General features: G+C 31.0%; 53 protein-coding genes (1 of these 53 running past the window's edge). 18 read left to right on the top strand and 35 right to left on the bottom strand.

Features of this window, described 5'->3' with window-relative positions:
- The 13 genes from ACZ451_RS18555 to ACZ451_RS18495 all read left to right on the top strand — a co-directional run.
- Positions 1-479 carry the end of an adenylosuccinate synthase gene (locus tag ACZ451_RS18555; RefSeq protein ID WP_464214909.1) on the top strand. It extends 793 nt beyond the left edge of the window, so 479 of the gene's 1,272 nt are visible here — the last part of the coding sequence; its start codon lies beyond the left edge, outside the window; it ends in the stop codon at positions 477-479.
- A gap of 128 nt (positions 480-607) precedes the next feature.
- A complete protein-coding gene (locus tag ACZ451_RS18550; protein ID WP_464214908.1) occupies positions 608-2,515 on the top strand; it encodes an OstA-like protein in 1,908 nt (635 codons plus the stop codon).
- Positions 2,516-2,521: 6 nt separating this feature from the next.
- A complete protein-coding gene (locus ACZ451_RS18545; RefSeq protein WP_464214907.1) occupies positions 2,522-3,703 on the top strand; it encodes an aspartate aminotransferase family protein in 1,182 nt (393 codons plus the stop codon).
- 93 nt (positions 3,704-3,796) lie between these two features.
- Entirely contained in the window at positions 3,797-5,197 is a 1,401-nt protein-coding gene (locus ACZ451_RS18540) for a tetratricopeptide repeat protein (RefSeq protein WP_464214906.1), read from the top strand.
- 31 nt (positions 5,198-5,228) lie between these two features.
- Positions 5,229-6,146: a polyprenyl-phosphate transporter gene (locus ACZ451_RS18535; protein ID WP_464214904.1), complete on the top strand. Its 918-nt coding sequence runs from the start codon at positions 5,229-5,231 to the stop codon at positions 6,144-6,146.
- An 11-nt stretch (positions 6,147-6,157) separates the two neighbouring features.
- Complete coding sequence (locus ACZ451_RS18530; protein ID WP_464214902.1) at positions 6,158-7,177, top strand: DUF368 domain-containing protein; 1,020 nt, start codon at positions 6,158-6,160, stop codon at positions 7,175-7,177.
- The gene (locus tag ACZ451_RS18525; protein WP_464214901.1) at positions 7,149-7,910 is read left to right on the top strand and encodes a shikimate dehydrogenase family protein; all 762 of its coding nucleotides are present in this window, start codon (positions 7,149-7,151) and stop codon (positions 7,908-7,910) included. The genes ACZ451_RS18530 and ACZ451_RS18525 overlap by 29 nt, the downstream gene beginning before the upstream one ends.
- Before the next feature lie 121 nt (positions 7,911-8,031).
- Positions 8,032-10,164, top strand: a complete 2,133-nt coding sequence (locus ACZ451_RS18520; protein WP_464214900.1) for a DUF349 domain-containing protein — start codon at positions 8,032-8,034, stop codon at positions 10,162-10,164.
- A gap of 9 nt (positions 10,165-10,173) precedes the next feature.
- Complete coding sequence (locus ACZ451_RS18515) at positions 10,174-10,665, top strand: P-loop nucleotide/nucleoside kinase family protein (RefSeq protein WP_464214899.1); 492 nt, start codon at positions 10,174-10,176, stop codon at positions 10,663-10,665.
- 215 nt (positions 10,666-10,880) lie between these two features.
- The gene (locus ACZ451_RS18510; RefSeq protein ID WP_464214898.1) at positions 10,881-12,212 is read left to right on the top strand and encodes a carboxypeptidase-like regulatory domain-containing protein; all 1,332 of its coding nucleotides are present in this window, start codon (positions 10,881-10,883) and stop codon (positions 12,210-12,212) included.
- Between the two features lie 59 nt (positions 12,213-12,271).
- Positions 12,272-14,785 (top strand): M14 family metallopeptidase, encoded by a 2,514-nt coding sequence (locus ACZ451_RS18505; protein ID WP_464214897.1) that lies wholly within the window; start codon positions 12,272-12,274, stop codon positions 14,783-14,785.
- Positions 14,786-14,848: 63 nt separating this feature from the next.
- On the top strand, positions 14,849-15,409 hold the full coding sequence (locus ACZ451_RS18500; protein WP_464214896.1) for a thioredoxin family protein: 561 nt from the start codon (positions 14,849-14,851) through the stop codon (positions 15,407-15,409).
- A gap of 24 nt (positions 15,410-15,433) precedes the next feature.
- A complete protein-coding gene (locus ACZ451_RS18495) occupies positions 15,434-15,955 on the top strand; it encodes a GNAT family N-acetyltransferase (RefSeq protein WP_464214895.1) in 522 nt (173 codons plus the stop codon).
- Positions 15,956-15,962: 7 nt separating this feature from the next.
- Here the strand turns inward: ACZ451_RS18495 and ACZ451_RS18490 are convergent, their stop codons facing one another.
- Positions 15,963-16,508: a YfiT family bacillithiol transferase gene (locus ACZ451_RS18490; protein ID WP_464214894.1), complete on the bottom strand. Its 546-nt coding sequence runs from the start codon at positions 16,506-16,508 to the stop codon at positions 15,963-15,965.
- A 161-nt stretch (positions 16,509-16,669) separates the two neighbouring features.
- Between ACZ451_RS18490 and ACZ451_RS18485 the strand changes: the two genes are divergently transcribed.
- Together ACZ451_RS18485 and ACZ451_RS18480 are read left to right on the top strand one after the other, a co-directional pair.
- Entirely contained in the window at positions 16,670-17,308 is a 639-nt protein-coding gene (locus ACZ451_RS18485) for a peroxiredoxin (RefSeq protein WP_464214893.1), read from the top strand.
- 205 nt (positions 17,309-17,513) lie between these two features.
- Positions 17,514-19,358, top strand: coding sequence for a PLP-dependent aminotransferase family protein (locus ACZ451_RS18480; protein WP_464214892.1), 1,845 nt, complete (start codon positions 17,514-17,516; stop codon positions 19,356-19,358).
- A 19-nt stretch (positions 19,359-19,377) separates the two neighbouring features.
- Here the strand turns inward: ACZ451_RS18480 and ACZ451_RS18475 are convergent, their stop codons facing one another.
- The 26 genes from ACZ451_RS18475 to ACZ451_RS18350 form a co-directional block, all read right to left on the bottom strand.
- Positions 19,378-20,358 (bottom strand): PLP-dependent cysteine synthase family protein, encoded by a 981-nt coding sequence (locus ACZ451_RS18475; RefSeq protein ID WP_464214891.1) that lies wholly within the window; start codon positions 20,356-20,358, stop codon positions 19,378-19,380.
- A 250-nt stretch (positions 20,359-20,608) separates the two neighbouring features.
- The gene (locus ACZ451_RS18470; RefSeq protein ID WP_464214890.1) at positions 20,609-21,175 is read right to left on the bottom strand and encodes a hypothetical protein; all 567 of its coding nucleotides are present in this window, start codon (positions 21,173-21,175) and stop codon (positions 20,609-20,611) included.
- 187 nt (positions 21,176-21,362) lie between these two features.
- Positions 21,363-21,986 (bottom strand): hypothetical protein, encoded by a 624-nt coding sequence (locus tag ACZ451_RS18465; RefSeq protein ID WP_464214889.1) that lies wholly within the window; start codon positions 21,984-21,986, stop codon positions 21,363-21,365.
- A gap of 349 nt (positions 21,987-22,335) precedes the next feature.
- Positions 22,336-22,770: a hypothetical protein gene (locus ACZ451_RS18460; protein WP_464214888.1), complete on the bottom strand. Its 435-nt coding sequence runs from the start codon at positions 22,768-22,770 to the stop codon at positions 22,336-22,338.
- Positions 22,771-22,900: 130 nt separating this feature from the next.
- Entirely contained in the window at positions 22,901-23,368 is a 468-nt protein-coding gene (locus tag ACZ451_RS18455; RefSeq protein WP_464214887.1) for a T9SS type B sorting domain-containing protein, read from the bottom strand.
- 365 nt (positions 23,369-23,733) lie between these two features.
- Complete coding sequence (locus ACZ451_RS18450) at positions 23,734-24,429, bottom strand: hypothetical protein (RefSeq protein WP_464214886.1); 696 nt, start codon at positions 24,427-24,429, stop codon at positions 23,734-23,736.
- Positions 24,430-24,677: 248 nt separating this feature from the next.
- Positions 24,678-25,244, bottom strand: a complete 567-nt coding sequence (locus tag ACZ451_RS18445) for a DUF4240 domain-containing protein (RefSeq protein WP_464214885.1) — start codon at positions 25,242-25,244, stop codon at positions 24,678-24,680.
- A 356-nt stretch (positions 25,245-25,600) separates the two neighbouring features.
- Positions 25,601-26,389 carry a hypothetical protein gene (locus ACZ451_RS18440; RefSeq protein WP_464214884.1) on the bottom strand — a complete coding sequence of 263 codons (789 nt, stop codon included), beginning with the start codon at positions 26,387-26,389 and terminating at the stop codon, positions 25,601-25,603.
- A gap of 180 nt (positions 26,390-26,569) precedes the next feature.
- Positions 26,570-27,313 (bottom strand): alpha/beta hydrolase, encoded by a 744-nt coding sequence (locus ACZ451_RS18435; protein ID WP_464214883.1) that lies wholly within the window; start codon positions 27,311-27,313, stop codon positions 26,570-26,572.
- A gap of 141 nt (positions 27,314-27,454) precedes the next feature.
- On the bottom strand, positions 27,455-27,928 hold the full coding sequence (locus ACZ451_RS18430; protein ID WP_464214882.1) for a GNAT family N-acetyltransferase: 474 nt from the start codon (positions 27,926-27,928) through the stop codon (positions 27,455-27,457).
- Between the two features lie 147 nt (positions 27,929-28,075).
- Positions 28,076-28,666 carry a hypothetical protein gene (locus ACZ451_RS18425; protein ID WP_464214881.1) on the bottom strand — a complete coding sequence of 197 codons (591 nt, stop codon included), beginning with the start codon at positions 28,664-28,666 and terminating at the stop codon, positions 28,076-28,078.
- Positions 28,667-28,903: 237 nt separating this feature from the next.
- The gene (locus ACZ451_RS18420; RefSeq protein ID WP_464214880.1) at positions 28,904-29,995 is read right to left on the bottom strand and encodes a TlpA family protein disulfide reductase; all 1,092 of its coding nucleotides are present in this window, start codon (positions 29,993-29,995) and stop codon (positions 28,904-28,906) included.
- 650 nt (positions 29,996-30,645) lie between these two features.
- Positions 30,646-31,350, bottom strand: coding sequence for a M949_RS01915 family surface polysaccharide biosynthesis protein (locus ACZ451_RS18415; RefSeq protein ID WP_464214879.1), 705 nt, complete (start codon positions 31,348-31,350; stop codon positions 30,646-30,648).
- A gap of 135 nt (positions 31,351-31,485) precedes the next feature.
- On the bottom strand, positions 31,486-32,385 hold the full coding sequence (locus ACZ451_RS18410) for a DUF5694 domain-containing protein (protein ID WP_464214878.1): 900 nt from the start codon (positions 32,383-32,385) through the stop codon (positions 31,486-31,488).
- A 581-nt stretch (positions 32,386-32,966) separates the two neighbouring features.
- Positions 32,967-33,392, bottom strand: a complete 426-nt coding sequence (locus ACZ451_RS18405; RefSeq protein WP_464214877.1) for a hypothetical protein — start codon at positions 33,390-33,392, stop codon at positions 32,967-32,969.
- Between the two features lie 268 nt (positions 33,393-33,660).
- Positions 33,661-34,278, bottom strand: a complete 618-nt coding sequence (locus ACZ451_RS18400) for a porin family protein (protein WP_464214876.1) — start codon at positions 34,276-34,278, stop codon at positions 33,661-33,663.
- A gap of 322 nt (positions 34,279-34,600) precedes the next feature.
- On the bottom strand, positions 34,601-35,068 hold the full coding sequence (locus tag ACZ451_RS18395) for a YdeI/OmpD-associated family protein (RefSeq protein WP_464214875.1): 468 nt from the start codon (positions 35,066-35,068) through the stop codon (positions 34,601-34,603).
- Between the two features lie 192 nt (positions 35,069-35,260).
- Positions 35,261-35,848: a hypothetical protein gene (locus ACZ451_RS18390; RefSeq protein ID WP_464214874.1), complete on the bottom strand. Its 588-nt coding sequence runs from the start codon at positions 35,846-35,848 to the stop codon at positions 35,261-35,263.
- 149 nt (positions 35,849-35,997) lie between these two features.
- Entirely contained in the window at positions 35,998-36,594 is a 597-nt protein-coding gene (locus ACZ451_RS18385) for a hypothetical protein (protein ID WP_464214873.1), read from the bottom strand.
- Positions 36,595-36,801: 207 nt separating this feature from the next.
- Complete coding sequence (locus ACZ451_RS18380) at positions 36,802-37,407, bottom strand: tetratricopeptide repeat protein (protein ID WP_464214872.1); 606 nt, start codon at positions 37,405-37,407, stop codon at positions 36,802-36,804.
- A gap of 260 nt (positions 37,408-37,667) precedes the next feature.
- On the bottom strand, positions 37,668-38,771 hold the full coding sequence (locus ACZ451_RS18375) for a serine hydrolase domain-containing protein (RefSeq protein ID WP_464214871.1): 1,104 nt from the start codon (positions 38,769-38,771) through the stop codon (positions 37,668-37,670).
- A gap of 277 nt (positions 38,772-39,048) precedes the next feature.
- On the bottom strand, positions 39,049-39,579 hold the full coding sequence (locus tag ACZ451_RS18370; protein ID WP_464214870.1) for a hypothetical protein: 531 nt from the start codon (positions 39,577-39,579) through the stop codon (positions 39,049-39,051).
- 182 nt (positions 39,580-39,761) lie between these two features.
- Complete coding sequence (locus ACZ451_RS18365) at positions 39,762-40,475, bottom strand: DUF6090 family protein (RefSeq protein WP_464214869.1); 714 nt, start codon at positions 40,473-40,475, stop codon at positions 39,762-39,764.
- Positions 40,476-41,060, bottom strand: a complete 585-nt coding sequence (locus ACZ451_RS18360; RefSeq protein WP_464214868.1) for a hypothetical protein — start codon at positions 41,058-41,060, stop codon at positions 40,476-40,478.
- Positions 41,061-41,102: 42 nt separating this feature from the next.
- Complete coding sequence (locus ACZ451_RS18355; protein WP_464214867.1) at positions 41,103-41,693, bottom strand: hypothetical protein; 591 nt, start codon at positions 41,691-41,693, stop codon at positions 41,103-41,105.
- A 203-nt stretch (positions 41,694-41,896) separates the two neighbouring features.
- The gene (locus ACZ451_RS18350) at positions 41,897-42,703 is read right to left on the bottom strand and encodes a DUF5684 domain-containing protein (RefSeq protein ID WP_464214866.1); all 807 of its coding nucleotides are present in this window, start codon (positions 42,701-42,703) and stop codon (positions 41,897-41,899) included.
- A 268-nt stretch (positions 42,704-42,971) separates the two neighbouring features.
- On the opposite strand from ACZ451_RS18350, the gene ACZ451_RS18345 reads away from it, so the two are divergent.
- Positions 42,972-44,027, top strand: coding sequence for an IS110 family RNA-guided transposase (locus ACZ451_RS18345; RefSeq protein ID WP_464214865.1), 1,056 nt, complete (start codon positions 42,972-42,974; stop codon positions 44,025-44,027).
- Positions 44,028-44,340: 313 nt separating this feature from the next.
- Here ACZ451_RS18345 and ACZ451_RS18340 read toward each other — a convergent pair whose 3' ends face one another.
- From ACZ451_RS18340 to ACZ451_RS18310, 7 genes are all read right to left on the bottom strand, one after another.
- Complete coding sequence (locus tag ACZ451_RS18340) at positions 44,341-44,688, bottom strand: hypothetical protein (RefSeq protein ID WP_464214864.1); 348 nt, start codon at positions 44,686-44,688, stop codon at positions 44,341-44,343.
- A complete protein-coding gene (locus ACZ451_RS18335) occupies positions 44,679-45,131 on the bottom strand; it encodes a hypothetical protein (protein ID WP_464214863.1) in 453 nt (150 codons plus the stop codon). The genes ACZ451_RS18340 and ACZ451_RS18335 overlap by 10 nt, the downstream gene beginning before the upstream one ends.
- 236 nt (positions 45,132-45,367) lie before the next feature.
- Positions 45,368-45,730 carry a rhodanese-like domain-containing protein gene (locus ACZ451_RS18330; protein ID WP_464214862.1) on the bottom strand — a complete coding sequence of 121 codons (363 nt, stop codon included), beginning with the start codon at positions 45,728-45,730 and terminating at the stop codon, positions 45,368-45,370.
- A complete protein-coding gene (locus tag ACZ451_RS18325; RefSeq protein WP_464214861.1) occupies positions 45,730-46,242 on the bottom strand; it encodes a rhodanese-like domain-containing protein in 513 nt (170 codons plus the stop codon). Before ACZ451_RS18325 ends, ACZ451_RS18330 begins: the two co-directional genes overlap by 1 nt.
- A gap of 657 nt (positions 46,243-46,899) precedes the next feature.
- On the bottom strand, positions 46,900-48,192 hold the full coding sequence (locus tag ACZ451_RS18320) for an amidohydrolase family protein (RefSeq protein WP_464214860.1): 1,293 nt from the start codon (positions 48,190-48,192) through the stop codon (positions 46,900-46,902).
- 75 nt (positions 48,193-48,267) lie between these two features.
- Positions 48,268-51,210: an amidohydrolase family protein gene (locus tag ACZ451_RS18315; RefSeq protein ID WP_464214859.1), complete on the bottom strand. Its 2,943-nt coding sequence runs from the start codon at positions 51,208-51,210 to the stop codon at positions 48,268-48,270.
- A gap of 375 nt (positions 51,211-51,585) precedes the next feature.
- Positions 51,586-52,653, bottom strand: a complete 1,068-nt coding sequence (locus ACZ451_RS18310) for a DUF3810 domain-containing protein (protein WP_464214858.1) — start codon at positions 52,651-52,653, stop codon at positions 51,586-51,588.
- 401 nt (positions 52,654-53,054) lie between these two features.
- Between ACZ451_RS18310 and ACZ451_RS18305 the strand changes: the two genes are divergently transcribed.
- Entirely contained in the window at positions 53,055-54,395 is a 1,341-nt protein-coding gene (locus ACZ451_RS18305; RefSeq protein WP_464214857.1) for a helix-turn-helix domain-containing protein, read from the top strand.
- Positions 54,396-54,740: 345 nt separating this feature from the next.
- The gene (locus tag ACZ451_RS18300; protein ID WP_464214856.1) at positions 54,741-56,201 is read left to right on the top strand and encodes an aminoacyl-histidine dipeptidase; all 1,461 of its coding nucleotides are present in this window, start codon (positions 54,741-54,743) and stop codon (positions 56,199-56,201) included.
- 275 nt (positions 56,202-56,476) lie between these two features.
- Here ACZ451_RS18300 and ACZ451_RS18295 read toward each other — a convergent pair whose 3' ends face one another.
- Positions 56,477-57,592: a glycoside hydrolase family 5 protein gene (locus tag ACZ451_RS18295; protein ID WP_464214855.1), complete on the bottom strand. Its 1,116-nt coding sequence runs from the start codon at positions 57,590-57,592 to the stop codon at positions 56,477-56,479.
- Positions 57,593-57,671: the final 79 nt, after the last annotated feature.

Here is a 57,671-nt window from a genome sequence, read left to right as displayed (position 1 = left end):
TATTTAAAGCCTATACAACACGTGTTGGTAGTGGACCATTCCCAACTGAGTTATTTGATGAAGATGGAGAAACTATGGGGCGTGTAGGTAATGAATTTGGTGCTACAACTGGTAGAGCCAGAAGATGTGGCTGGCTAGATTTAGTAGCCTTAAAATATGCTGTAGAAATTAATGGTGTTACAGAATTAATGATGATGAAAGGAGATGTGCTTAGTGGTTTTAAAACGCTTAAAGTATGTACTGCTTATAAATATAAAGGAGAAGAAATAACACATTTACCTTACAACATAGAACCGGAAAATGTTACTCCTATATATACGGAAATGGAAGGTTGGGCGCAAGACTTAACTAAAATGACTTCTGCAGACCAATTACCTAAAACCTTAAATTATTACATTGCTTTTCTAGAAAAAGAATTGGAAGTGCCCATAAAAATTGTTTCAGTAGGTCCAGATAGGACGCAAACAATATATAGATAATAAAAAAGCCACTTTTAAGTGGCTTTTTTTGTATCCATTATTAGCTACTTTTATAGCAATTACTAAATTTATCCCAATCATATAGGCGCTTCTACAAAAAATCATATTTTTGACTAAAATTTATATTCTTGAATAATCATTTATTTTTCATATTGTTATTGATTTGTTGCTTCACTGGTTTTGCTCAAGAAAAAACAACTCAGGAAGAAAAGACTGAAAACAAAAAAATTAATATTATCTACGGTGGTAACTTCACCAAAGATGAAGCAAAATTTCCTGGTGCTTCTATCTTTTCTCAAGATGATAGACAAGTAGAGTTTGAGCATGAAGGGGCAACGGTATGGTGCGATTATGCTATTTTTTATCAGAAAGAAAACATATTAAAAGCTATAGGAAATATCCGTTTGCAACAGGGTGATTCTGTGCAAATGACAAGCGGAAGAGTAAATTATGATGGTAATATCAAACTAGCAAAGGCATGGGACAGTGTTGTATTAGAAAATACAGATATGACACTTAAAACTGATACACTTCGTTTTAATAGAGAAAAACAAGAAGCTTTCTATAAAGATTTTGGTACCATTGTAGATTCTGCAAATACGCTTACTAGCCAAGTCGGTAGGTATTTTATGGAACAAAAAAGGTATCAATTTTTAGATAATGTTCATATAGATAATAAAGAATACATTGTAGATTCTGAACAATTAGATTATTATACCAGTTCTAAAAATGCATATATGTATGGCCCGTCTACCATTACAGGAGAGGAGTACAAAATGTATTGCGAACGTGGGTTTTATGATACGAAAATTGAACGAGGTTATGGTATAAAGAATACTAGAATAGATTATAATGACCGTATTATTGTTGGCGATAGTGTTTTTTTTGATAAAGCAAGAGAATTTGCATCCGCTACAAACAATATTGTGGTAACAGATACCATTAATGATGGAGTAATAAAAGCGCACTACGCTGAAATATTTAAAGCTAAAGATTCCCTTTTTGCAACCAAAAGAGCAGTTTCTATTAGCCTTGTAGAACAAGATTCTTTGTATATGCATGGCGATACGTTAATGATTACTGGTCCAGCAGACAATAGAATTTTAAGAGCTTTCCGAAATGCAAAATTTTACAAAACAGATATTAGTGGCAAGGCAGATTCAATACATGCTAATGAAGTAAATGGACTCACAAAACTTATTGGTCGTAAAATACCTGAGGCTACTAAAGAGAAGGATTATCCCTATTATTATCCTGTTCTTTGGAATGGAGACAACCAAATGACAGGAGATAGTATTTATTTGCTTTCTGATGTTAAAACAGAAAAATTAGACTCTTTAAAAGTTATTAATAATGCATTTGTAGTTTCGTTAGATAGTATTAGTAAAGTAGGGTATAACCAAGCAAAAGGAAGAAATTTGTATGGTAAATTTGAGGAGAACGCTTTAAAAATAATTGATTTAATAAAAAATACAGAAGTTATTTATTATAATTATAATGATAATGACGAGCTGGTTGGGATTAATAAAACCATTTGTAGCAAAATAAGGATTACAATGGAAAATAATGATATTGATGAGCTTACTTTTTTTACTTCTCCAAGTGGTAATATCTTCCCTGAAATAAATTTACCAGAAGAAGAGAGAATATTAAAGGGTATGGTTTGGCGTGGTGATGAACAAATATTATCTAAAGATGATATTTTTGATGATGATGATAATCATATTGTACTTCCAATCATTAGAGGTATTAATAACCCTATAGATATTGATGCAGAAGAGGCAGAGCGGAGTAAAAATTTATCAGATCCTATAAATAGTAGGCCTAAAAAGAAGAAAGAAAAGAAAAAACCTACTAAACAGAAAGCTTTAAAACCTGCTGAGGCGAGTGTTGAAGCAAAAGATAAGCAAGAAGAAAAAGCAATTCAATCCCTAAAAAAAGCTACGGATACGATAAAGAATACCAAAGTAAGCTTACAGCCATTAGCTCCTACAGATACTAAAAAAGAAGAAACAGAAGTTAAAAAGTCGAATTGATTTTTTATGAAAGATGATTTCTACACTTATCAAGCGCAAACAACTCCTAAACCTCTGGCATTACAAGTTTCGCATGCCAAGGGCAGTTATATTTATGATACCGATGGGAATGCGCATTTAGATTTTGTAGCTGGTGTTTCTGCTTGCCCTTTAGGGCATTGTAATCCTAAAATTGTAAATGCTATCAAAAGCCAAACAGAAAAATATGCTCATGTTATGGTGTATGGGGAATATATTCAAGAACCAGCGGTAGCATATACTAAGCTTTTGGCATCACTATTACCTTCAACTTTAGAAACCACTTACTTAGTAAATTCTGGTACAGAAGCCATAGAAGGGGCTTTAAAACTAGCTAGAAGATATACAAAGCGTACAGAAATAATTTCTGCTCATCACGCATATCATGGGAATACCATGGGGAGTTTAAGTATTATGGGGTATGAAGCCCGGAAAGGCGCTTTTAGACCTTTAATACCAGATGTTGCATTTATTCATTTTAATGCAGAAATTGAACTAAAACGAATTACAAAAAAAACGGCAGCAGTAATTTTAGAAACAATTCAGGGTGGAGCTGGTTTTATAATGCCCCAAAAAGAGTATTTAGAGAAAGTTAGGGAACGTTGTACAGCAGTAGGAGCATTACTTATTTTAGATGAGATACAACCAGGCTTTGGAAGAACAGGAAAATTATTTGCTTTTGAACATTATAATTGTATTCCAGATATTTTAGTTATCGGAAAAGGAATGGCTGGAGGGCTACCAGTAGGAGCATTTACAAGTTCTCAAAAAATAATGCAAAGCCTACAAGATAACCCTACACTAGGGCACATTACAACTTTTGGGGGAAACCCTATCATTGCCGCAGCCAGTTTAGCAACATTAAAAGAAATTACAGAGACAGCTATTATTGCTAAAACACTTGAAAAAGAGCAACTTTTTAGAACTTTATTACAGCATAAAAGCATTAAAGAAATTAGGGGTAAAGGATTAATGCTTGCCTTAATAATGAAAGACGAAGCATTAGCCAACCATCTTGTCTTAACCGCAGCAAAAAAACATTTAATTCTTTTTTGGTTATTATTTGAGAAAAAAGCAGTTCGTATTTCTCCTCCTTTAACCATCACAAACAATGAAATTAGAGAAGGTTGTGCACTAATTTTAGAAATTTTAAGACAATACAGATACTAATTTGTTAACTAATTTGTTAATAATATAGGGAGATACACTAGAATAGCGTAAGTTTAATAAGCTTATATTTAGTGTATTCAAAACAAAAGGCCTATGGCATTTAATGCAGAAGAGAGACCTAACCAACCGATAGCAAAATTTGAATCGATGTTAAAGACAGACGATGTCTACTTCTTTGACGCAGAAGATTTCGAATATATAATACATCACTATTTAAATAATGGTAAGATTTCCTTAGCTAAAAAGGCTATAAAAATTGGACAACAGCAACATCCAGAAACTACTGAACTTAAGTTGTTGCATATTGAAGTTCTTGTCTTTGAGAATAAACTGGACGATGCTGAAATTATGTTAGATGCTTTACAAGCTTTAGATATAAATAATGAAGAAATTTATATACAGCGTGCCAATATTTATTCTAAAAAAGATGATCATATTTCTGCAGTTAGACTTTTAGAAAAAGCATTAAAACTATCAAATGATGGTACAGATATTTATTCACTATTAGGAATGGAATATCTTTTTATGGATGATTTTGAAATGGCTAAAAAGAATTTTAAGAAATGTGTAGAATTCGACGCCCATGATTATTCATCTTTATATAATGTTATTTATTGTTATGAATTTTTAGAAGAATTTGAAGGTGCTATTCATTACCTTAACGATTATTTGGAAACAAATCCGTACTGCGAGGTAGCCTGGCATCAGCTTGGGAAACAATATTTTTCTAAAAAAATGTATCCAGAAGCATTAAGCGCATTTGATTTCGCCATAATTTCAGACGATTCATTTATAGGGGCTTACTTTGAAAAAGGAAAAGTTCTTGAGAAAATGGGCAAGTATAATGAGGCTATAGAAAATTATGAAACTACCATAAGTATAGAAGATCCTACATCACATGCATACCTAAGAATAGGAAAATGTCATGAAAAATTAGGAAACATGGATACTGCTAAATATTATTATTATAATACAGTTCATGAAGACCCTCTATTGGATAAAGGTTGGTTAGCTATAACAGATTTTTATTACAGACAGGGCAATTATGAAAAAGCAATTCATTACATAGATAAAGCTACAAATATAGATGGGGAGAATCCTTTGTATTGGAAAAAATGTGGGAAAATAAATGCTGCATTAAAAAAGTTTGATGAAGCTGATTTTGCATTTAAACAAGCTGTAGAATTTGGTAATTATGAGCTAGATACCTGGTTATTATGGTCTAGTGTGGTATTAGAAAATAAAGATTATGAAGCTGCTATTCAAATTTTAGTGCAGAGTAAAGAGTTTTACCCTGAGGTAGCAGAAATAAAATTTACTCTTGCAGGCTTATACCATCAGGTCAATAAAGTAAGAAAAGCAAGAATATCATTAGCAGAAGCTATTATTTTAAACCCAGATGGACTTAATGATCTTCAAAGAAAGTACCCTTCATTTTGTAATACAGAATGGATGCAAAACATATTAGCAGAATATAAAAAAACATCCAAATAAAAACCCCTATTTTTGTGTCTTTACTTAAGATATGCAAAATAGAAACTTTTTACAGTATTTCTTTATCACCTTAAAAGGTATGGCTATGGGAGCCGCTGATGTAGTTCCTGGTGTTTCTGGAGGTACTATAGCTTTTATATCTGGTATTTATGAAGAACTTATAGATGCTATAAACAACATTAATTTAGGACTCATTAAAGTACTCCAAAAAGATGGTTTTAAAGCTTGTTGGAATAAACTAAATGGAAATTTTCTTTTTGCTTTATTCTTAGGAATATTTATTAGTCTTTTTTCTCTTGCCAAAGGAATAAGTTGGTTATTAGAAAATCAGCCTATTTTAGTATGGTCTTTCTTTTTTGGCTTGGTATTAGCAAGTATTTTCTTTGTAGGAAAATCAATAGAAAAATGGAATATAACAGCAATTATTTTATTAATCATAGGAGCAGTAATTGCCTATTATATTACCACACTACCAACAGCCGATAATACAGAAAGTTTACCTTTTTTATTTCTTTCAGGAGCTTTAGCAGTATGTGCTATGATTTTACCTGGAATATCGGGTGCTTTTATTCTAGTATTATTAGGATCCTATAAAACCATCTTAGAAGCAGCTCATGAAAGAGATATTAAAGTTGTTGCTACAGTAGCTATTGGGGCTGTTTTTGGTTTATTAAGTTTTGCAAGAATCTTAAAGTGGATGTTTAAAAATTATAAAAATTTAACACTAGCCATACTTACAGGCTTTATTTTAGGATCTTTAAATAAGATATGGCCCTGGAAAAAAGTTTTAGAAGTAAAAACTTTTGGAGAAAAAATAATTCCTATTAAAGAACAAAGTATTTCACCATTTGCCTATGAAGGTGATAATCAATTAATATATGCACTTATCCTAGCTTTAATTGGTTTTTCTCTTATTTTTATATTAGAAAAAGTAGCCTCAAAAAAGTAAGAGACATTTGCATGTATCCACCAAGAACATTTCTAGATAAATTCTGGTTAGTCATCAAAGGCTTATGTATGGGTGCGGCCAATAAAGTTCCAGGGGTTTCTGGAGGTATAGTAGCTTTTGTTGGCGGTTTTTACGAAGAATTTATTCATTCATTACAAAAAATAAATGGCAAAGCTTTTAAACTTTTACTTAAAGGGAAGTTTAAAAGCTTTTACAGCTATGTAAACGGTCAGTTTTTATCGCTTCTCATTTTTGGAATGTTGGTAAGCTATTTTAGTATCTCAAAATTATTGGATTACTTTTTAGAAAAAAACGAACTTCTTGTCTGGTCTTCTTTCTTCGGAATGATTTTGGGTTCTATTTATTATATCGCTAAAGATTTTAAGCAGTGGAATAAAAAAACGATACCTGCAGGCATTATAGGCCTTCTTATTGGTATTGGGATTAGTTTTCTAAATCCCGCAACAGAAAACGATAATTTGCTATTTATTTTTTTCTGTGGAATGATAAGCGTTTCTGGAATGACATTACCAGGGCTTTCAGGATCTTTTATATTAATTTTAATTGGCAATTATGTTCTGTTGTTAGTAGATTCTGTTAATGCATTATACGATACTTTCTCGGAGATTTTCAAAGGAGATTTTAGTTTTGTTAAAAACTCAGAACGCTTAAAAACCCTTACTATTTTAGGAGTATTTACAGCGGGCTCAACATTTGGATTGGTTACATTATCACATTTGCTTAATTATCTGTTAAAACATTTTAAGCATATTACAACAGCAATCATTATTGGTTTTATTACAGGTTCATTAGGAGTAGTATGGCCCTGGAAAGAAGAAGTGTATAAAACAGCCGTAAATAGCAAATTAATTTTAGATTCCAATGGAAATAAAATTATAATGAATTATAAGAGATATTTTCCAGATATTACAGCAGCAGAGACATGGTGGGCCATTGTCTGTATTATTTTTGGGGTTTTTATTTTGTTAGGATTAGATTGGTATGGAAAAAATAGAAAAACAACAGCATAGATTTGGATTGATAGGGAGAGATATATCCTATTCTTTTTCTAAAGGATATTTTACTAAAAAGTTTGAAGTTCTAAACTTAGAAAACTATTCTTATGAAAATTTCGACTTTCAAAATATAAATGAATTAGAGCTTGTTTTAAAAAACACGACTACTATAAAAGGTTTTAATGTAACCATACCTTACAAACAACAGGTAATTCCATACTTAACAGAAATAGATGAAGTTGCTGAAAAAATAGGAGCGGTAAATACGATAGCATTTACTAAAAAAGGACTTAAAGGCTACAATACTGATTATTATGGTTTTCAAAAATCAATTGAAGATTCCTTAAAAAAGCATCATACCAAAGCATTGATTTTAGGAACTGGAGGAGCATCAAAAGCAATTACTTACGTTTTTGAAAAACTCGGAATAGAAGCAACTTTAGTCTCTAGGTCTCCTAAAAATAAACAATATAGTTATGGACAACTTGATAAAGAAATTCTGAAAAACTATACTGTTATTGTTAATTGTACTCCACTAGGTACCTACCCAAATATTGATGATAAACCAACTATTCCTTATGAGTATATTACACCACAACATTTGTTATTCGATTTAATATATAATCCCAATAAAACAGCTTTTTTAAAAGAAGGAGAAGCTAAAGGAGCAATAATTTTAAATGGCTCTAAAATGCTAGAATTACAAGCAGAAAAAGCATGGGAAATATGGAATACTACTAAAGATTAAGGTATATTTTATAATTTACAAAGGGTATAAACTACAAAGCTTTTTTAATAAACTTTTTGGTATTCAACAGGTTGTTACTATCTTACAGTCTAATTGTGGCATACAGCTAAATACGTACAATATGTTGGACGATAAAGACGAGAAACTACATGGAAATGTAGGTAGTGAAGAAAAAGTAGATAATACAAATAATTCAGATAATTCTGAGCCAAATAATCCAGCGGAAAAACCTGAAGAAATAGTTAGGCCTAAAGAAGAAACTATTGCAGAAGAAAAAGAAACTGTTGTAGAAGAGATTGTTAAAGAAGATACTGTTGTAGAGAAAACTGTTGCTACAGAAATTTCTGATGCTGTAGATACAGTTGCTGTTCCCCTTACCACTGATAAAGATGAAATTTTGGAAGAGATTGAAGAATCTAACGCAGAAGATGCGGAAGATTCTGATAATATTCAAAGACATGTTATACCAATTTTAGATTACCATAGCATGACTATGGAAAATTTGGTTGGTGAGTTACAACGTTTGGTGAAAAATGAAAAAATTCAAGCTATAAAAAAACATGTTGATGGCATAAAATATGAGTTTGATTTAAAATTCCAAGAATTTTTAGAACATAAAAAAGAAGAATTTATAAGTAATGGAGGTGTTGAAATAGATTTTCAATATAATTCCGTTACAAAAAGACAGTTTAATGAAGTATACGGTGAATACCGTGAAAGAAGGAATGAGTATTATAAAAATTTAGAAAAAAATTTAAAAGATAACCTTTCCAAACGCTTAGAAATTATTGAGCGTTTAAAAGGCCTTGTAAATGTAGAAGAAGATATTAATACTACTTACAAAAACTTTAAAGAATTACAAGAAAGTTGGCGAACCGCTGGGCCTATCCCAAGGAATAATTATAATGATGTATGGAAAACATACCATCATCATATTGAAATATTTTATGATTTTTTACATTTAAACAGAGAACTAAGAGACTTAGACTTTAAACGAAATCTAGAAGAGAAAACAAAAATTGCAGAACGCGCTGAAGCATTAGGTACCGTTGAAGATTTAAGTAAAGCTTTCCAAGAGCTACAAACATTACACAAAATTTGGAAAGAAGATATTGGTCCTGTAGGAAAAGAACATAGAGAACCCATATGGGAACGCTTTAGTGCAGCTACTAAAGTGTTACACAACAGAAGACAAGAGTATTATAAGAATTTAGAAAAAGTATTTGAACAGAATCTTATAATTAAAAACGAAATCATTGCTGCTATACATAGTATAAGTGAGAAAGTTGCTGTTAATCATAAAGACTTACAGCAACAAATAAAGGAAATAGAAAAATTAAGGAACGATTTCTTTGAGGCAGGTAAAGTTCCCCAAAAAGTAAACGAAAAAACGTGGTCTACTTTTAAAGAAGCTGTAAGAGTATTTAATAGAAAGAAAAATAGTTTTTATAAAGATCAGAAAAAAGAACAACAAGAAAATTTAGATAAAAAAAGAACTTTATTAGCTTTAGCGATATCTTTAAAAGATAGTGAGGATACTAATATGGCTACTCCAGAGATGAAACGCATTCAGAACGAATGGAAAAAAATAGGTCATGTACCTCGTAAATTCTCTGATAAAATATGGAAGGAATTCAAGGAAGCTTGCAATCATTATTTTAATAGACTACATGCTACTAAGAACGAAGCGCAAAAAGAAGAACTGGAGAATTTTAATTTAAAAAATGAATGTTTAGAACGATTACGTGCTTTGGAGCTAACGGGGACCCGAGAGGCAGATCTTAAGGCTATCAAAGCTTTTATTGCAGAATGGAAAACATATGGTAGAGTACCATTTAATAAAAAGAATATTAATGTTAAGTTTAATAAAATATTAGATGCTTTATTTAGAAAACTTGACATTGATAAACAAGAATCAGAACTACTTAAGTATGGTAATAAAATTCAACAACTATCAAGTAGCGAAGATAATGAAAGAGCTATACAGAACGAGCGTACTTTTATACGTAGAAAAATAGAAGAGAGTAAAGATGAGATTAGGCAGTTGGAAAATAATTTACAATTTTTCTCTAACGCATCAGAAAGTAATCCTTTGGTTAAGGATGTAATTAAAAAAATTGACGGTCATAAAGAAGCTTTAGAAACATGGAAAGCCAAGCTAAAAAAGCTTAATATTTTAAAAAATACCTTAAATAAAGAAGCGGAAGAGTTGGAAAAACAAGAGGATAGTTCTGAAGCTTCAGAAGAGGAATGATGTAAAACTATGATTCATTTAATTGTTGGTAATACTGGCGCTGGGAAAACTACATATTCCAATAAATTAAAACAGGAAACTAATGGTGTGGTTTTTTCTATAGATAATTGGAATAAAACATTGTTTTTGCAAGATAAAAAAGATTCTGACGGTTTAGATTGGTTTTTAGAGCGTATTGAAAGAGCTGAAAATTTAATGCAAACACTCATTTTACAATTAAATGAATCTAAAACAGCCGTTATTTTAGATTTAGGATTTTCTAAAATTGCACACAGGGAAAAGTTTAGACAATTTGCTAAAAAACACCAATTAAAAATCCAATTACATTTTTTAGATATAGCCAAAGAAATTAGAAGAAAAAGAATATTACAGCGCAATAAGGAAAAGGGAGATACTTTTGAATTTCTTGTGACTCATCAAGATTTTGAATTTATGGAAAATTGGTTCGAAAGACCTACTGCAGAAGAATTAAAAAATGCAGTGATAAGTTCTTTACAATAATCTAAATTTTTCTGTTTTAAAGATAAATGGCAAAAAGTATTTCTTTTCTAGAATAATAATAATAATAATTTTGATAGTAAAATTTCTTAAAATAGAGCAATTTATTATAGTGTAAAGTATTGATTTTTAAATAAGTATAAAATATAAATTTTAACACAAAAAGATTGAAGAAATGATTATTTTAGTGTGCTTAATTGTCTATAAAAAATAAAATCATGATACAAAATACTTTAAAAACAATAAAAATACAATCAAAAATAGTGCTTTTAGTACTATTATTGGTTGGAACTGTAACGGTAAGCTATGCATCCGTTAATTTTCAAGAACAAACATCTTTTGAGGAATATAAGGGTAAAGTAACTGATGCAGACACTAAAAAACCATTAGTTTCTGCAACACTTTCTATTGAAGGTACTAACATTAGCACCATCACTAATTCAGAAGGAGAATTTGCTTTAAAAGTACCTACTACTATAGAAAACGCTAAGTTAAAAGTATCTTTTTTAGGTCATAAAAGTAAAATACTGATTTTAGCAAATCTCGAAAAAAATAATTTAAAAATAAAACTTGAAGCATCTGTAACCCAATTAGAGGAAGTTGCTGTACAAGCCCCTAAAAGCGCGTTAAAGTTAGTAAAAGAAACATTTGAAAATAAAGGGAAAAATTATTTTGAAGATCCTACCCTAATGACCGCTTTCTACAGGGAAACCATTAAAAAAAGAAGAAAAAATGTTTCTTTATCAGAAGCGGTTGTAAATATTTACAAAACGCCATATTCATCTGATAAAAAAGACATTATTGAATTGTACAAAGCAAGAAAAAGTACGGACTACAGTAAATTAGACACCTTAGCTCTTAAGTTGCAAGGAGGACCTTTTAATGCACTATTTGTGGATATTATGAAATATCCTGAATATATCTTTACAGATAAAAGTATCGATTGGTATGATTATTCTTTTGAAAAATCTATTCGTATTAACGATCGTGTTATTTATGTAATTAATTTTGAACAAAAAAATTCTTTAGTAGATCAATTGTATAAAGGACAATTATTTATAGATGCCGAAAATAAAATCTTAACTAGTGCTACATATTCTTTAAATATTACAGATAAAGATGCTGCTGCTAGACTTTTTGTAAAGAAAAAACCGGCCAAGGCTAAAGTATATCCAACTGAAGTAGAGTATAAAGTTGATTATAGAGAGAAGGACAATAAGTGGTATTATGGCTATAGTAATGCAGAATTACAATTTAAAGTGAATTGGGATGATAAGCTTTTTAACTCTGTTTATACTATGAATTGTGAAATGGCTATCACAGATTGGGAAAAAAACTTAAGCAAATCAAATATAAAAAACAAGTTTAGGTTAAAACAAAATATTATTTTGGTAGATCAGGCTATTGGTTTTTCTGATCCAGATTTCTGGGGTGAGTATAATATTATAGAACCAGAAAAATCTATAGAATCTGCAATTAAAAAAATAAAACGTCAGCTCAAAAAAGCAAAAAATAAAGGAACGGCATCAGTTCCTAAACCTAGACCATAAATTAAAAAAAATAAAAGAGCACTGTTTTTAAAATGGTGCTTTTTTTATTCCTTATCTCCATGAAAAATTTAGTATACTGCCTTTTACTTTTTTCTTATTTTACTAATGCTCAAGATAATATTACACTAGCATATTATTTACCTCAAGATATAACTTACGATCCTAAAATTCCAAAACCAGCAGATATATTAGGACATGAAATAGGAGAGTGGCATGTAACTCATGATAAGCTGGTATATTACTTTAAGGCTTTAGCTGCAGCTAGTGATCGGATTACTATAGAAGATAGAGGTAAAACTTATGAAGGAAGACCTTTAGTATTACTCACAGTAACTTCTCCAAAAAACCATAAGAATATAGCAGAAATTCAAAAAGATCATCTGCTATTAACCGATCATAAAAGTAATGCAAATATAGAAAACCTGCCTATTGTAGTGTACCAAGGTTTTTCTGTTCATGGCAATGAGCCTAGTGGCGCTAATGCTAGTTTAGCGTATGCCTATTATTTAGCTGCTGCTCAAGGCGCGGACATAAACAATTTATTAGATCGTATGGTAATTCTTTTAGATCCGTCTTTAAATCCAGACGGTTTACAACGTTTTGCTTATTGGGCTAATACAAATAAAAGCGATAATTTAAACTCGGATAAGAACGATCGGGAGTTCACCGAAGTATGGCCAGGAGGTAGAACCAATCATTATTGGTTTGACCTTAATAGAGATTGGTTACCTGTACAATTACCAGCGAGTAGAGCACGTATAAAAAGTTTTAATAAATGGATGCCAAATATCGTTACCGATCACCATGAAATGGGCACTAATGCTACCTTCTTTTTTCAGCCTGGTGAACCAGATAGGGTACATCCATTAACACCAAAAGCAAACCAAGACTTAACCAAAGAAATGGCAACTTACCATGCAAAGGCATTAGATAAGATTGGATCTTTATATTACTCCGAAGAAAATTTTGATGATTATTACTATGGAAAGGGTTCTACATTCCCCGATGTTAATGGGAGTATAGGTATTTTATTTGAACAAGCTAGTTCTAGAGGACATGCACAAGAATCTGATAATGGTGTGTTAACTTTTCCTTTTACGATTAGAAATCAATTTACCACCGCGCTATCTACTATAACTGCTGCTAAAAACATGAGAAAAAAAATTCTTAGGTATCAGCAAGAATTTTATAAGGATGTGGCCTTAGAAGCTTCTAAAAGCAAAACAAAAGCTATTATTTTTGGTGATCATAAAGATGCAGCTAAAACATGGCATTTAGCAGAGATTCTGGAACGACACCAAATTACATTTCACGAATTAAATAAAGATATTGTTCTAAATGGTAAATCTTTTAAAAAAGGGAATAGTTATGTAGTACCCATGAACCAGAAAAAGAATAGGCTTATTAAGGCTATGTTTGAAAAAAGGACAGCATTTAAAGACAGTTTGTTTTATGATATTTCTGCATGGACTTTCCCTTTGGCTTTTGGATTAGATTATGCTGAAGTGAATTCTTTAACCAATGTAGGTGACCAGATAACTAATCTAAAAAAACGTGAGGGTGAAGTAAATCAACAAAGTAGTTATGCTTATCTTTTTGAGTGGCATGAGTATTACAGCCCTAAAGCGCTTAATATGCTACTTAATAAGGGTATTAAAGCTAAAGTAGCAATGTCTCCTTTTACTGTAGAAGGTAATACATATGATTATGGGAGTATTTTAATTCCTGTTCAGTCTCAAGATTTAGATGCAACAACTCTATTTAAGGAATTAAATCTAATAGCGAAACAAAGCCATCTTGTTATAAATGCAGTAGGGACTAGTGCAACCAGAGGGATAGATTTAGGTAGCAATGATTTTAAAACACTAAAACAACAAAAAGTAGCCATCTTAGTAGGGCAGGGAATTACCTCTTATGATGCTGGTGAAATGTGGCATTTGTTTGATCAGCGTTATGATATGAATCTTACCAAAATTGATTTAAGTTATTTTAATACCGCAAATCTTGAAGATTATACATGCATCATACTTCCAAATTCTAGAAATGCTTTAGATCATAAAGCTACAGCAAAATTAAAAACGTGGGTTAAAAATGGAGGTACCTTAATAGGGTACCGAAATGCAGCGAATTGGTTTGATAAAAATAATTTTATGAAACTAAAATTTAAAAAAGACACGCTAATTGCAAAAAACATTTCTTTTGAACAAAAAAGAGATTTTAGAGGAGCGCAAGTAACTGGTGGTGCTATTTTTGAAGCAAAATTAGATCGTTCACATCCAATAAATTTTGGCTATAAAAATGATAAAATTGCACTATTTAGAAATACAAACAATTATATTGCACCAGATAAAAATAGTTATAACAATCCTATTACTTACACAGCAAATCCGTTATTAAGTGGTTATGTTTCAGAAGAAAACTTAAATCTTCTTAAAAATAGTGTGCCTTTTAAAATACAAAATAGTGGAAAAGGAAAAGTGATACTGTTTACCGATAATACAAACTTTAGAGCATTTTGGTATGGTACTAATAAGTTACTCATGAATGCAATATTCTTTAATAAGATGATGTGATTGTATACTTTTCATTTATTTTTGAATGTACAATTATATGATAAAATTTAAAAAATAAATAGTATGGCTAGAACTCCTAGTAATATGTTAGCACTCGGAACAGTAGCTCCAGATTTTAATTTATTAAATGTTGTAACAGATACCAATACCTCTTTGGAGGAATTAAAAGGAGAAAAAGGAACTCTTGTGGTATTTATATGCAATCACTGTCCGTTTGTTATTCATATAAATCCTATGCTCGCAAAATTAGGTATGGAATATCAAAAAAAAGGAATTGCATTTATTGCTATTTCAAGTAATGATGTAAAAAACTATCCGCAAGACGCTCCGCATTTAATGAAAGAACTAGCAGCAAAAGAAAAGTACACTTTTCCGTATTTATACGATGAAACGCAAGAAGTAGCGAAAGCCTATGATGCTGCTTGTACTCCAGATTTTTATTTGTTTAATTCTGATTTAAAATTGGCATATAGAGGCCAATTAGACGATTCTAGACCAGGAAATGGAATTGCACTCACTGGAACTGATCTAAAAAATGCCATGGATGCACTTCTTAACAATACAGAAATAAGTATAGATCAAAAACCGAGTATTGGTTGTAATATAAAATGGGTAATGGATTGATGTTTTTTTGTTTTGTAAAAATAAATGCAAGTACAGATTAAATTAATTACGCCATTACTTTATCAAACCTACATAGATGTTGGTCTTAAATCCTATCTTCAACATTACCTTCATTTATGGGAAGATAAAGATGCCTCTCCATATATAAATAGTAGTTTTACAAAAGAAACACTTCTTAAGGAAGCGGAAGATTTTAATACTGCATTGTATATCATTTACGCAAATAAAATCCCTGTAGGGATTTTAAAAATTAGTAAAGACAAACCGTTTGCATCCTATGAAAAAAAAGATGCATTGTTAATAGACAAAATTTATATTCTAAAGGAATACTCTGGAAAAGGTATCGGAAAAAAAGTATTAGATAGTATACTAGAACTTGCACAACAGCTTAAGAAAAAAATAATTTGGTTAGATACTATGAAAAATGGTCCAGCATTAGCATTTTACATAAAAAATGGCTTTCAAATTCATAGTGAAATAGAGTTATCATATAAAACAATCCCTAAAAGCAAAAGAGCCATGTATAATATGATGAAACTCTTATAATGGTTAGTTATATCCAACCTTCAGCAATAGCAATGCCTTTTAAATGTGCATAATGATGATTACCATGCCAAGCATATTTTCCAATATTTTCTGCAACAGTAATTTTAACATTGCCCTCTGGATGAATGTAAAATTTCTCTAAATCTGAAGCAGAAAGCCCTTTTAATAAATACACAAGTTTACTATGTAATGCCTTTAAATAATCTAAAGATAGCTGTATTGGAGCTGTTTTGGCATCAAAAAGTGAACTCCATTTTTTTTCTTCGTATGCTTTAATTATGGGGTTTTGCTCCGTTAAAGCCCATTTAAAACGGGTGTAGCTATGATGATGACTATCTGCTATATGATGTATTAATTGGCGTACCGTCCAGCCGTTAGGCCTATATGGTGTTTCTAAATTTTTAGCAGACAAATGTTTAACAATAGTTTCAATTTTTTCAGGTAAAGTTTCCAAATCAGCAATCCATAGTTTAATATGGCCTTTTGTAATTAAATCTGGGCAGTTAAATTTTCCTATTGGATATTGAAGTTTCTCTAGTGCTGTTTTTTCCATTTTTAAAAATAAGAAACTTTAACAATCTTTTCAAGGCTAAGATTCGTTTTTGTCAATGTATCAAAAAACAAACTTTAATACTTTTTTAACCTCAAATTTCTGCTTTAGACTTATATATCTGCTAATTTTATGCGAATTAATGTAAACTAAAAAACAATATAATGGCAACACTACGATTAGGTGATATAGCTCCAGATTTTACGGCTGATAGCTCCATGGGGACCATAAATTTATACGATTATTTAGGTGATGGATGGGGTATTTTATTCTCGCACCCTGCAGATTTCACACCAGTTTGTACAACAGAATTAGGTACAGCCGCAAACTTTAAAGGAGAATTTGATAAAAGAAATGTAAAAATGCTAGCCTTAAGTGTAGATGGTGCTGCATCACATAAAGAATGGATAAAAGATATTAACGAGGTACAAAATACAACGGTAAACTTTCCAATATTGGCTGATGAAGATAGAAAAGTATCAGATTTATATGATATGATTCATCCTAACGCAGATAGTACACTTACCGTTCGTTCTGTATTTATTATAGGACCAGATAAAACAATAAAATTAACCTTAACGTATCCCGCTTCTACGGGTAGGAATTTTCATGAGTTATTACGTGTTATAGATTCATTGCAATTAACAGCTCATCATAAAGTTGCTACTCCTGCAAATTGGAAAAATGGAGAGAAAGTAGTTGTAAGTCCAGCTATTAATACTGAAGATGCAAAAAAAATATTTACAAAGGGTGTAGAAGAAATTAAGCCCTATTTAAGAATGACACCAGATCCTACTGCTTAAAACAAAAACCAAAACCTCCGTTAATAGCGGAGGTTTTTTCTTTTAGATTAAACCCAAAAAGTATCATATTCCATTATAAATATTAAGAAGTTATTTGTATTGAAACTTTTTAAAACGCCTTATACTTCTCGAGTAAAAGGTTGTACAATCTTTTAAAATAAATCTAATTATTATGTACTTTGTACTGGTCTAAATAAAAAATACAATGGAAAGTCATAAAATGCTTGAGTTTATTAAAGGGGTACTAGAAAATATGCCAACTTTCTGGTTGCGTTCTACAACCCATCGCCTAGATATTTATGATGAAAAATTAGCTAAAACTCAATTTTTAGAACAGTTTGAAATCTTAGCAAATGAAGCTAATGCAGATTCAAAGGTGCTTCATGAATTACCTACCGCTTTTGACTATATTCGTTTAGGACATCCTTTGTCTTGCGTATTAGAATGGGTTATTGCTAAATTAAATAACTTGTCACCAGAAGCGATTATTAGTTTTTCATCAAAGACTGCTCCCATTTTAGCAATTTTAAGACAGAATTTGTTGGATCAAAAAAACACTCAAATTTGCTATATAGGTGAACTACCTCATTCTTTTGATATTGAAATTCTAAGCGCTATTTATGGATTTTCGTTTGAATTAAAACAGGTTGATAAAGCTTTAGATGTAACAAAATTTAATGGTACTAGCATTTTTGTTTCACATCAAAATGAAATTACTAGTGCTGCTCTTACCCCAAATATTGATTTTTTTATAGATATCCATGCACAGCTTGGGAGTATTTTATTGGTGAATGGCGAGCAGCATAAAAATTATATTTCTGCAATTCAGCATTTTAGAAGAAGGGAAACTATTGCAATGACACCAGCCAATTGTCTTGAAGCCTTAGAGTCTTACACAAATAAGACTGCTTTAGTTGCTGCAGAAACTAATATAGCAGAACATAAAACTATTGTATCAGATGCTATTAAGGAGATCTGTAATACAACCATAGCACCGCTTGTTGCATCAAGCGGACTATCTATTCAATATGCCATTTTAATGGGGATAGTGCATTATGCTTTAGAAAATTATAAAGGAAAGGCAATTAAAATAGTAGTTCCTCCAAACTGTTATGGGGGAACTAACGATCAGGCAAGACGTGTTGCTGCTTGCAGTGATGCTATTGAAATAGTGGATTTGCCTGTTGATGGTGACAATGATATGGTACAAAGTATAGCGCTTATTTTAGATCAAATTGCTGCAGAAGATGCTATTCCTTACATCATTGCAGAAATTCCTACTAATCCTAGAGTTGAAGTTCCAGACCTTAATAGTTTAAGAACTGTATTAAGTGCAAAACGTAAAACCACAAGTGGTCATTTGGCTGTTGATCCAGTTTTTATTTTAGATCAGGCATTTTGTCCTAATGTTCAAATTTTAGGGGAAGGTGATATGCTCTCATCAGTAAGAACCATTTCATTTGCGAGTGGTTCAAAATTCCCTAGCGGGGGTTTATGTACAGCTGGTTATTGTGTGGTAAATAAAATGGGGGAAGCATTAATAGAAAAAATTGCCCAACACCTAAAACTTTGTGATAACGAAGCTACGGCTCTTCAAATGGAATTACTGGCAAAACAATTACCATCCATGAAACAAAGAATTTATAAGGCGTATTTGAACACAAACGAACTGGTAAACTTTATTAAAACTAATTTGCCAGCAGCTAAAATTAATTTTGTTTCAGAAGAATTAGTAGAAGCAGGATTTACCCCATCTGTTTTTTCATTAGACCTTCCTAGTAAAGGTGATACTGATGTAGAAAGAGAAGCTTACAAGAGAGCCTTAAATCTTAAATTAATTAATTTAATGATTCATGAAATTCCTAATGAAAGCAAATATTGTGTAAGTTATGGGCAGTTAAAAGGATGTTATTGGACCATACCCGCAACATCTACTCAAGGCACTACAAAAGAAGATGACAAAGATTATATTGTCCGTGTATCATTATCTCCCAATATGGATGTAGAACGCCATAAAAAAGTTTTTTTGCAGTTTGTTGAAAGTATGTAAGGCAAGTATTATAGAAATGCTATTCTATATAACCTTGCTCACGCATCCAATCGTCATTAAACATTTTACCTACATAACGGCTTCCATGGTCATGGAATAATACCACCACCACATCGTTTTTAGTGAAATGCTCTTTGAGTTGTAGTACTCCTTTTATTGCAGATCCTGCCGAATTACCTAAAAACATCCCTTCTTCCTTGGCTAAACGCTGCGTATAAACGGCACCATCCTTATCGGTTACTTTTGTAAACCCATCTATGATACCAAAGTCAACATTTTTTGGTAAAATATCTTCACCAATCCCTTCAGTTACATAAGGATAAATTTCTTTTTCATCAAAAATTCCGGTTTCATGGTATTTTTTAAATACACTTCCATAGGTGTCAATTCCCCAAATTTTAATATCAGGATTTTGTTCTTTTAAATACTTACCTACTCCTGAAATTGTTCCTCCGGTTCCTACTCCAACAACAAAATGAGTAATTTTTCCATCGGTTTGTTTCCAGATTTCTGGCCCCGTACTCTCGTAATGTGCTACGGTATTACTTGGGTTATCATATTGGTTTACATACCAACTATTTGGTGTTTCTTCCGCTAATCGTTTAGAAACGGAATAATAAGACCTTGGATCATCAGGTTCTACTGCAGTTGGGCAAACAACCACCTCTGCACCTACAGCTTTTAAAATATCGCATTTTTCTTTTGATTGTTTGTCTGCTAAAACAAAAATGCATTTATATCCTTTTACAATTGCGGCTAATGCCAATCCCATACCTGTATTTCCAGAAGTACCTTCAATGATAGTACCACCTGGTTTTAACCTACCATCTGCTTCCGCATCTTGGATCATTTTTAAGGCCATACGATCCTTAACCGAGTTTCCTGGGTTAAAGGTTTCGTATTTCGCTAATACCAAACAGGGTAGCTCCCCTGTAATCGTATTGATTTTAATCAATGGCGTATTACCAATTGTTTCAAGAATATTCTTTGCGTATTCCATAGATCCTATTAATGTAATTTAAAAATACAAAACTAGATTGATTAAAGCATTATTATTGTTGTCAATACACAACTCTTATGACGCTTTTATTGGTAAGATTTTAAAACTCTAGTTACTCAGTGTTATAACATCTTTAATACATTACTAACTTAAATGTTTATTCAACTAGGCTTACTATATTTGATTTTCTTATATAAAAAAGACCGAGTATAAACTCAGCCTTTTTTGTAGTATTTATTTTAAAATAATTTTATAAACGCTCAAAAATCATTTTAGTATCATTAGTTATACTAAATGGAATACCTGCTTGATCTATTGAAAGGTCAGTATTTACAGTTAATTCTAAATTTCCATCAGCATTAAAAGTGGCGCTTACAGATTGATCTACAGGAATATCAGTTAAGTCTACATCATTTGATTCAATATCAACAAGTTGACCGTCTATTGTTAAAGCACCATCATCTGATAAACTATAAGTACCAGCTTGATCTAAAGCACTAAAAGACCGCCTGTCTTCATCAAATGGTATACCATTAATGGTACCAGTAGTCACTAAATCATAGCCTCCTTGTACTGTATATTCAGTTTCTGTAAAAGTGATTGTATAGTCAAAATTTTCACCAATACTAGTACTAGCGTTATTTATAGGAAAGCCTAACACTTCTCCACTAAATTCGCTAGTGGCATCAAAAGAAATTAATGACCAAGTTCCAATAATAGTTTCATCATTTACAGGTGTAGTGTTTTCATCATTTTTATCACATGAGATAAAAATAAGCGTAAGTGTTAAAATAAAGATACTTTTTAATTTTTTCATAATTGTATTTAGTTTATTATTTAATGGTTTAACGTACGTAATTTAAAAAACGTATATTATTTTATATAATATAAACTATATTTTATGAAAACAGTAGTTATGACTTGATTTAGTACGTGCGCGGTTAAAAACATTTGTCCAGTTTGAAAGAGACTTTATAAAACAGATTGCACATCTTCTAGTTTGTTTATTCCTTAACTTTGATTGGAAAAGTACCTCCACAATATTGGTTAAAGTCCCATATTAAGTCTTCTATCTCATAATTTTTAATTGTATCACTGTTAATGATATTCATTACTTCTGGACAGTCATCAACACAATTTGATAATCTTTTTTTCCATGCTTTTTTATTCTTAACTATAGGACATAAGAAATTTTGATCTTTCCTTTTTATATAATAGGTTGTTATTATAGTTTTAGTGTTGCCTCCAACTAATAATCCATTACTTTGAGGGAAATTTGGTGACCAAGATACCTCATCAAATGCATATAGTGTCATAAAACCAGATTCAATAACTCTATATAATTTAGGTTTTTGTATTCCTATTTTTACATATTCATAAACTACAACTTCAAAATCCATATCTAACTCTATTCTTTTCACTTCTTTACTGTCCCACTTATCGGGTTTGTCTTCTAATTCCATTCGGAATAAAATCTTATTATTCTTTGTGATCCTTGCATATCCTTCAAATTCTGTGCTATCTAAAAGGATTAATTTAGCCTCAATAGATTGCCCACAAATCTTAAATGAGATAAAGAGTAATAAAATAGTAATACATAAATTTGAGAAATGATTTTTTTTAAGCATGTGGGTTTATGGTTAGTAATTATAAATATAAGTGACTATATATGATAAATATAGTAAATAGGTATATTTTTTACCCAAATGTTTATTCGCATAGCTTTATACTACAGTATTTATAGATTTAAGTTTTTGTTGTTATAATTTTTAATGGTGTTTACTTACCAATATAGCCTAATAGATACGGAGCGAAGTTAAACATGAGTATAATCAAAACGTTGTAGAACAAAACATTTATTGTTTATTTAGCTCAAGCTTTAATTTTTCTAAATGCCAAATTGAAAATTTGGCGACCTCAATATAGAATCCTAAACCTTTAAATTATACTTAAGCTTACACGAATTATAACACGTTTTTAATATTCATACAATACTTCATCGCCAGAATTAGTAATATTAAGTTGCACTTTATTTCCGTCAACTTGTAGATTTGAAATATCAAAACTCAGCTCTCTTGTAATGAAAGCTTGACATAATTCTTCATTTTTTAAGGATAAGATTAAATTTCTTTGTGGTGGATATGACTCCATTATACTTTCTGAATCAATGAGTTTTAATTCCCAAGTATCTCCACTACATCCACTAGAACTAAAGCTTATTTCTAGGCAGTTTTCAGTTATTTCTAAACTATTTATGGTTAATTGATCAGATGATGTATTTGCATATTCTTCCGAATTAATTACTGTTGTTAAATCACAATTCATTGAATTGTCAGTATCATCATCATTATTACAACTTGTAATAAAAACAATTCCTAAAATTATTAATAAACGTAACTTTCTAATTTTCATAAATCTGTTTTTATTTTGTAGATGTTAAAATTTAGAAAAGGTTGCTTCTAATTTTCATTTACATTGTTTACACAAGTAAAAGTATTCGCAGGGCATAAATCACATATTGGAGTATTTGTTTTATAATTTTTTAAAATAGTAAAGGGTCAGGATCTCGTGCTGAACATCCTAAACCACCTTCGAAATTGTTTTGAGGTTGCTTAATCAAACATAAAAATCCTTGTAAAAGGAATGTCTCTTCATTTTCAATAACAATTTTGTATCTATAACTACCTTCATTTAAATTTTCTCCAGTAAAAAATGTATTATTAGCCCCATAATTCTCTTGATCAAAAACAATATTATTATTTAAATCAAAAATAGTTACTCTATTATTAGGAAATTGAAATAAATTCGCGATAAAAAATACTTCATTAATTAAATCGTTATTAGGAGTTACAATATTAAAAACTACAATATCATAATATATATCATCTAAATTATTTACATTATTATTAATCTCTTCGGTACAACATCTAAAGTTGGGTTCATTATTGTTATTACTACAGGATAATAGCATATTAAATAAGATCAGAAAACTATAATTTTTAAATTTCATATAACTTTTTTATTTGGGTATTGCTAATAATATATAAATTAACGATTATTTTTTAAATTATACTTATTAGCTCTTGTAAAACGAATTAATATACTTAACAAATTATTATAATTTATTCTCCTAATTTTTAATCTCTCTTAAATCGATTCTACATTATTTTTTGTTCTAAAATATTCTTTCTTAAAAATTATAGAATCGCTTTCAAATTTTTTAATTCAGATTACAGTTTTGAGACATTATAGACAAGATTTAGTTTAAGAATAGTATAGTGTTAAATACACTTACTTTTAGTTTAACACTTAGTTAAGTTTATAATTTTTTCAGTATTTATTACTTTAAATTGTGTTACTAGTTAGGCTAAGTTTTTATTCTTCATTTTCAACTCCAGATTTTGGATTAGTACCACAAGTAGTTAAAATATTATTGTAGAAATTATACCATGGCATCCACCCTTTAAATTCTATATTATCTAAAGAAATTTTTATTTTACTCCATTTTCCTTTACATTCTAATATCCTAATTTTATATAAAGCGGAATCGTTTCCACTTTCGAAAAAGCCATTAATATCTAATGATCTTTTATTTGATTTAGTTGAAGGTTTAGAATACATATAAAAATAATTCTCGTTATTAGGATTGACTTTTTTTCTCAAATCCCATCTGTTCATCATGAATACCCATTCAGCAAAATCAGTTTTTAAGTAATTATTAGAAACCCATAACCCCTCATTGATCCGATTCAATGAATCTATTTGAGTCTTGTCATAAAAACGCTCACCATAATTAACAATAACTTCATTAATAGATTTAATTCTTGAAATTTTTGCAGAACTACTATCAATTGTTATATAAGATGTTATATATTCAAATTCAGACTGTGTCCAATATTTAATAATCTTTCCAGACCTATTTTTAAGCGGTATTGAGTCTTGTTTCTCAATTTTTAAATTGAATTCAAAATTACATGGGTTTATATTGTTGTCTTGACCAAACAGGGTAGTGGTGTTAACAATTAAAAATAACGTTATCCATTGGGTTGGATAAAAAAGTAAATTTTGCATATATATTATTATGATTAGTATTTATGGTAGTTCTCGTTTTAGGTCTTTAGCTTAACGCCTCGGCTATGTGTAGTAAGGGAATTAAAAGTACTGATTTTCCGATTATGGACTTAGCTAAATTTTTTATTTTGATTTAACTTTTTTGTTTTAAAAGCCAAATCAAAGGATTGAACGAGTTTTAAATAAATAGACTGAACTTTTGAGATAAGCCGCAAAAAACCGTATTAACTGTTGCTACAATTTTTTATTTATCCAATTCCCCACTTTGCGTGAAGTTTTGGATATTTCGCTTTTAACACTTCATCATCTTCTTCCCATTCTTCTCCGATAATGTCAAAATTTTCTTTTATTCCATTCGGCATTTCATCTCCACCAATTTTTTTCTCATAAACATCCCTTGGAACATAACTTAATCCTTCCCATTCGTCATTATTCATATCGTATTCTAGTTGAACAAGAGTTTCTGGATCTTGCATTGCATTTTCAAATATTTCCTTTCCTTGACCAATTAACCAGCCTCTAAAGTCCGAAAAACTATCATCTGAACATCCTCCATTCATAATATAAGCAGCAGCCCACAAATCCCAAGTATATGCTTGTCCTCGAAGTGTTCTAAATCTGTTGTCAAATTCAAGAACCTCTAATGCAGAATATTTTGAAAGCTCTTTATTTAATTCAGTTTGTTGTTTTTGATAATTACCTGAACTATTGGATTTAGATATTTTTATAATTTTCCAAAAACTATTTTCGTTCATTAGTTTGTCCGAATCCAGAATTGCTTCTTTTTTACCAAATAATTTGTCAAATATTCCCATTTCAATGTTTTTTTAAATTAGTTGCATTACAAATCAAAATTGTTAAATATAAGTATGAAAATTTGTAATTGTATCATTTGTTCAAATTATTACTAACAGTTAAGGAATAAAGCTAATAGGTTGTTTTTGCCTGATATGCTTTGCCTTTAGTTTTTTGATGCTCTATAAAACTATACTAATTTTTTAGAATTTGTAGTACTATATAGAATTTTTATAACGCTTTATTTGCTTTGTATTTATGTTGTACTTAGTTGTCTTTGGATGACTATAATTTCACGAATTATTTAATTATTTATTAGGATATGAAGCATGGCAACGTTCAGCCCTTATGATTTTATACACCGTATTGGCCACCGTTATTCAATTGTGCTTTTTTGGTTAAAAAAAGTAATAACTTTTTCATTGGCTTTTATTTCGTCAATAAATTTTTTAATAGTCAATACAGATTGATTCGCAAGTTCATCCCAAGTGTAAGTTTCGGGAGAATCCTTTAGTTGCAGAAATCGAATACTACCATCTTTTAATGGCGCAATTAGTATAGTGCGCCCTACTTTCAGATCAAAGTATCGTTGTGTCACTATTGCAAAATTTTCACCGTTTGCTAATGTCATTTGAACCCAATCAATATTTCCAAGCGATGTATTTTGTGTTCCTGTAAATAAATAGTGAGGATAATTTCGTGATATAATTTTTGGATTATGTCCTTTGTTCAAGTTTGGCTCATCCGTTAAATACAAGATTGTAAAGAAAGTATAATACTGACCAATTGAGTCTTTGAAAAGGTGGGTGTTGTATTTATCTCTGTAATGTGCTAAAGAGTAACCAAAAATTGCTTTTCCTTTTAGATCAATAGAAAGTGGCATTACGGCACTTCCGTTTCCATTATACTCTGCAACTGGAGATGGATAGTCCGAGATTGGTAATTTAATGTCTGAAACATCTCCCTGTATATTTTTTAAATCATTGGTTAATTTTTTTAAACTCCATTTAGTTGAATCTAAATTTTTTTTAGCATATTCTTCTGTATTAGTTAGGGTCCATTTGTAATGCTCTGAATTATTTTTCTTAACATCTTTAGCCCCAGTACAAGAGTAGAATAATATTACGGATAAAAGTGAAATTATAAATTGTATTGAAAATTTCATTTTTCTCTGTTTTTAATGGTTGTCAACGGTTATAGTATAAAGCAAGTAGGTTGTTTCTATCCTATATGCTTTGTTTTTTAAATTTTGATTGTAAAATAATAAAATTTGAGACACCAACCTCACGAGTATAAAACACCTTTTATCAAAGTACTAAAAAGCTACAATTAATTATAGTGGTTTTTATAAGCTGTTTTTAATTTCATCAATAAATTTAACCAGATGGTTATACGTTTGTTTTTGTTGTTCCTCTAATGAAATATCTGGCGAACTATCCATTAGAAGTTTACCTAAATACCCAAATTGTGAATGATTCCCTCCATTGATCAGAATCAATTTTGAGTGTTTTGGTAATTTACTTTTGTTTTCCATAACTTCTTTAACACTTGCTAGTCCATCGTTATTAGCATATAACTTAATACAAGGAATATTTTGAGTTGATAAATCAATGTCTCGCGGATGAGAAGTACCCATTAAAAATAGTCCTTTAAAGATGTTTGGATTTTCATATACAAACTGTGCTGCCATTTTTGCACCTTGAGAGTGTCCACCAATTACAAAGTTTCCTTTATTCAAGTCAATAAATTTAGAGATTTTTTGATAGTCATATTGAGGAAGTCTCCAATTCATTTTTATTAGGTGACAAGTAAATCCATTTTCTGCTATTTTTTTACAGAGTGGTGCATATGCTTTTGGATCAGTTAAACCTCCTTGAAAAAAAATAACTTCAATTTTGTTTTCTGCAGCTTTTGCTTTAAAAATGATTTGATCATCAGTTTCAATAATGGAAACAATATCTGAGTTTAAAAATGTGTTTTTAGGAAGATTATGTGATTGGAAAGTGTTCCAATTCCATATAAAGAATGCTATTACAAAACTAAACCAAACTGTTTTAAAGATTTTTCGTTTGCTCCACTTTTTTGCCATAGGTTTAGAGTTTTTAAATTGCGTATAATGTTTTGTATATTGAAAGTTGCGTGTTTGCGAACTTGGATTTTTAGCCAAAAAAATCAGAAGCTAGCAAATGAGCAGCTACAATTGATTTATCCCAAAATTGGGGTATTATTTTTATATATGATTGGTATTAGTTTCATCTATTCCGTTATATACATTTGGGTTATGTTTCTCCATATAAAATTTAGGATTAGGTATTTCTGTAAACCCAAACTTCTTATATAGCCATTCAGCTGTATCAGTTAATAAAATCCAGCGTCTTAACCCTTGAAGGTTAGGGTGTTCCATTATTTCATTTATCAGCCATTTACTTAATCCCTTTCCTCTATATTCTTTTAGAATATAAACATCACCTAAATAGGCAATAGTTGAATAGTCTGAAATTATTCTAGCAAAGCCAATTTGCTTGTTTACATGATAAAGTCCAAAATTCAAAGAGTTTTCAATTGATGTTTTCAAAGTATCAATAGGAATTCCATTGGCCCAATCAGTCTCGTTTGCAAGGAATTTGTGAATGCTAAAAATATCTAATTTATCGCTGTCAGTCGAAATGGTATAATCATTTCTATGAGCTTCTCTAATTTTCATTTAAGTCTTCTTAATTATTGCCTATGTTCTAGTATCTGTATAGTAGCAGATTTTTACGTACTATCTTTTCAACTAAATAAAGATCTTTTTTATATTTACTTACTTTTGTTTTAACGATTAAATCGCTATTATTTTACATAACCTTAGCTATTTCCTTTTACTCCATTTAGAGTTAGAAATAATTTCAGTTAACTCCAATGTCCTTTTTGTTCCGTTAGAATATTCCTTTTCCATTTTCACGAGTCCAATTCCTTTTGCGTAATAACTAAACTGACTATATTCATATTTTTGTTTGGTTTTCGGAATCTCTGTTTTATAGTATTCTTTAAATTTCAAAGCTTTGTATTCATTTCCAAGAGCATTTACTTTCACTTCGCCAATAAATTCTCTTTCCTTTTCAAAAATTACTTTCCCATAATATTCCTCTGTTGCTTCTGAAGAATAGCGATAAGGGTTATCAGTTTCCCATTTGAAAACATCTAATTCAATCGGTTTATTGATAACTTCTTTTTGTTTTTGTCCATTATCATCTGCTCTATAACTTATAAACTCGATTAATTCAGAACCTTTTTTTGTCAGTTTCTCCTTGAAAAATTCGTATTTCATATATTCAGCATTAAATGCCTCAGTAATAAGTGTATTTTCAGTCAGATTTGAGGTTAGTTTCCAATATTCGGTTTTTAAAGGTTCAGATTTGCATTCGTATTTATACACTTTTCCTTTAGTTAATTCAGACATTGGGAAGTAATAATCCTTTAGCGAACACCCTGCGAAAGTTAGGACTATAAAGAAAATCGAAATTAGTTTTAGGGATCTCATTTTTTGGTTGTAGCTAACGGTTTTGCGTATGGTTAATAGTGTTTGTATTATGATAGCAAAAGAGCACGAGTCCTGGAGAAATTCAGAAAATTTTACGACTAGCCATATAGATACTCTCGCAATTAATTATACACGGTGTGTTGTAAACAGTTACTCTTAGATAAGTTGATCAATTGCTTTTTTTAACTCTGTGTGATCTTCAGTTCCTCCATCAAATCGATACCTGATAATTCCTTCTTTATCTATAATTATTACAGTTGGAAATGAAAATATACCCCATTGATCAGAAAAAGCACCATTAACTCCATCAAACCAGTGATTCCATGGCATAGGTGTTTTTTGATGAAATTTTTCAACAATATTAACATCATCATCAACACTGACACTTATTATTTTAAAAGAATTTGAAGGATAAGACGCTGCAATTTTAGTCATGCTGGGGATCATTTTTATGCAAGGAGCGCACCAAGTAGCCCATACATCTATCATGACAACTTTTCCTTTATAGTCCGATAAGCGTACCTCATTTCCGTTCAAATCTTTTGAGATAGTCTTTGGGGCTTTTTTTCCAATAGCCAGATCCTGAAAAACACGTAAAAACTTTTTGGACTCTTTTACGAATTCTGCTTTGGGATGATCAGAGTTTTCATCTACATTAGGATATTTTTTGAGTAAGGAATTAAAGAGGTCTATAGATTTATTTAATTCAGATTTCGTTCTATTTTCTTTGTGAATTAATCTGTCTGCATATGCTAGGGTAAAATGATCGTTAATTTTATCGATTTTATTTTTTTCTATTACTGTTTCTGCCAATATTTCAATTTGTGGATCAATCCATGACATTCTTAGCGTTTGTACGTTAATACTTTCAAGGTCTTTACTGTCCGCATAATTTGTAGTTATCGTATTGATTGCTTTATTAAATAAAGATTTATATTTTTTATCTTTTTCATACCATATTGTATTAAAAATCTGAACCCAGGCATCAGATATAAATTCTTCATTTGGATAATTATTTACATAATAGTTTAAGCTGTCAACATATTCACTTTTCATACTTAATATTTTTTCCATTAAACGTTTCTCTTCATCATCTGTATGATTTTTCTCAAACTCTTTATCTAGTTCTTGAGATTTTTTATCATAGTTTTCTTTTAGATTTTGATATTGAGATGTAACATTTTTATTTTCACTACATCCCAGTAGTAAAAAAATAACAATTAGTAAGTTTAGGTTTATTAATTTCATTATGTATTTTACTTTTAATTAGTATTATAAATATATCATATTATTATATGTGTCAATCTATTTTAACTCATAATTAGTTGAACTATTCTTTTTTTTCGTATTACCCACAAGGTTAAGGTATAAAGCGAGTAGGGCGTTCTTCTTTTGTAGCTTTATTTTCTCTTTTCTTCTTGTTTTATAAAAGTATCCTAATTTTTTTGGAATAGCGAGCATTGCGGCCTAAAGCAATTGAGCACCAATTTTGAGTTAAGCATTAAAAACCCCCCATATTAATTATGCTCCTTGTTAGACATAGATTTTATTTCTCCCAAATTTTATGAATGAACTTCAAAGGTTTAAGTTTAGTTTTTCTTCTGATTTTTTTTTCATTTTGCACGAGTTATAATGGTAGTATTTGCCTTTTTCCATTTTTCATATGAAGATTGTTTTAATTCATTACGCTTTTGTGAGGACTTTGAAGATAAGCTTTAGATGATTCTGGAATAGTGTTTTTACAATCTTTTTGAATATAAATTTGCTAATAATGGAATAACATCAGTTCCTATCTCCAAAGAAGTCCAATACCAGTTATAATAAAACACTGAATTATTTTTACAAAACCTGATTAGATACTAGTATTCATTACGTTTTTTCTTGTTTTATGAATGTAGTTAATTTTCTTTAAATTTTAATTTTTTATTATTCATTTTGTTTTGCCAATCGTAAGGGAAAATTCCCAGCCCGTTTCCTGATATACTTTCCATAATTTTAAATACCCTATTTTGTATCCCATTAGGTAATTGGTAATACATTTCATCAACTTGGGTGTTCCTTTCATGGTCAAGTGTTCCATTTTGATGTCTTATGGCGCTTTTTTTTCCTTTATGATATACCAAGATTTTAATTCTTCCATCTCCAGTTCCATTCATTCCAAGTGTTCCGTATGTAATTATAGGGTCAATAATTCCGTCTTTATCATAGTCATTTAATTCAAAATATTTAGTCCAGAAAGATATTGAGTATTCTTCTGATACCTCATTTCCGTTTGGAAGAATAAAGTCGGTTAACTTCCATTTAAGTTCGTATAAACCGTTATGGTAATCAAAACAAAATGCTTTTATAGCGTTAAAACATTCTTTTCTAATATCACATTCTAGTTTGTTTTCAGTCATGATGAGAAAGTGTTTCCCGTTTATATCATTATACTCATATGCTTTATAAATAGAATAATTTACTTCAAACTGAACTTTTAGTTTATCAGTGAAAATTGAATCTATTTCTTGTTCACTTAATTGTTTACTTGAAATTTCTGAATCTTGACTATATGTAAAATTCACAATTATAAGAATTAGGAAGGTTGATGTTATTTTTCTCATTATTTTCTTAAATGGTTACCAAGGGTTTTATGTATGGTTTAGCAAGTAATTTAACAAAGCTTGTACAGTACTTTATAATTGTATTGTTGCTAAGGGTAAAAGCAATAAATTAGTTTTAAATGCTTGCTTTTAAACTCAGTTCTTTGTTGGTAATAGTTCTAATTCATTTAACTTATTAAAGTTAATAAGTTCAAATTCTGGTGAGCACTTAAACAGATATTTTAGAATAGAAATATGCCCTGCCCCAAACAGGACCATTATTCTATCATTCTCATCGTAATTTATATTCTGAATGTTTCTGAATATTCTTAAGTTTCTATTAAACCAAAACATCGAAAGTGCATCAACTCCTTCATATCTTTCTGAATCAAATTGTCCACCAGAAATATAAGCTCCAAATCCACGGTCTAATACTTTATCGGAGTTTATATACAAAAAGTTCTCCAAAAGGGTTTTTTGAACGTTCATTTTATTCTTACAGCGATAGAATTCTGAATATCTCATTGATATAGAATCTTCTCCACCAAAATAATGTCTATCCAATACCAAATCTGTATATCCTTTTTTTTGAGTGGTATCTCTATTATCTCGTAGCTCTAATAATAATGGATAAGCGTCAACACCATATAAGGTGTCCAGTTTAAATTTATCCATTAACTTTATTGCAATTTGGTCAGTTTCTGATGCGCCAAGTGGTTTTTCTCCACTTTTCCATCTTTCATATCTTCTTATTATATACCCGCTATTTCTTCCACCTTCCACAGCTATTTTCGTTGGTTTAAATTTAGAGATATAATCAAGAAGTTCTAATAGTTCTTTTTGTCTTTTATCTGAGAAAATATTAATGTGGTCCTCTTCTTCAGCTTGATGTGCATCCAACCCTGGATAATTGAAGTGCCAACTCCCAACAAGTAGAATTTTTGGTAGCTTTTTATCTCCGATCAAGATAGAATCAGGGTCAGTGAAATTGTTAGTTTGGCTAAAAGTTGTAGTTGCGATTAACATGCCCATTAGCACTAAAAAAAATCTATTCATCTTTTTTGATTTAATTACCACCAACACCAAATATATTTATCGGAACAAGGTAAGAAAACCTTAACCAATTGATTTATTTTGCGCATTCTTACTTCTCATTCAATTTATAAAAATTTGGCACCACTGCAAAAAGGGACTAAGCTTTTGATCTAATATTTAACTTTGCTTTCCTGCATGATGTTAGCATACCGTTCTTATTTTCGAAGATCGTTTTCAGTCATTTTTAAATCACATATTTTCTATAATCGTCAATTATAGGAATTTCTATTATAACTTGGTATCCATCACCAACTCAATGATATTTACGATTTTTAAATTCTTCGTCAACTTTCGATACATATAAGGAACCAAACAGATCCAACAATAAAAGTTAAAATCCCGAATAGTAATAGAAATGTATTTTTAGGACGACCAATTTTCATTGTGAATCCAACACCAATCATTAACCAACCTATGATTACAAGTAATACGGAAGTCAATATTTTATGTGTTCTTTTCATTTTTTTTGAATGCACACTTAGGTGTATATGTATGATTTGTAGTTATCCAAATTTTGGCAATGTTTTATATACGTATTGTAACTAGTTTTTTGTTACATGAAGATTAAATTGTGATTCCATTAAAAGAAAAAAAGTTTTTCCTTCTTTTTCCGAAATAATTATGGGCCACCCCCATGATGGTTCATCTAAGTCTTTATCTTTCCAATCGACAATTGTAACTTTTAACTTCGAATGGTCAAATCTCCAAAAAGCATTTTTCATTTTCTGACTAATGTCTTCTAAATCAATATCAATATTGAAGTATCCATCCTTTTTAAATTCAAATGTAGCATCCTTGAAAGCGGTTTTTAGTGTGTCAATGTATTGCTGCTGTTCTTTAGATACATTGGAGAAATTTGTGGTTACGTTTTCAACTTTCCAGGTTCCTATTAATTCAATTTCATTTATATCTTGGCTGAAAGATATAGAACATATTAGTAAAAAAAATAAAATAAATTTTAATCTCATAATCGTGCTAATTAGTTATAATGGTCAAGGTATAAAGCGATTAGGGCGTTCCTCTCTGGTAAGCTTTATCTTGCGTAATTTATTGTTTTATAAAAGTATACTAATTTTTTGGAACGCCTTATTTATTTTATATTTATGTTGTGCACTGTTGTCTTTGGACAGCGAGAATTTCGCAGATTGTTGGCTTGTTAGTTAAGGAGTTTCACTATTTGACCGTTGGTGTTAGATTGAGTGGTTTAGGAATAAAAATAGTTTAGCAATAATTTTATTAAATAAAGTAAATAATTTTCAGATTCCAACTACGATTTTTAGATTTACCACTGATTAATATTTCTTCATTTTCAGATATGTTTTTAAGACCTAAATCGAAACCAAAGTCAATTGAAAAATCTTTTATATTTATAATTCCTCCCAAAGTAAGTCCTGCATCAAAGCTTTTGTATGCTTTTTCTATAGATGTGTCAAAAGGCCAATCTATTACTTCAAAATCTCCTCCCAGAAGTTGTCCAACATAAGTTCCAACTCTAATTCCTGCACCCATCTCACCTTTAGTTTTAAGAACTATACTTATAGGTAGTTTCAAGTAATTAAGTTTAATGTTTTTTTCAAGCGTTCCAATATCACCCGTTCTCTGAGCATACTCCTTAAATCCGTTTTGATAATAGGATAAACCAGTTAATAGTGATAAGTTGTCTGTTAAGTTCATTCTGAAATCAACTCCAATATTTAAACCCAAAACACTCTCATAGTTATCATCTCGGTCACTAAACTGATCTTCATCAAACATATTAGATGAGTTAAGTCCGAAATGAAAACCAATTTGTTGACAGAAAATATTCGTGCTTGCTGATATAAAAAGTACTAAAATTAGATATTTTGTTTTCATATTTATATTATTGCTAACGTGTTTGTGTATGATTTCGTTGCGTGTTTAAGCATTAAAGTTAGCAAATAAATCACAGATAGAAAGTCCGCGAGGACTTTCGTAAGTAGGCTCTAACTAGCAATGAATTATACACGCCTTAAGTTTGATTTTCTATAAATAGATATTATAAATCTGAAAGAACAAAAGAGAGAATTAAGGTTACTATAAACGATAAAGTTTTAGACTTCGACAACATTGGGTAATCCTCTCTCTTTTACTACTTAAATCACGTTCAATTCTTTGAGACCTTAGATCTCGTTTTCAAGTTGTTTTGATACTGGATTTATTTTTTCAATATAAGACGAGGAGATGTAATTCCACGTTTTAATTGATCGGCTATTTTTAAACTGCGTTCAATTTTTTTATCTATTGACTTAACTTGATTTACTAAATAAATCAGTCCTCGTTTATTTCCATCAGTCAACGAGTCGAACTTGTCTTTCGCTCGTTCATCTGTCCGAAACACTTCTTCTAATTCCTCTGGATAGTTGAACTGAAACTCCGAAATATCTTTTTCCAATTCAAAACGAATTTTATCTCCAATTTTTAGCTTTAATTGATTCAGTATTTTAATTCCGATATAGATGAAGTAACCCCCTTCTTTTTTATGCATTAATGCGCAAGGAAACGTAGGTTTGGAATTAATTTTACACAATACTCTTTTATCTGATTCATATTGCGATAAATCAAAACCCTCAGGGATTCTAAAATAATGCATTCCTCCATCAAATTTTTCTACTCTACTCGTCATTTTTGCTTGTGTACAACGGCTTCGGCTAAGCGTAGTGCGGAGGTAAGGAAACATTTTCGTTTCTGTCTGCGCACGAAGCTAAAGCTTTTGGTTTAGTTTTTATTTTTCTTATCCAAAGCTAAAGCTCAAAGATTTAGCGACATTATAAATATACAAAGACCTTTCGATTTAACCCTAAAGCCCGTATTACGTTTAGCTATTGCTGACAACAGTATTTTTTATATTAAACATGGTTTGATAATAAACTCCTAGTACTATAGCAAGTCTATTTTCAAATTCTTTCAAGTCGTTTTCATTCGACCGATAAAAGTTTTTTAATGCTAGATTTGGACTTAAGCGATATTTAGAATTTGCTAGTAAAAAACTTCTAATACCATCCCAGTCTGTTGTCGTTTTGGATAGACAGTTTGAAAATGTATAATTTAATTTTACCCTTACTGGATTTATGTAATCAACATTGAATAGTTTTTTTTCAAGTTCAGCATCTTTATTCGAGCGTTCAGATTCTTCCCAGAGATTCAAACTCCTAATTTTCAATTCCAATGAATCTTGAAAAAAGTCCATGGGTAATTTTTTATTAGCCCATTCAGTTACGAATTCAAAATATGCCGCTTCTTTTGAAATTTCAGGGTATTGTTTTTGAATTTTCAATTCGAATAATTCGACTGCTTTTTTTAAAATTTCTCTTTCCTGCTTTACGATACAATTCCTTGAGGAAGAGTTAAATCCTGATTTACAAGCAAAAAGCCCAATAAATAATATGATTACTAATTTTTTCAATATGTTCGTTAAGATACATAGTTTACACAAGTTAAAGATTAGGTGTTTACACTAAATTAGTTTCTAATCTTGTTGTTTGTTGTTTTTTTGCAATAATATAAAGTAAAGTTTTCGCTAAGTATAATGGGTAAGGTTATTATCAAATCCCATTATCTTTTACGTTTGACCTCTTTCCATTCTACTTTTCTTGTATCGAGATTATATAATCCGTAAACCGTATAATTTTTATGTTTGGACTCTTTCCATTCTACTTTTTGTGTTTCTGGGTTATATACTCCGTAAACCGCATAATATGAATGTCTAGAGTGTTTCCATTCTACTTTTTGTGTTTCTGGGTTATATACTCCGTAAACCGTATAATTTTTATGTTTGGACTCGTTCCATTCTACTTTTTGTGTTTCTGGGTTATATACTCCGTAAACCGTATAATTTTTATGTTTAGACTCATTCCATTCCACTTCTTTTATAGCTGGATTATACACTCCGTGAATGATATGGTTTTCATGTTTAGCTTTTTTCTCTTCTACTGTATTCGTGTTAGGGTTGTAAACAGATAAAGACATGTTAAATCGTGGCTCTTGTTCTTCTTCAAGAAGGTAGTTCAGCACATAGTTTTGCGGACACGAATAATCAACAAATAGTACTTCTTCACCCCACAGATAGTTTGTTAAAATGGGGTTTTGAGAGTGGATTTGGTTATTTGTAAGGAAGATAAAAAAAAGGAAAATGATATGTTTAGTTTTCATATTGCAAATATTTAGTTTATGAAAAGTAATCAAGATTTATGCCATTTTTCTTCAAATAGAATTTCTAAAAAGGAAGCACCATGTTTTTTATTATATAACTTATGCCAATATCAAATGTATTATCGAAACAGTATGTAGAAATGACACACAACGGTTTATGTATGGTTCGTTGCAGCAATGAACTATACATTTTGTTGTAAAACGTTTTTATTCATTGCTTTTCATTTCATAATACGCTTTCATTTCGATTACTAGACTGTGAATACCAGTTAAACATTCTTCAATTAAGTCTCCTATAGGAATTATGTCATAATAATCTTGTAGTACTAAATATTCAGAGCTAGTTTTTTCGAAATATTCCATTCCGATATCTTTTTGGTCTGTTTTCCAATAACAATATCCAATTAATTCAAGTAAAAGTACAAATCTCCATAAAGGAAAATCCTCTTTCAGTTTTTTTTGATTAACCTTTAAATAATACTCAATAGCCTTTTCATGTTGTCCCAAATCTTGATAACAATGTCCTAAATAATAGTTAGACATATAATAGTTCGAGTCAGAGTCAATTGACTTTTTAAAGAAAGAAAGAGCTTTATTAGTAATTTCATTCAATAATCCCTTTGATGTTTCTTCATCATAGTTCATATAGTGAAATAATCCCATCGTATAATAGGCTTCCGCATTTGGATTATTTATTTCAGAGTAAAGTTTTAAGATGTCAGTTCGCAATGATGATTTCAAAGAATCATTTTCAAAAGTCTGGCTAAACTTTTCGTATTTATCAATTAACTTTTGTGTTTGTTCGGTTCTCATCAAATGTTTTACAATGGTCAAAGTATAAAGCGAGTAGGGCGTTCCGCTCTGGTAAGCTTTATAATTTCTTGTTTTATAAAAGTATACTAATTTTTTGGAATAGTGAGTAGTGTTGCTGGAGGCAATTGAGCACTAAAGGCCGACCTTATGTATGAGTAGTAACGGATTTCTGCGGACTAACCTTTGGGCTTTTGCAACGACATTTATTTTTATGGTACTATTTTCATGCTATTACTTATACACCCAGTAGGCGGTACTTATTATTTTCCAAGATTACTATTTACAACGATTTCCCTTATTTTATTTTCAAAATGATATACCAAATTGCCTCCTCTCCAATCGCCATCCATAGCGTAAATATTTTCCCAAATGATAACATCAACATCAGTTTCAGGAATGTAAAATTTAATAGATACAAAACCAAATCCTCTTCCGCCGTGTCCTAAATGTTTTGTTGGGTGCGTATTATGTATTCGAAGCCCATAAGCGTAGCCAATTGTGTCATTTGCAAACGCAGCATGTGGTCCTCTGTTACTTGGTGTAATCATTTGTTTATAAATATCAGAATTAAGAATTTTTCCATTGTGGAGTTTTGTGTCCCAAATATTTAAGTCGTAAACGTTAGAAATAATACCACCAGCCGGAATAAAGTCTTTCCAACTTTTTTTTGTAAATCCAATACTGTCAAATTCTACTAAGTTGATTTCCCTATTCTCAAGAGAGTGACCATTTACGAGTCCTATATTGGGTTTGTCAAATTGATAACAATAAGTGTTTTTCATACCTAATTCTTTGAATAATTGATTTGCTAACTCATTAAATTCTTTGTTTGTTACACTTTTGAGGATAGAACCCAATAACCCATAACCAGGGTTACTATATCTATATCCTTTTCCCGGTTTAAAAATTAATGGTTTCTCTATATCGACTATTCCCGAAGACATATTCAGCAATTGATGGACAGTTACTGAGTCAGTCCAAGTTTGTTTTAATTCTGGTAAATATTCATTGATTGGTTTATTTAAATCAATGTGTCCTTTTTCAACTTCCTTTAAAATTAATACCGCTGTTATCTGTTTACTATTGGATTGAATTCGGAAATTGTCATTTAAGCTAATTGGTATTTTCTTTTCAAAATCTGAAAATCCGTATTCCTTCGAATACTTCGTTTCTCCATTTTTAGTTATTAGAACAACACCATTAAACTTTCTTGGATTTGCTGTTGATATTAAACTGTCTATTTTGGCAGAATAGTCATCCAATATTTGATTTTTAATTTTATGATTTCCCTTGTTTTTATTTTCAACACAACTGAAAATGATGAAGACAAAAACAAGAATTGAGATTTTAAAGATGTGTTTCATTGAAATTATGTATTTGTTATTTTTGCTCTGATTACCATCAACGGTCATGGTATAAAGCGAGGAGGGAGTTCCTACCTAGTCTGTTATACCATTTGTTATTTCTTGTTTTATAAAAGTATACTATTTTTTTGGAATAGTGCGCACTACATAGCGCTTTTGGAACGCCTTATTTGTTTTATATTTATGTTGTGCGTTGTTGTCTTTGGACAGCGAGAATTTAGCGGACTTAGTTAATATACACAGACCTTTCGGTTAGGTGAAAACGTCCTATGTTTTCTTATACATTTTTAGCAGCTTTTTTTCTTGTTTTTACTTTTAATTCACAATTAATTCCGGCATTATTCAAATCATTGACAATTACATCTAATTCAGTATAATGGTCATTCCAAGCTTTTGATTCTGTGAATATTATTTTGTTGTTATTATTTACCAGTTTTAGTAATTCAGGTGTAGAACATTTTAGTATTGACTTCAGTTCTAAAATATTATCTTTTGAGTAAGGAATTTCTAAATTCCAATACTCCTCTAAATTCTGTAATTTAAGTTCAAAAAGATGAATCCAATCTACTCCAGGACCAGAGCCTTCAAATTCAACGATCCCTCCATCTTTACTTATCAATAAACGTCCAGCTCCAACCCAGGATGTTCTCTGATTCCAAGTCATTTTTTTTTCAGTTTTTTTACACCAAAAAAGAGAAAAGCAATGATTGTGTTCTTCAATTCCCTCTTCCAAAACAATCATTTTATCTTCAAATCCGCTGGCATTATTAATCCAATAATTTGCCTTTTCAATTATTTCAGTATTCATTTATCAATTTGGTTGAAAATTGCAGGTAAATTGTTTGTATATGATTTCGTTACGTGTGTAAGCAATTAAATTAGTAAATTAAACGAACCAGAGGGAATTCCTGCGGAATTTCCAAGTAGGCTAGAACAGGTAATGAATTATACACATCTTAAGTTTGATTTTCTTCAAATTGATATTATAAACTATTGTAACTCTTCATCTAGTAAATTTATAATTCGATCGATATGCCCTATTCCGCTTTTTATTCGCATATTCCCGCCATTAAAATTATCCTTGTTGGTTTTCAGAATATTAGTAAATTCGCTTTCATCCTTTAATATGTTAAAGTCTTTTAGAACAACGAATTTCCCAAATTTGAATTCTTTTGTTTCTTTTCTTAAAATATAAATCCAATCTTCTTTAAATGTTTCTTCTATATCTTCAATAGCTTTTACCACACGTTTTATTTCGTAATCATAGTATGCGCCAATATCAAATCTCAACTCCTTATTAGATATGAGGTCGAGCCCTTTAGATTTCGCAACTTCAAAAGCATTTGTTAAAGGCTGAAATCTATCAAATCGAATTATATCAGATAACCAATATTTAAGACTATCTTTTTCATTAGTTTCCCATTCTGACTTTAAAACCTTATCTGTAGAATTCATAGCATTTTCAAAATTAGCCTGTATTGATTCTAAAGTCATTTTGTCTTTAATTAAGTTAGCTCTTATTTGCTCTAGTATTTCTTTTTCAAATTTTCGATTCTTTATTTCTTCACTCCAATTATTAATAGATAGAGCAATCAATATTCCAATAACCACAAGCACAATTTCTCCGACAGCATATTTCAGATACTTTCCAGTTTTGCCTTCTGAAAGTAAGTTTTGTCTAATTTTTCTAAAGAATTTTATCATTCAGCTTATCCATTTAAATTCAGTTTTTACAATTGTCCATTTGCCATTTCGAAATTCGTATGTCCTTGTCTCTCCACTTCCACATTTCTCTCCACAAATCGTTCCTATTGTTACGAGAGCCTTGTCAAAAGCATCGTTGAAAACAGGTTTGCTTACAGACAAATACCCATTTTTACAATTTGTGTCCAACCACGTAAATAATTGATGATTTCCTTTTTCGGCTAGGTTAGAAAAGTGCTTGAATTCTTTTTCCGAGATTATCTTTTTTCCGAGTGTTAATCTCTTAGGTAGTTTATAGTTTTTATATAACTCCAGTTGCATTCTTAAATGGTCATTGCTTTTAATTTCCAACTGAGTTTTCATGAAATTAGATAAATCCGTCGTAAATATTACGTGATAAAGTTTATTCTTTTCACTAATACAACTAGACTCTGTGTAAGGGTCAGAGGAATTACTTATTATTAAACTTAAAAGTTCGTCCGTTTTCTCCGTGTCCAAATTCCGAGAATCAGATTTGTATTTTTCTTTACACCCAAATTGAACTAAGGCAAGTAGGATTAATATGTATGCTAATTTTTTTTTCAAATTGCAGGTAACGTTTAATGTAAAATACTTTTTTTTATAGTGTTATAAACTTTTATTGTTTTTATGATTGTTAATCCATGAAGTTGATTTTAATAAAATTATCAATATTGTTATTCGTATGCATACTTCTAAAAGACTAAAAATTGAGATATTTCTTGATAGGCTAATTATTAAAACCGAAATTATAAACCATAAGGAATAGAGTGAAAATGAAATCCATCTTGACCAGTATTTTCTTTTGATAAATAATAAAGCTGAAATAGAGTATATAAGAAAAAATATAACATTACTGATTATTCTAGCCTGGGTTGGAGCAGGGTCTCTTGAAAACATTGAAAGATGAAAAAAATAGTCTAATATTGGTCCAAAACTTAAAAGAATAAGTATTGAAGTGATAAAGTTAATTTTACTGCATGACTTTGAGGTACGAATAGGTAAATTTTCAGTTTTTTCAGATGCCATCTTCAACTTTTCTAAGGCCATTATTTCTATCTCATTGTATCCTCTACTTTTAATCTCATTGATAAGATGATTCCGATTTGGTGCTGTTAGTGAATTAATTTCAGCAGCTAATCTTTGTAAATCAAATTTGTCTAAGCTTTTATATCTTTCAATTATTTCTTTTTCTGTCATTCTAATTGTTTACAACTGACTTGTATATGAAACGTAGCGTGTAAAAAGACACTAACTTTTCGTCCCGATAGCTATCGGGATAACACAGAGCCGAATTTTTATATTTTGTTTTAATTTTTCTCTTTTTAAAAGCCAAATTAAAAATTTGGAGTACTTTGTAAATAAAGAAGAACTTTGGAGTTAATACAAATGCCTAAGGTTTTTTATATATTCTTGACAACAATATTTTTATTCAACGTTAATAGTCCATAATAAAACCAAGGAATTATTGTCATTCCTATAGAAAAGAGAAGTCCTTTTTTAAATTTCTTAGTCAGCTCAACATTTATATAATATTTTGGAATAAATCGTATTATAGGAATTAATAAAGGTACAATCCACCAAACAGGTTTGCTCGTGATATTCAAAAGAGTCAAACTATTTTTTATTGGTATAATTGCATCTGTTCCTTTTCTGCCAAGTTTTGTAAATAGATAATATAAACTATAATAGAAAATCACGATTGTAGTCAAAAAAACTTTTGAATTCAAAATCACCATATATAACATTTTTAAATTAAATGTTTTTATTGAATTTAATAATAGGAAAAATGGATTTCTTAATAAATCATTAATTATTGAAAATGTAGGTGTCCCAAATGTTTTAGACATAGTTTCTACCAGAGAAATAAGTCCTTTCTTTTCTGATTGAATAGGAGAATGTATTAAGTTATTTAGGTAATAAAATATTAAATCATTGACATATTTAAAAAAATAGTTAATGATAATAAATGTTAGTACTGAAATCAAAATTTCTTTAAAAACGTATTTTTCCTTTTTTGTTATGTTATTAATTAATAGAATTAGAGTAATTATAAAAATGAAACTAAATACAAAAGGGTTGAATAGTATCTGAACAAAACCTATTTCTTCAATATTCTGGATATTAAATATTAAATAATATAATTTTTCCAAAAAACTAGTTAAGAGAATATAGATTAAACTTAGCTTTAGTATACTCTTAAAATCCATAAATATTCATTTTTATATATTGTTGGCAACGGTTGAGCTATGAACAGTAAACAGTACGGGAGCAAAGTAACGTTTGCTTTCGGTCACGCACATAGCAAAATCTTTTTTTTGTTTTTTATTTTCCTTGTTTAAAGCAAAATCCCAAAGATTTTGCGACCTCATAAATATACACAGACCTTGGCGTTAAAACCCAAACGCCACATTAATTATAGCATCGATGAAAAAGCAGTAAGTCGAGTATCTTTAAAGTGAACTAAAAATTAAAGATATGGAAACTCAAATTACTGCATGCCCTAAGTTATATATTGGCATTGACATACACAAGAGAAGTTGGAAGGTTCATTGTGCTACGGATTTATTTTCGGGTAAATCATTTAGTATGTCTCCTGATCCGGAACAATTGTATAGATATGTTTTAAAACATTTTTCTGCTCATCAAGTAAGTGTAGCTTATGAGGCTGGTTGTTGTGGTTATTATGCCCACCGTTGTTTTGAGAGTTATAGTTGGCGCAGCTTGGTAGTCAATCCTGCTGATATTTATAGAAAAGGTAAGGAGAAACATACCAAGACAGATAATATAGACGCACAGTTGATAGCTAGAGAGCTTAAAGATGGTCGTTTAGAAAGTATCATAATACGAGATATCAAGCGAGAAGAACTTCGTAGTTTGTTTAGAAGGCGAAATGATTTGGTTAAAGATTTTAGAAGGATTAAGAGTTACATCAAGATGCAGTTATTGTATTTTGGCATTAAAGAACCAGAGGAATTTGATAATGACCATTGGAGTCATAAGTATCGTAATTGGTTAGATGCTATAGTTTTTAAACATCCAACGGCAAAAGCTACTTTGGAGAGTCGCATGCGTTCCTTCCGATTTATAGATCAAGAGTTACGAGGTGTATCAACACAATTGAGAAGATACTGCAAGACGCATTATAAGAAGGACTATATGTTACTGAGAAGCATCCCTGGTATTGGCGGGATAGTTGCTTGTGGTATTTTGTGTGAATTAGGCGATTTACGCAGATTCAATAGTGTAAAGCATTTAGCAGGTTATGTGGGTTTAGCCCCAGGGGTTCATCAAAGTGGTGCTAACTATAAGATCATGGGTATTACACCACGTGCACATCGACTGATACGAAGTTATTTTGTTGAAGCCTCGTGGCAAGCGATACGTACAGATCCTGTGATGCAGGCATATTACCGTAAGCATATGGGTAAGAACGTAAAGAGTATTATTATCAAAGTAGCAAGAAAGTTACTAAGTAGAACATTAGCAGTTATAAAAACAGAGACTCCTTATACGATAGGAGTGATATCCTGATAAAAAGTAACCATAACAAAGCTCATAGATAAAGCTCGTATCACAAAACAACGTGGGTGATCTAAGGTATTAGAATCACATTTTTATAGCAAGTGACCGAGTTTATTATAACTTAATAATCATACAGATGCTGGTGACGTTTCGTAAAAAAGAATCGATCACAAATAGGCGATGTCCTGAGCTAGCCGAAGGGATGCGGAGCAAGTTATATTAAAAGAAAAAAAGGTGGTTTAAAGCAAAAAAGAAAATATTATTTATCTTTAGAGAACTGGACTAAGGCTTTTCATAGGACACGGTGTTGCCAGTAGTTATTTTAAAATGATTGATATGAACTAGCGTTTATTAGAACAATTTTATCTTTGTCATTATTGAACAAAGGTTTGTCTAATCCCCAATATAGAAAATGTGTTTTAGTACCATCAGCCTTATTTTTTACTGATGCATTACCACTTTTTGTGTAAATTACAATTTCATCTCCAGCTTTTACTTCTTGAGGTATAAACCAATATGATTTATTGCTACGATTCCCAAAGCCATTATCAGTTTTGGATGTCATAAATAGCACATAATATTTTAATTCAGAGTCTTTGATTACATTAATTCCGATACGCTCATTAGCTAAATCTCCTTTATCTCCGATGCTTTTTATCTTTATTTCCATTTTATAGCTTTTGAAACAATTCCACCAATAATTAAGAATAAACCTAATGTTAAAAATATACCACCAAGACCATCATCCCAGACTACTTTTGCAAAACTAATAATTGCAGCACCAGAGGCCAAGCAAAAAGAATAGATTACTTCGTAAGATTTTGAAATATTAAATTTTTCGTCGAGAATTTCTTTTTCTTTATCTGTTTTGTGATATTTTTCTTTTAATTCATCTAGTTCGCTTATTTTTTCATTCAAACGATTTTCAAGTTTAGAACTTTTGCTTTCTAGTTTATCCACTTCACTCAAAAGAATTCTCTGTACAGCAGGCGTTTTCAAATCTTCTTCACTAATTCCTCGCTGAAGATTGAAATAAGGGTTTAATGGGATGACATTTTGAGTATTACCTTTTAATTCGGTAGCTCCGTCATCTTTCGGTATTTCATCACTCATAGTTTTTTATTATTACTGAAGTTCAATTGTTTACGAAGTTAAAAATATTAAAGTCAATTTTGATAAAGAATATGATTATTAAATTCTGGTTGTTCGTTTTTCTAATTACTGGCAACATAGTGTTATACGTACTTAGCTCAAAAAGTATGTATAACCAATTGAATAGAGTTGGATATCAATACTTTTATAAATTTTTACATTTTAATTGGTATTAAAATGTACCCTAATAAGGCGTATCACTCATTCCAAGCTTTCCAACCCTTAGCAAAATCATAAATTGTGGTAAAGCCTAATTCTTCCATCAATTTACTGGCTTTATGGCTTCTAACACCAGAGTGGCAATAGAGGTATACAGGTTTGGTTTTTTCTAGTTTTAGAATTTCTTTGGCAAAGCGCTCCCTATCTCTAATATCTATATGGATTGCATCTTCTATATGGCCTGCATTGTATTCTGTAGCCGTTCTAACATCAACCAATTGTACTTTTTTACCAATAGCTTCTTTAAATGTAGCAAGATCTATAACCGTAGTTTTTTGGCTGTGTTGTGCGTGGCATGCACTAATCATAATTAGTAGGAATGTGTATACAAAGCTTTTCATTACTTTTTAGCTTTTGGTATTATTTTGTTCCCTTTTAAAAGCCATTGCCCCCATTCTTCATCAAAAGCATGTACATCGCTGGTTTCCCCATCGGTATTCATTACTTTTTTGTCTTGGTGCACCCATTCAAAAATACCGCCGTATAAATTAGACACATCCGTAAAGCCTTTTTTAAGTAATTTTTCGGCTATTTTTTCACTTCTATAGCCAACCGAGCAATAGACTACTATTTTAGCATCTTTTGGAATTGTGGCGACTCGTTTTGTTTTAAAATTGTTATAGCCTACCCAAATGGCATTTTTGATATGACTCACTGTGTATTCTTCTTTTTCACGCGCATCTAGAAAAATCACTTCTTCATTGATATCGGTAGGAACAACTTCGGTAACTGTATGTGATAATAGGGTAGAGAGCATCGAATCAAACTCAGCATTTTCTACTTTTTGCTGTGCAAACAACAATGTAGAAAAACCGAATAACAGTACTATTAAGAAGGCTTTTTTTAGTATCATCACTATAAAAATAAGAATTAATAGCCAAAGCAGTTGTAACCGATGTTACACCAAACTAAAAAATGTATCCGAAACCACTGTTCCTGATACATTTTTTAGATAAACTAGTTATATGTAATTGTTAAAATGTCAGTTCGAGTATTTTTGTGAAGTGAAACGAAATAAAAATGTATCGAGAACTTTTTGATGCTATTTATCTTGTTCTCGATATAATTTTCTATCGAAAATCACTCGAACTGACGAAAAATGATCATCAAAATGAATGACACACAGTAGCTTACTTGGGTTTCAACTACGCCTGTACCGATCCCTATTGAGAACTATTTTATATTCCTAAGTTCTCGACTGCGTTTATCTAGAGCGAAGTCAGAAGGCTCGAAGTTATAATTTGCGCAAAAATCACTCGAACTGACGAAAAATGATCATCAAAATGAATGACACACAGTAGCTTACTTGAGTTTCAACTGCGCTTGTGCAACTCTATTGAGAACTATTTTATATTCCTAAGTTCTCGACTCCATTTATCTAGAGCGAAGTCAAAAGGCTCGAAGTTATAATTTGCGCGAAAATCACTCGAACTGACGAAAAATGATCATCAAAAATGAATTATACGTAATAGCCATATATTTTAATACATATAAGCCTTAACCTTAAAGTTTATTTCCCTTCATATTTTTCCATATAGCGTTTCCAAAGTTTAGTTTGGTGCGTTTCTAATGAAACAGTTCTACCATCTATAAAAGCATGGCTTAGTAGATTGGTGCGCATGTCTAAAGCATCACCTTCTGATACAAATAAGGTTGCACTTTTGCCAACTTCTAAGGTGCCATAATCTGCTGCAATTCCTAATATTCGAGCCGTATTTCCTGTAATTAACTGTAATGCCTTTTCTTTTTCTAATCCTTGCCCTACTACTTGCCCTGCATAGAAAGGTAAATTTCTAGTTTGGAAATTTGAAGCGGTACCGTTTTGTAAGCCTACCAATAAGCCTGCATCTACTAACATTTTTGGAAGCTTATAGGGCAAGTCATAATCATCATCTTCAAACGTTGGTAAAGTGTGTGTAAAGTCTACCAATACAGGGATCTTATTTTTCTTAAGAAAGTCGGTTACTTTATAAGCATGGTACCCACCAACAAGTACTACTTTCTGAACACCATTTGCTTTTGCATAGGTTATGGCATCAATAATTTGGCGTTCTGATTGCGCATAGATATATAAGTTTTGTGTGCCCTTAAATAGTCCTTGCATTGCTTCAAAAGCTTGGTTACTTTCTTTGGTGCTCGCTTTACCATAGGCAGCGGCATTTTTTATAAAAGTAGCAACGCCTTCTATTTGCTCTTGATATTTTTTGTTTGGACGATAACCTCTTTCTTCACCTTCCCACCATCTACCTTGTCTAAAAAAGCTGGGCCAGTTTAAATGGATACCATCATCGACCTTTACTACAGCATCTTCCCAATTCCAAGCATCAAACTGTACAATTGAAGAAGTACCGGAAATTCTACCTCCTTTTGGTGTAATCTGGCTTAAAAGCACTCCGTTTGGACGCATACTTTCTACAACTTTAGATTCTGCATTATATGCAATTAAACTGCGTATGTGTGGAATCATATCCCCAATTTCATCTTGGTCATCACTAGCTCTTACCGCATTTACTTCTACTAAACCTAAAGACTTTGCAGGTGCTATAAACCCAGGATATACATGCTTTCCAGTTGCTTTTATGATCGTTCCTTGGCGTGCAATTTTATTGGCAGCGGAGCCTACAAATGTTAGCTTTCCATCACTAAACATAATGAGTGAATTTTCAATAACTTCTCCATTTCCAAGATGCGCTGTAGCGCCTTCTATAGTTATTGCCGTAGTTTGTTTTTTTCCAGGTACTTGCTGTGCAAAACCAGAGCTTGTTACAAGTAAGAGAATAATGATATGTTTTATATGTTTCATTCTTTTTAGTATTAAGTAATTAGTACTAAGTATTAAGTAAAGAGTACTAAGTACAAAGGGTTTTATAATATTGTTTTATAATGAATCGCAATGAAAAGTTTCTTTATCTGCTTTCTTTGGCTTTTGCATTTTAGCACCACCTGCTTTTTCGTTTAGCATCATTTTTATTAAGGTATTGCGTTCTTTTTTTATGGCTGCTCTTTGTTGCTTATCCTTTTCAAGATCAAAATATACAATACCATCTACAACTGTTTTTTCAGATTTTGCATACACACTTAATGGATGGTCTGACCAGAGGACTAAATCGGCATCTTTGCCAATCTTAATACTGCCTGTTCTATCATCAATATGCAATAGTTTTGCTGGGTTTAGTGTTACCATTTTCCATGCTTCTTCTTCGGATACGCCTCCGTATTTTACAATTTTACCCGCTTCTTGGTTTAATCTTCTAGACATTTCACGATCGTCACTATTTATAGCAACAGTAACCCCTTGGCTGTGCATAATAGCTGCATTGTAGGGGATGGCATCATTTACTTCAAACTTGTATGCCCACCAATCACTAAAAGTAGAGCCTCCAACGCCATGTTTTGCCATTTTATCAGCTACTTTATAACCTTCTAGGATATGCGTAAAGGTATTCACCCTAAAATTAAATTTCTCAGCAACTTTCATCAACATATTAATTTCGCTTTGTACATAAGAATGGCAGCTTATAAAACGCTCTCCGTTTAAGATTTCTGCAATCACTTCCATTTCTTCATCATAACGAAACGGTTTACCACTTTTTTTTAAAGCATCATACTCTTTTCCTCTTTGGAAATAATTAATGAAGAGTTGTTCTACGCCCATACGTGTTTGCGGAAAACGACTTCGGCTTCCCCAATTAGATTGCTTTACGTTTTCGCCCAATGCAAACTTGATGTATTTAGGGGTATTGGTATAAATCATTTTATCTGCCGTTTCGCCCCATTTTAATTTTAAAATTGCAGATCTTCCTCCAATTGGGTTGGCAGAACCATGTAGTAATTGTGCTGAGGTAACGCCACCCGCTAAATTTCGGTAGATATTCATATCCTCAGGGTTAACCACATCTTCCATAGTTACTTCGGCAGAGGAGTTCTGCCCCGCTTCGTTTACATCTAAAGCTGCAATATGGGTATGCTCGTCTATAATACCCGCTGTTAAATGTTTTCCAGTAGCATAAATTACTTTTGCATTTCCTCCTTTTAGGTTTGTACCAATTTTTACAATTTTTCCTTTTTTAACCAATACATCTGTATTTTTTAGAATCCCATCAGCTTCTCCAGTCCATACTGTAGCATTTTTAAACAACATGTTTTCTGGTTGCGGTCTAGTGGTATTTCCATAACCGATATTAGGATAGGTAACAGCCATAATTGTAGGCGCTTTTTTTTCTGCTTTCTCTTTTTCTTTTTCTGAAAAGCTTTTCGTTTTTGTAGCCGTAAAAGTGGTTTCATCTCCATTAGGAAGTACAGCTTTACCCGTTATAACATCACTTACAGTATTGGCTGTTATTCTATAAATTCCGTCTTCTTTTGAAGTGAATGAAAGGTTTAACCAATTATCTGTATTGCTTATTTTAGCCTTTAATTTGGTAGTATCTTGCTTTACTTCCGCTTTTAGTTTGCTAATGTCACCAGAGATAGCAAGTTGATAGGTTTTTCCACTAATGGTTACATTATAATCTCCTCTAATATCTTTGAGATTCATATTTGTAACAACTGTTTTATTGCCTTGTACCCAATTTTCATAAAGGGTAGTGCTTTTGTCAAAAATATCACCTGATGTAATTAGAAAATTAGCATAGTTTCCAGTTTTTAAAGAGCCTATCTGATTACTTTTTCCCAATAATTGCGCTGGCACTGTTGTTAATGCTTCTAAGGCTTTTGTTTTTGATAAGCCATAGCTTATCGCCTTTAAAATATTCTCTTTAAATTTTGCTGTTGATTTAGAATCGTGCATGGTAAACGAAAATGGAATTCCATTTTTTGCCATAGCGGCAGGGTTAGAAGGCGCTTGGTTCCACATACGCATATCTTCTAAAGAAACATAAGCTGCATGATATGGATTAGAAACATCATATGCTTTTGGGAAGTTTACAGGAATGATATACGTTGCATTTGTTGCTTTTATTTTTTCAATCTCTTCAAACTCATCACCACCAGCAACAATAGCATATTGAACGCCAAAAGCATCGCCTATTTTATCGGCTCTAAAGGCATTTGTTTTATCTTTTGCTTCAAAAATTTGAACTAGGCTTTTATTTTTAATTAAGGCTTCTAAAGACCTGTCTTTGGTATCTACATTTCCTTTTGCATACCAATCCATATCATGATAAAGTTGGCGTAATAAGGCAGTAGCACCCATTAAGGAAGTGGGGTAAGATTGTCTTGAGGCTACACTTTTTTCAAAAGAAAAATGCTGCGCAGAAGCGTCATCTAAAACTCTATTGGCATCATTTCCTTTATTGTTTAGAGCAATTAAGACACCTGTACCACGTGCTATTCCGTCTTGGATATGAGAATTTACCACTCCAAAACCAGCTTTTAAAAGTGTTGCTGCTTTTTTAGTATCATAATTAAATTTGCTAATGGCATTATTTTCGGGCATTACATGGTCGTTCCAATAAAAACCATCTCTAGACGGTTCATAATCAGCACTTCTTCCCGTACCCGAAGCTGCTTTGGGTTTGGCAATTCCAAAATCTGAATATACATCTATAAATGAGGGATAAATTGTTTTTCCGCTAGCATCTATAACTACTGCATTTTTAGGAAGAATTACCGTTTTACCGGCCTGTACTACTTTACCATTTTGAATGAGTAAAGTACCGTTTTTAATTACTTGCGTTGGTGTTACATAAATGGTTGCATTTGTAAATGCAGTATAGTTGTTGTTTTTTACTTTTACACCGTCATTTTTGGGAAAATAGTCTTGTGCAAATAGTGAGGCACTGCATAGAATAAGACACAGTACGAGGAATCGCATTTTCATGTGAGTAGTTGTTTTTAAATTAGTCGTTCTAAAATTAAACCAAGTATACTAATTGATGGCTTTGTTAAGTTTTTTTTAACATTTGAGAAAGAGTTTATGTGCTGTGCGCTAGTTTATGAGTTTATTTAAATAGTTTATGAGTTTATGAGTTTATGAGTTTATGAGTTTATGCGCTGCGCGCTGGTTTATGAGTTTATGAAAATTGTTGAATCGTAGAACTGTTTAATTGTTTATGAATTTAGGCTGTTATAAGTATTGTGCCCTTGAGGGGACTTTAGGGGTGTGGAAACTTGGGTTAGTAGGTTTATGAATTTATTTAAAAAGTTTATGAGTTTATTTTGTTTAGTAGTTTAAAAAAATTATACTGACTACTGACTACAATGGATACTTTTCATGATAGCCAACAATAAGGTAAACTACTTTACTGTAACTCTGTATGCCATCTTTTTGATTATTTGCTTTTAAAAACGTACTAAAAATATTTTTAAAAACAACTTCTGCTGGGTTTTGGTAACTTTCCCAGAATAGGTTTAGTTCTTCATAGTTCTTTTTTATGCCAGGATTTAATGTGTTGTACAATTCTTTGAATTGGGCCTCGTCTGTTAATTTTATTCTGCCAAAAAAATAACGAAGCATGTTAGCATAAGCACCATATTTAAAATAAAGATCATCATTGTTTTGGGTTACTAAATACCCAATAAGATTGGTTTCACTTTCGGAAGAGTAACCTAATTGATGCCCTATTTCATGACCACTAACCATCGGAGCTCTAAACTTTGGAGGTTTTATATTTACTTGTGCTTCATTTGTAAACGGATTTAAATAGCCACCATAGCCCATATAACTCAATATAGTGCTAAATAAAGATGCTTTTAGACTCGTTTTTTTATAGCTTAAAAACGGAAACTTTTCCTCTAGCTGTGCATAACCTTCAATTGTTTTCTTAAAAATCTCATCATCAGTATAGGGTGTTTTTACGGCTTGGGTACTATCAGTAGTGATGCTATAATGTATGGCATTTGTTTTTGCAATGAGTTTTTTTGTAAAAGAAATCAATGCTTTTTCGTCTACATTAGCAGTAATTTGTAATGGTTTTGTTATGGGCTCTCTATGATAGTTGAGCCCCCAAAGGATATTAAAAGTAAAATATGCAATACTTAACACCATAATTGTATTTCTAATAAATACCAATGGTTTTTTTACAATCTCCTTTCTTTTTACAATAAGATAACGAATGCTAATGATAATTAAACTTCCATAAATAATATCCCCTACAGAAAAAGGAATCCAACCATATAAACTTCTGAAAATACTAGAAATAGAAGTGTAAATACCATTGCTATAATATTCTTCTACAAGATTTGGATAGTTGGCTAAAACTTTGATCAGTATAATTTGCGGTATAATCGCCAACGCTATACTATTTTTTAATTTATTTTTCACGGAATATAATGCTATGTATGATATAAACTCAAAAATAGTGATTTACTGAATAATCGAGATTTAAATGCTTTGAGGCTTGCCTTGATGTTTTTAGCTATTTTCATACGAATACTTCGTGGGCTTATCCCGAGGTAGTTTATTTTTCTAACTTTTAATTTACTATCCATATTTAATATATCGTTTGGTATTGATGTCTTTTTTGAGGTAAGATATTATCGGGAATTACCATAGAATTACTACTTTATAATTTCATTAAGAAAAGGATGTGTTATTTATGATAAATTTATATACTCAATCTAAACCTTCCAATCATCAATCAAATCAATAAACCCTTTTCCGATAAAATTTTAGCATGCATTATACATGCAAAGAAGTTTTGTATATATCTTATTTTTATACTATTGCCTTTTAACACACTTGCTTCTTACCCCGCACAGTCTATTAAAGTACCTGGTATTGCTAGTCTAGAAAAAGAGTATATGGTAAGCGAATATTCTTCATCATTACTTTCCCTGTCTTTTGATTATTATTTTGAAAATGCTATACCAACACAAACAACAGCAAGTAATAATGAATCATATGAAACTCATATTAGTTTTTGGATGGTGTTTTGTTTGTTTACAGCTTTTGTAGGTATTTTTATTTCTATAATTCTTAATTTAAAGAAAAAAGCAGATAAGTCTGCGAATCTACTTATTGGTTTATTTCTCTTTTTACATTCTTTATTTATAGTTCACATTTGCTTGTATATGAGCAATTATATTTATAATTATCCTCATAGCTTACTGGCAACTGCTACGTTTTCCTATTTATATGGTCCTTTACTATATTTTTATTTTAAAAGAATTATTGAAAAACACCAATTTAAATTAAGAGACTTTTTACATTTATTCCCTTTTGTTATTTATTTAGTTTTTGTTTCTCCTATTTATTTTTTGCCTGAGAATGAAAAGCTAGAAATTATGTTAGGCACTAGTACAATTAAAATAGAACCTTATGTTTTAATCACTACAATAACAAAGACAATCTCCTTACTCATCTATGGCTATCTCTTATTTAAATTATATAGGAATTATAAGAGTAAGCGTAACAGTATAAAAACACCTATACAGATCTGGCAAAGAAACATTCTTATTTTTAATACGGCTTATATTATTTCGTATATGTGTTATGCGTTATTTATAAATAATACGGTATTAGTTAAAGGTTTATTTTTTAACCTGCAAATTATAAGTATGTCTACGCTTGTATTGTATGTTGGATACACTGCTTTTATTCAACCAGAGATTTTTACAGATACTATTCTTTTAAGTCATGATGGTTTATTTTTTAAATACAAAAAATCTGGACTAACCGATGATTTTTCAAAAGAGCTTAAAGAAGAATTGCTGAGTCTCCTTAATAATAAGAAAGTTTATAGAGATAATACGATAACACTTGAAGTTTTAGCAAATTTGTTAGGGACTACAAAGCATAATACATCACAAGTAATTAATGAACATTTGAATATTAATTTTTTTGAAATGATTAATAAATTTAGAATTAGAGATGCTATTTCGTTATTAGAAAGTGATGAAAATAATGATATGAATATTATAGATATTGCTTATAGGGTGGGCTACAATAATAAAGTTACTTTTAATAAGGCATTTAAAAAGGAAACCTCGTTAACGCCTACTGAATATTTAAACCAAACCTCTAAAATACTTTCAAATGCTAAAAAAAATAGAGTAATACTTTAACGGAAAGGTAAACTATGATAAGGAATTCCTGAATTTATGAAAAAAATGATTTTCTTTATGTTGTACTCATTATTAAATTAAAAATCAAAGGATGGCAGAAAGATTAATCAACTTCTAAAATATTTGTTTAGTTTTTATTTCTTTCAACAGGAGTTTTTTTGAATTAGTCGCTCACAATCTTTACTGCCTCCTTTTCATTTGAAATTATGATATAAGAATACACTAACTCAATCATCATCAATCAAAAGCGAACAATAGTTATGTTGTTCTCTAGAAAGTCCCAGAAATCTATTTTTTGGGACTTCTCTTTTTCTATGCGTATTTTTGGGCTATCAATATAAAAATATGAGCAACGAAATACGGCAGCTAGCCCCTAAAAATGTTTGGAATAAATTTTCGGACTTAAATGAAGTGCCCAGACCTTCTAAAAAGGAAGAAAGAGTTATTCAATTTATGGTTGATTTTGGGAACGCGCTAAATTTAGAAACTTTCACGGATAGTGTTGGTAATGTTATTATTAGAAAACCAGCGACTAAGGGTATGGAAGACCGCAAAATGGTTACCCTACAGTCTCATTTAGATATGGTACATCAGAAGAATAATGATACGATATTTGATTTTAATCAGCAGGGTATTGAAATGTATATTGATGGTGACTGGGTAAAAGCAAAGGGTACCACATTGGGTGCTGATAATGGTATGGGTGTTGCTGCCATTATGGCTTTGTTAGAAAGTACAAAGATACCACACCCAGCTTTAGAGGCCTTGTTTACAATTGATGAGGAAACAGGTATGACGGGCGCTATGGGTTTAAAAGCGGGCGTTTTAAAAGGTGATATTTTGCTGAATTTAGATACCGAAGAAGATGATGAGATCGGGATAGGTTGCGCAGGTGGTATAGATGTAACGGCCACTAGAAATTATGAAGAAATTGCAATTCCTGCTGATGCAGTTGCCTATAAAATTACGGTAAAGGGTCTACAAGGTGGGCACAGTGGTATGGATATTGATAAAGGGCTTGGTAATGCTAATAAAATTATGAATCGTTTGCTTGCTACTATTTCTGATAGCCTAGGGATTTATATAGCAGAAATTGATGGCGGAAGTTTACGAAATGCTATTCCCCGAGAAAGTATTGCTACTGTAGTAATAACAGAAAAAGAGGATACCACTTTTAAGAAGCTGCTAGCTGATGAAATTACTTTAATTAAAGTAGAATTAGCCATTATGGAACCTCATTTAGAAGTTACAGCTGTAGCAACGCAACTACCCGAAAAAGTAATGGATCTTGAGGTCCAAAGTAAGGTGCTGAAAAGTATGTATGCAGCGCATAATGGAGTCTATACGATGAGTGCTGCTGTAAAAGGTTTGGTAGAAACCTCTAATAATGTGGCACGAGTTATTGTAAAAAATGGAAGTATAACTATTGGGTGTTTAACACGGTCTTCTGTAAACTCTGGAAAAATGGATTTAGCGAAGGCTTTACAGGCTACTTTTGAATTGGCTGGTTTTACAGTGGATTTTAGTGGAGATTATCCTGGTTGGAACCCCAACCCTAATTCTGATATTTTAGAAGTTTTAACAACACAGTATAAAAAAGTATTTAAAGAAGAACCTCTTATAGCAGCCTGCCACGCAGGTTTAGAATGTGGAATTTTAGGACAAAATTATCCTGCTTTAGATATGATTAGTTATGGTCCTACTATTAAAGGAGCACACTCTCCAGATGAGAGCGTTCAGATTTCTTCGGTTCAGAAATTTTGGAAATTTACTTTAGATATTTTGAATAACATTCCAAAGAAATAAAAATTAAACTGGTTTTGTGTAATGAAATAAATAGTAAAGAAAAGCGTCAATTCGAATGAATTTTCAGAATGAAATGAAGAAAAATTGTATCTAGAATAGTTTTTTTTTGATCCAAAACGTTATTCTCGATACACTTCTTCCTAGGGTCGAAGCACTCGAATTGACGAATTTTGAATAAAAAAATAGCCTTTAAAGAAATCTTTAAAGGCTATTTTTTAATCGATATTTTAAAGTTATTTGCTTAGGAATACCTTGTTGGCTTATCCTTAGTTTGTTTATTCAAAGTCCTGATTTTGAGCTTTCATTTTTGCTCTTACAATTCTTCCAGATTCGGTTAATTGGCTTTCTGGCCACCCACCATTACCACTTGCTCCAGGCATTAGTGCTGCAGATTTTTCTACTTTATCTGCAATAGACCAGTTGCACCAAGAAATTTGGTGCTCATCTAAGAAATCCCACCAAAGTTCTGATTCTGCTTCATCAATTTCGCCATTCCCATCTGCTGATGTTATTCCAAATTCTGTTACAAATAATGCCAAATTAGCGTTTATAGCTTGTTGTGCAATTGCTCTTAAATCTCCTCTGTGTGTAGCTGCATAATAATGTAAAGTATATGCCACGTTATCATCATTTATTTCATTTCCTATAACTTCATCTACTCTTTGGGAGTAAAACCTAGTTCCCATAACCACAATATTATCAGGGTCATATTTTCTAATTTCAGCTAAAATTTCTTCATGATATGGTTTTAAGGTAGTATTCCAATCAGAATTGATAGGCTCATTGTATATTTCATAAATAATATTTGGAGCATCACCATATTTTTGTGCTACTTCTGCAAAAAAGCTTTTAGCTTCCATGGTATAATTTTCTGCATTGTGGCTATGCCAATCTACAATAACATAAATACCGGCTTCTATAGCGCCATCAATAACTTCAAAAACTTTTGCTTTTTCTCTTTCTGGAAAAAATAAAAAGCCTTCATTACCTTCATCTATTCCCATAGCAGCTCTAACTATTGTTGCTTGCCAATCGTCTTTTAACCATCTAATAGCATCTTTAGTGTAAAATTGTCCCATCCATTGACTCCAAAAAAGTGACATGCCACGTAATTGAACCGGGTTATTATCTTTATCTACTATTTTATTGCCTTCAACACGTAATTGCCCTAATACTTCAACAGCAGAACCCATAGGTGCAGCAGTACCATCTGTATTGGTATCTTCACCACCAGTATCTTCGTTTGTAGTATCTTCCATATTAGTGTCCTGATCGGTAGTATCTTCAGCTACTTCTTCTGTTTCTTCTCTAATGACAGTAACCGAATCTTTTTGACAAGAACTGAATAGTATTGTAAAGAGTAAAAATAATATGTATATTTTATTTTGCATTTTTATTTCTTTTTATAATAACTTTTATTTTTTGGAGATATTGCTTTTCTTTCGATCAACTACATTTCCTAAGATTTTT

It is taken from the genome of Allocellulophaga tsushimaensis, from assembly GCF_055383085.1.
The sequence above is the reverse complement of the archived record's forward strand: the minus strand, read 5'-3'. Positions and strand labels throughout refer to the sequence as shown.

Bases quoted from the DNA above. Each gene is read 5' to 3' on its own strand.
- ACZ451_RS18440 (WP_464214884.1), bottom strand. From the start codon at position 26,389: ATGAAATTTTCAATACAATTTATAATTTCACTTTTATCCGTAATATTA.
- ACZ451_RS18455 (WP_464214887.1), bottom strand. From the start codon at position 23,368: ATGAAATTTAAAAATTATAGTTTTCTGATCTTATTTAATATGCTATTA.
- ACZ451_RS18385 (WP_464214873.1), bottom strand. From the start codon at position 36,594: ATGAAAACTAAACATATCATTTTCCTTTTTTTTATCTTCCTTACAAAT.
- ACZ451_RS18520 (WP_464214900.1), top strand. From the start codon at position 8,032: ATGTTGGACGATAAAGACGAGAAACTACATGGAAATGTAGGTAGTGAA.
- ACZ451_RS18545 (WP_464214907.1), top strand. From the start codon at position 2,522: ATGAAAGATGATTTCTACACTTATCAAGCGCAAACAACTCCTAAACCT.
- ACZ451_RS18425 (WP_464214881.1), bottom strand. From the start codon at position 28,666: ATGTCTGAATTAACTAAAGGAAAAGTGTATAAATACGAATGCAAATCT.
- ACZ451_RS18490 (WP_464214894.1), bottom strand. From the start codon at position 16,508: ATGGAAAAAACAGCACTAGAGAAACTTCAATATCCAATAGGAAAATTT.
- ACZ451_RS18355 (WP_464214867.1), bottom strand. From the start codon at position 41,693: ATGACAGAAAAAGAAATAATTGAAAGATATAAAAGCTTAGACAAATTT.
- ACZ451_RS18505 (WP_464214897.1), top strand. From the start codon at position 12,272: ATGAAAAATTTAGTATACTGCCTTTTACTTTTTTCTTATTTTACTAAT.
- ACZ451_RS18405 (WP_464214877.1), bottom strand. From the start codon at position 33,392: ATGAGATTAAAATTTATTTTATTTTTTTTACTAATATGTTCTATATCT.
- ACZ451_RS18515 (WP_464214899.1), top strand. From the start codon at position 10,174: ATGATTCATTTAATTGTTGGTAATACTGGCGCTGGGAAAACTACATAT.
- ACZ451_RS18300 (WP_464214856.1), top strand. From the start codon at position 54,741: ATGAGCAACGAAATACGGCAGCTAGCCCCTAAAAATGTTTGGAATAAA.
- ACZ451_RS18320 (WP_464214860.1), bottom strand. From the start codon at position 48,192: ATGAAACATATAAAACATATCATTATTCTCTTACTTGTAACAAGCTCT.
- ACZ451_RS18500 (WP_464214896.1), top strand. From the start codon at position 14,849: ATGGCTAGAACTCCTAGTAATATGTTAGCACTCGGAACAGTAGCTCCA.
- ACZ451_RS18395 (WP_464214875.1), bottom strand. From the start codon at position 35,068: ATGACGAGTAGAGTAGAAAAATTTGATGGAGGAATGCATTATTTTAGA.
- ACZ451_RS18510 (WP_464214898.1), top strand. From the start codon at position 10,881: ATGATACAAAATACTTTAAAAACAATAAAAATACAATCAAAAATAGTG.
- ACZ451_RS18375 (WP_464214871.1), bottom strand. From the start codon at position 38,771: ATGAAACACATCTTTAAAATCTCAATTCTTGTTTTTGTCTTCATCATT.
- ACZ451_RS18345 (WP_464214865.1), top strand. From the start codon at position 42,972: ATGGAAACTCAAATTACTGCATGCCCTAAGTTATATATTGGCATTGAC.
- ACZ451_RS18450 (WP_464214886.1), bottom strand. From the start codon at position 24,429: ATGCAAAATTTACTTTTTTATCCAACCCAATGGATAACGTTATTTTTA.
- ACZ451_RS18370 (WP_464214870.1), bottom strand. From the start codon at position 39,579: ATGAATACTGAAATAATTGAAAAGGCAAATTATTGGATTAATAATGCC.
- ACZ451_RS18485 (WP_464214893.1), top strand. From the start codon at position 16,670: ATGGCAACACTACGATTAGGTGATATAGCTCCAGATTTTACGGCTGAT.
- ACZ451_RS18415 (WP_464214879.1), bottom strand. From the start codon at position 31,350: ATGAGAAAAATAACATCAACCTTCCTAATTCTTATAATTGTGAATTTT.
- ACZ451_RS18340 (WP_464214864.1), bottom strand. From the start codon at position 44,688: ATGGAAATAAAGATAAAAAGCATCGGAGATAAAGGAGATTTAGCTAAT.
- ACZ451_RS18445 (WP_464214885.1), bottom strand. From the start codon at position 25,244: ATGGGAATATTTGACAAATTATTTGGTAAAAAAGAAGCAATTCTGGAT.
- ACZ451_RS18400 (WP_464214876.1), bottom strand. From the start codon at position 34,278: ATGAAAACAAAATATCTAATTTTAGTACTTTTTATATCAGCAAGCACG.
- ACZ451_RS18330 (WP_464214862.1), bottom strand. From the start codon at position 45,730: ATGAAAAGCTTTGTATACACATTCCTACTAATTATGATTAGTGCATGC.
- ACZ451_RS18315 (WP_464214859.1), bottom strand. From the start codon at position 51,210: ATGAAAATGCGATTCCTCGTACTGTGTCTTATTCTATGCAGTGCCTCA.
- ACZ451_RS18430 (WP_464214882.1), bottom strand. From the start codon at position 27,928: ATGAAAATTAGAGAAGCTCATAGAAATGATTATACCATTTCGACTGAC.
- ACZ451_RS18465 (WP_464214889.1), bottom strand. From the start codon at position 21,986: ATGCTTAAAAAAAATCATTTCTCAAATTTATGTATTACTATTTTATTA.
- ACZ451_RS18535 (WP_464214904.1), top strand. From the start codon at position 5,229: ATGCAAAATAGAAACTTTTTACAGTATTTCTTTATCACCTTAAAAGGT.
- ACZ451_RS18420 (WP_464214880.1), bottom strand. From the start codon at position 29,995: ATGAAATTAATAAACCTAAACTTACTAATTGTTATTTTTTTACTACTG.
- ACZ451_RS18295 (WP_464214855.1), bottom strand. From the start codon at position 57,592: ATGCAAAATAAAATATACATATTATTTTTACTCTTTACAATACTATTC.
- ACZ451_RS18435 (WP_464214883.1), bottom strand. From the start codon at position 27,313: ATGGCAAAAAAGTGGAGCAAACGAAAAATCTTTAAAACAGTTTGGTTT.
- ACZ451_RS18480 (WP_464214892.1), top strand. From the start codon at position 17,514: ATGGAAAGTCATAAAATGCTTGAGTTTATTAAAGGGGTACTAGAAAAT.
- ACZ451_RS18470 (WP_464214890.1), bottom strand. From the start codon at position 21,175: ATGAAAAAATTAAAAAGTATCTTTATTTTAACACTTACGCTTATTTTT.
- ACZ451_RS18530 (WP_464214902.1), top strand. From the start codon at position 6,158: ATGTATCCACCAAGAACATTTCTAGATAAATTCTGGTTAGTCATCAAA.
- ACZ451_RS18325 (WP_464214861.1), bottom strand. From the start codon at position 46,242: ATGATACTAAAAAAAGCCTTCTTAATAGTACTGTTATTCGGTTTTTCT.
- ACZ451_RS18495 (WP_464214895.1), top strand. From the start codon at position 15,434: ATGCAAGTACAGATTAAATTAATTACGCCATTACTTTATCAAACCTAC.
- ACZ451_RS18525 (WP_464214901.1), top strand. From the start codon at position 7,149: ATGGAAAAAATAGAAAAACAACAGCATAGATTTGGATTGATAGGGAGA.
- ACZ451_RS18365 (WP_464214869.1), bottom strand. From the start codon at position 40,475: ATGATAAAATTCTTTAGAAAAATTAGACAAAACTTACTTTCAGAAGGC.
- ACZ451_RS18350 (WP_464214866.1), bottom strand. From the start codon at position 42,703: ATGGATTTTAAGAGTATACTAAAGCTAAGTTTAATCTATATTCTCTTA.
- ACZ451_RS18460 (WP_464214888.1), bottom strand. From the start codon at position 22,770: ATGAAAATTAGAAAGTTACGTTTATTAATAATTTTAGGAATTGTTTTT.
- ACZ451_RS18335 (WP_464214863.1), bottom strand. From the start codon at position 45,131: ATGAGTGATGAAATACCGAAAGATGACGGAGCTACCGAATTAAAAGGT.
- ACZ451_RS18380 (WP_464214872.1), bottom strand. From the start codon at position 37,407: ATGAGAACCGAACAAACACAAAAGTTAATTGATAAATACGAAAAGTTT.
- ACZ451_RS18540 (WP_464214906.1), top strand. From the start codon at position 3,797: ATGGCATTTAATGCAGAAGAGAGACCTAACCAACCGATAGCAAAATTT.
- ACZ451_RS18410 (WP_464214878.1), bottom strand. From the start codon at position 32,385: ATGAATAGATTTTTTTTAGTGCTAATGGGCATGTTAATCGCAACTACA.
- ACZ451_RS18475 (WP_464214891.1), bottom strand. From the start codon at position 20,358: ATGGAATACGCAAAGAATATTCTTGAAACAATTGGTAATACGCCATTG.